General features: G+C 67.7%; 50 protein-coding genes, 3 tRNA genes and 2 pseudogenes (1 of these 55 running past the window's edge). 40 read left to right on the plus strand and 15 right to left on the minus strand.

Annotated features, from left to right (window positions below):
• Positions 1-67: 67 nt before the first annotated feature.
• Positions 68-700, minus strand: a pseudogene (locus A5680_RS15445) (TetR/AcrR family transcriptional regulator); the annotation flags it as partial.
• Positions 701-884: 184 nt separating this feature from the next.
• Here A5680_RS15445 and A5680_RS15450 point away from each other — a divergent pair.
• The 10 genes from A5680_RS15450 to A5680_RS15495 all read left to right on the plus strand — a co-directional run bounded on the left by A5680_RS15450 (position 885) and on the right by A5680_RS15495 (position 11,911).
• On the plus strand, positions 885-1,628 hold the full coding sequence (locus tag A5680_RS15450; protein WP_067820740.1) for a CoA transferase subunit A: 744 nt from the start codon (positions 885-887) through the stop codon (positions 1,626-1,628).
• Between the two features lie 49 nt (positions 1,629-1,677).
• A complete protein-coding gene (locus A5680_RS15455) occupies positions 1,678-2,328 on the plus strand; it encodes a 3-oxoacid CoA-transferase subunit B (protein ID WP_067820742.1) in 651 nt (216 codons plus the stop codon).
• A gap of 11 nt (positions 2,329-2,339) precedes the next feature.
• Positions 2,340-3,911, plus strand: coding sequence for a carboxyl transferase domain-containing protein (locus A5680_RS15460; RefSeq protein WP_067820743.1), 1,572 nt, complete (start codon positions 2,340-2,342; stop codon positions 3,909-3,911).
• Between the two features lie 5 nt (positions 3,912-3,916).
• Positions 3,917-5,923 carry an acetyl/propionyl/methylcrotonyl-CoA carboxylase subunit alpha gene (locus tag A5680_RS15465; protein WP_067820818.1) on the plus strand — a complete coding sequence of 669 codons (2,007 nt, stop codon included), beginning with the start codon at positions 3,917-3,919 and terminating at the stop codon, positions 5,921-5,923.
• Positions 5,920-7,086, plus strand: a complete 1,167-nt coding sequence (locus A5680_RS15470; RefSeq protein WP_067820746.1) for an acyl-CoA dehydrogenase family protein — start codon at positions 5,920-5,922, stop codon at positions 7,084-7,086. Before A5680_RS15465 ends, A5680_RS15470 begins: the two co-directional genes overlap by 4 nt.
• The gene (locus tag A5680_RS15475) at positions 7,083-7,577 is read left to right on the plus strand and encodes a MaoC family dehydratase (RefSeq protein WP_067820749.1); all 495 of its coding nucleotides are present in this window, start codon (positions 7,083-7,085) and stop codon (positions 7,575-7,577) included. The genes A5680_RS15470 and A5680_RS15475 overlap by 4 nt, the downstream gene beginning before the upstream one ends.
• A complete protein-coding gene (locus A5680_RS15480; protein ID WP_055404868.1) occupies positions 7,574-8,395 on the plus strand; it encodes a CoA ester lyase in 822 nt (273 codons plus the stop codon). Before A5680_RS15475 ends, A5680_RS15480 begins: the two co-directional genes overlap by 4 nt.
• A 208-nt stretch (positions 8,396-8,603) precedes the next feature.
• The gene (gene pdhA / locus A5680_RS15485) at positions 8,604-9,704 is read left to right on the plus strand and encodes a pyruvate dehydrogenase (acetyl-transferring) E1 component subunit alpha (RefSeq protein ID WP_067820752.1); all 1,101 of its coding nucleotides are present in this window, start codon (positions 8,604-8,606) and stop codon (positions 9,702-9,704) included.
• Positions 9,705-10,760 (plus strand): 3-methyl-2-oxobutanoate dehydrogenase subunit beta, encoded by a 1,056-nt coding sequence (gene bkdB, locus A5680_RS15490; protein WP_067820755.1) that lies wholly within the window; start codon positions 9,705-9,707, stop codon positions 10,758-10,760.
• Entirely contained in the window at positions 10,757-11,911 is a 1,155-nt protein-coding gene (locus tag A5680_RS15495) for a dihydrolipoamide acetyltransferase family protein (RefSeq protein WP_067820758.1), read from the plus strand. The genes bkdB and A5680_RS15495 overlap by 4 nt, the downstream gene beginning before the upstream one ends.
• A gap of 4 nt (positions 11,912-11,915) precedes the next feature.
• Here the strand turns inward: A5680_RS15495 and A5680_RS15500 are convergent, their stop codons facing one another.
• The 3 genes from A5680_RS15500 to A5680_RS15510 form a co-directional block, all read right to left on the minus strand.
• Positions 11,916-12,206: a hypothetical protein gene (locus A5680_RS15500; RefSeq protein WP_156675126.1), complete on the minus strand. Its 291-nt coding sequence runs from the start codon at positions 12,204-12,206 to the stop codon at positions 11,916-11,918.
• Between the two features lie 102 nt (positions 12,207-12,308).
• Positions 12,309-13,079, minus strand: a complete 771-nt coding sequence (locus tag A5680_RS15505) for an enoyl-CoA hydratase (protein ID WP_067820765.1) — start codon at positions 13,077-13,079, stop codon at positions 12,309-12,311.
• 436 nt (positions 13,080-13,515) lie between these two features.
• The gene (locus A5680_RS15510) at positions 13,516-13,950 is read right to left on the minus strand and encodes a hypothetical protein (protein WP_067820821.1); all 435 of its coding nucleotides are present in this window, start codon (positions 13,948-13,950) and stop codon (positions 13,516-13,518) included.
• Positions 13,951-14,255: 305 nt separating this feature from the next.
• On the opposite strand from A5680_RS15510, the gene A5680_RS15515 reads away from it, so the two are divergent.
• The 3 genes from A5680_RS15515 to A5680_RS15525 all read left to right on the plus strand — a co-directional run bounded on the left by A5680_RS15515 (position 14,256) and on the right by A5680_RS15525 (position 17,686).
• Positions 14,256-14,948 (plus strand): type 1 glutamine amidotransferase domain-containing protein, encoded by a 693-nt coding sequence (locus A5680_RS15515; protein WP_067820768.1) that lies wholly within the window; start codon positions 14,256-14,258, stop codon positions 14,946-14,948.
• 96 nt (positions 14,949-15,044) lie between these two features.
• Entirely contained in the window at positions 15,045-16,511 is a 1,467-nt protein-coding gene (locus A5680_RS15520) for a biotin carboxylase (protein ID WP_055404875.1), read from the plus strand.
• A gap of 14 nt (positions 16,512-16,525) precedes the next feature.
• The gene (locus A5680_RS15525) at positions 16,526-17,686 is read left to right on the plus strand and encodes a serine hydrolase domain-containing protein (RefSeq protein ID WP_067820771.1); all 1,161 of its coding nucleotides are present in this window, start codon (positions 16,526-16,528) and stop codon (positions 17,684-17,686) included.
• Here A5680_RS15525 and A5680_RS26305 read toward each other — a convergent pair.
• Positions 17,683-17,823: an LppA family lipoprotein gene (locus tag A5680_RS26305; protein WP_231977636.1), complete on the minus strand. Its 141-nt coding sequence runs from the start codon at positions 17,821-17,823 to the stop codon at positions 17,683-17,685. The two genes, A5680_RS15525 and A5680_RS26305, sit on opposite strands and share 4 nt — an antisense overlap.
• Positions 17,823-17,978 (minus strand): annotated as a pseudogene (locus A5680_RS26580) (LppA family lipoprotein); the annotation flags it as partial. The pseudogene A5680_RS26580 and the gene A5680_RS26305, both read right to left, overlap by 1 nt.
• 665 nt (positions 17,979-18,643) lie before the next feature.
• Here A5680_RS26580 and A5680_RS25315 point away from each other — a divergent pair.
• From A5680_RS25315 to A5680_RS15540, 5 genes are all read left to right on the plus strand, one after another.
• Positions 18,644-18,880: a DUF3761 domain-containing protein gene (locus A5680_RS25315; protein ID WP_082970387.1), complete on the plus strand. Its 237-nt coding sequence runs from the start codon at positions 18,644-18,646 to the stop codon at positions 18,878-18,880.
• Positions 18,880-19,614: a hypothetical protein gene (locus A5680_RS25795; protein WP_156675127.1), complete on the plus strand. Its 735-nt coding sequence runs from the start codon at positions 18,880-18,882 to the stop codon at positions 19,612-19,614. Before A5680_RS25315 ends, A5680_RS25795 begins: the two co-directional genes overlap by 1 nt.
• A 344-nt stretch (positions 19,615-19,958) precedes the next feature.
• Entirely contained in the window at positions 19,959-20,147 is a 189-nt protein-coding gene (locus A5680_RS25800) for a hypothetical protein (RefSeq protein ID WP_156675128.1), read from the plus strand.
• A gap of 516 nt (positions 20,148-20,663) precedes the next feature.
• Entirely contained in the window at positions 20,664-21,227 is a 564-nt protein-coding gene (locus tag A5680_RS25805; protein ID WP_156675129.1) for a hypothetical protein, read from the plus strand.
• Positions 21,228-21,524: 297 nt separating this feature from the next.
• The gene (locus A5680_RS15540) at positions 21,525-21,833 is read left to right on the plus strand and encodes a hypothetical protein (RefSeq protein WP_156675130.1); all 309 of its coding nucleotides are present in this window, start codon (positions 21,525-21,527) and stop codon (positions 21,831-21,833) included.
• A 653-nt stretch (positions 21,834-22,486) separates the two neighbouring features.
• Here A5680_RS15540 and A5680_RS15545 read toward each other — a convergent pair.
• Positions 22,487-22,560 (minus strand) — tRNA-Arg (locus A5680_RS15545).
• A gap of 187 nt (positions 22,561-22,747) precedes the next feature.
• Here A5680_RS15545 and A5680_RS15550 point away from each other — a divergent pair.
• From A5680_RS15550 to A5680_RS15570, 5 genes are all read left to right on the plus strand, one after another.
• The gene (locus tag A5680_RS15550) at positions 22,748-23,995 is read left to right on the plus strand and encodes an alpha/beta hydrolase (protein ID WP_067820779.1); all 1,248 of its coding nucleotides are present in this window, start codon (positions 22,748-22,750) and stop codon (positions 23,993-23,995) included.
• Positions 23,996-24,125: 130 nt separating this feature from the next.
• Positions 24,126-25,595 carry a wax ester/triacylglycerol synthase family O-acyltransferase gene (locus A5680_RS15555; RefSeq protein WP_055400175.1) on the plus strand — a complete coding sequence of 490 codons (1,470 nt, stop codon included), beginning with the start codon at positions 24,126-24,128 and terminating at the stop codon, positions 25,593-25,595.
• The gene (locus tag A5680_RS15560) at positions 25,592-27,325 is read left to right on the plus strand and encodes an HAD-IB family hydrolase/lysophospholipid acyltransferase family protein (RefSeq protein ID WP_067820782.1); all 1,734 of its coding nucleotides are present in this window, start codon (positions 25,592-25,594) and stop codon (positions 27,323-27,325) included. Before A5680_RS15555 ends, A5680_RS15560 begins: the two co-directional genes overlap by 4 nt.
• Complete coding sequence (locus A5680_RS15565) at positions 27,322-29,679, plus strand: glycerol-3-phosphate 1-O-acyltransferase (protein WP_067820784.1); 2,358 nt, start codon at positions 27,322-27,324, stop codon at positions 29,677-29,679. Before A5680_RS15560 ends, A5680_RS15565 begins: the two co-directional genes overlap by 4 nt.
• A gap of 29 nt (positions 29,680-29,708) precedes the next feature.
• On the plus strand, positions 29,709-31,733 hold the full coding sequence (locus tag A5680_RS15570; RefSeq protein WP_067820786.1) for a cytochrome c oxidase assembly protein: 2,025 nt from the start codon (positions 29,709-29,711) through the stop codon (positions 31,731-31,733).
• Positions 31,734-31,800: 67 nt separating this feature from the next.
• On the opposite strand, the gene A5680_RS15575 is transcribed toward A5680_RS15570, so the two are convergent.
• On the minus strand, positions 31,801-33,045 hold the full coding sequence (locus tag A5680_RS15575) for an HNH endonuclease signature motif containing protein (RefSeq protein WP_067820788.1): 1,245 nt from the start codon (positions 33,043-33,045) through the stop codon (positions 31,801-31,803).
• Positions 33,046-33,252: 207 nt separating this feature from the next.
• On the opposite strand from A5680_RS15575, the gene A5680_RS15580 reads away from it, so the two are divergent.
• The 5 genes from A5680_RS15580 (at position 33,253) to A5680_RS15600 (ending at position 41,511) form a co-directional block, all read left to right on the plus strand.
• On the plus strand, positions 33,253-33,735 hold the full coding sequence (locus tag A5680_RS15580; RefSeq protein ID WP_067820790.1) for a single-stranded DNA-binding protein: 483 nt from the start codon (positions 33,253-33,255) through the stop codon (positions 33,733-33,735).
• 79 nt (positions 33,736-33,814) lie between these two features.
• A complete protein-coding gene (gene ettA / locus A5680_RS15585) occupies positions 33,815-35,491 on the plus strand; it encodes an energy-dependent translational throttle protein EttA (protein ID WP_055400163.1) in 1,677 nt (558 codons plus the stop codon).
• Between the two features lie 100 nt (positions 35,492-35,591).
• Positions 35,592-40,445, plus strand: coding sequence for an NAD-glutamate dehydrogenase (locus A5680_RS15590; RefSeq protein ID WP_067820793.1), 4,854 nt, complete (start codon positions 35,592-35,594; stop codon positions 40,443-40,445).
• On the plus strand, positions 40,442-40,855 hold the full coding sequence (locus A5680_RS15595; protein WP_055400158.1) for a thioesterase family protein: 414 nt from the start codon (positions 40,442-40,444) through the stop codon (positions 40,853-40,855). Before A5680_RS15590 ends, A5680_RS15595 begins: the two co-directional genes overlap by 4 nt.
• Positions 40,843-41,511, plus strand: a complete 669-nt coding sequence (locus A5680_RS15600; protein ID WP_067820797.1) for a hypothetical protein — start codon at positions 40,843-40,845, stop codon at positions 41,509-41,511. Before A5680_RS15595 ends, A5680_RS15600 begins: the two co-directional genes overlap by 13 nt.
• A gap of 55 nt (positions 41,512-41,566) precedes the next feature.
• Here A5680_RS15600 and A5680_RS15605 read toward each other — a convergent pair whose 3' ends face one another.
• From A5680_RS15605 to A5680_RS15620, 4 genes are all read right to left on the minus strand, one after another.
• On the minus strand, positions 41,567-42,601 hold the full coding sequence (locus A5680_RS15605) for an FAD/NAD(P)-binding protein (protein ID WP_055400154.1): 1,035 nt from the start codon (positions 42,599-42,601) through the stop codon (positions 41,567-41,569).
• Positions 42,602-42,635: 34 nt separating this feature from the next.
• Entirely contained in the window at positions 42,636-43,247 is a 612-nt protein-coding gene (locus A5680_RS15610) for a DUF5134 domain-containing protein (RefSeq protein WP_055405748.1), read from the minus strand.
• Between the two features lie 127 nt (positions 43,248-43,374).
• Positions 43,375-44,970, minus strand: coding sequence for a glycoside hydrolase family 13 protein (locus tag A5680_RS15615; RefSeq protein WP_156349434.1), 1,596 nt, complete (start codon positions 44,968-44,970; stop codon positions 43,375-43,377).
• Complete coding sequence (locus tag A5680_RS15620) at positions 44,970-45,365, minus strand: globin (RefSeq protein WP_055400194.1); 396 nt, start codon at positions 45,363-45,365, stop codon at positions 44,970-44,972. Before A5680_RS15620 ends, A5680_RS15615 begins: the two co-directional genes overlap by 1 nt.
• Before the next feature lie 142 nt (positions 45,366-45,507).
• Here A5680_RS15620 and A5680_RS15625 point away from each other — a divergent pair, with 142 nt between their 5' ends.
• The 3 genes from A5680_RS15625 to A5680_RS15635 all read left to right on the plus strand — a co-directional run bounded on the left by A5680_RS15625 (position 45,508) and on the right by A5680_RS15635 (position 46,925).
• Entirely contained in the window at positions 45,508-46,155 is a 648-nt protein-coding gene (locus A5680_RS15625; protein ID WP_055400147.1) for an HNH endonuclease, read from the plus strand.
• 79 nt (positions 46,156-46,234) lie between these two features.
• Entirely contained in the window at positions 46,235-46,471 is a 237-nt protein-coding gene (locus tag A5680_RS15630) for a hypothetical protein (protein ID WP_055400192.1), read from the plus strand.
• Positions 46,458-46,925, plus strand: a complete 468-nt coding sequence (locus tag A5680_RS15635) for a DUF5130 domain-containing protein (protein WP_055400146.1) — start codon at positions 46,458-46,460, stop codon at positions 46,923-46,925. Before A5680_RS15630 ends, A5680_RS15635 begins: the two co-directional genes overlap by 14 nt.
• Here the strand turns inward: A5680_RS15635 and pepN are convergent.
• Positions 46,922-49,516: an aminopeptidase N gene (gene pepN, locus A5680_RS15640; RefSeq protein ID WP_067820800.1), complete on the minus strand. Its 2,595-nt coding sequence runs from the start codon at positions 49,514-49,516 to the stop codon at positions 46,922-46,924. The genes A5680_RS15635 and pepN overlap by 4 nt on opposite strands.
• 105 nt (positions 49,517-49,621) lie before the next feature.
• Between pepN and A5680_RS15645 the strand changes: the two genes are divergently transcribed.
• Genes A5680_RS15645 through A5680_RS15655 form a run of 3 tightly spaced genes read left to right on the plus strand, consistent with a single transcriptional unit; the run spans position 49,622 to position 51,556 of the window.
• Positions 49,622-50,245, plus strand: a complete 624-nt coding sequence (locus A5680_RS15645; protein ID WP_055400142.1) for a DsbA family protein — start codon at positions 49,622-49,624, stop codon at positions 50,243-50,245.
• A 27-nt stretch (positions 50,246-50,272) separates the two neighbouring features.
• On the plus strand, positions 50,273-50,752 hold the full coding sequence (locus tag A5680_RS15650; RefSeq protein ID WP_067820803.1) for a ribose-5-phosphate isomerase: 480 nt from the start codon (positions 50,273-50,275) through the stop codon (positions 50,750-50,752).
• 3 nt (positions 50,753-50,755) lie between these two features.
• A complete protein-coding gene (locus A5680_RS15655) occupies positions 50,756-51,556 on the plus strand; it encodes an Fpg/Nei family DNA glycosylase (protein WP_055400138.1) in 801 nt (266 codons plus the stop codon).
• An 18-nt stretch (positions 51,557-51,574) separates the two neighbouring features.
• Here A5680_RS15655 and A5680_RS15660 read toward each other — a convergent pair whose 3' ends face one another.
• Together A5680_RS15660 and A5680_RS15665 are read right to left on the minus strand one after the other, a co-directional pair.
• Positions 51,575-52,753 carry a serine hydrolase domain-containing protein gene (locus tag A5680_RS15660; protein ID WP_067820806.1) on the minus strand — a complete coding sequence of 393 codons (1,179 nt, stop codon included), beginning with the start codon at positions 52,751-52,753 and terminating at the stop codon, positions 51,575-51,577.
• Positions 52,754-52,786: 33 nt separating this feature from the next.
• Positions 52,787-52,857 (minus strand) — tRNA-Gly (locus A5680_RS15665).
• Positions 52,858-53,005: 148 nt separating this feature from the next.
• On the opposite strand from A5680_RS15665, the gene A5680_RS15670 reads away from it, so the two are divergent.
• The 6 genes from A5680_RS15670 to A5680_RS15695 form a co-directional block, all read left to right on the plus strand.
• A tRNA-Pro gene (locus A5680_RS15670) sits at positions 53,006-53,082 on the plus strand.
• A 66-nt stretch (positions 53,083-53,148) separates the two neighbouring features.
• Positions 53,149-54,519: a trigger factor gene (gene tig / locus A5680_RS15675; protein ID WP_067820809.1), complete on the plus strand. Its 1,371-nt coding sequence runs from the start codon at positions 53,149-53,151 to the stop codon at positions 54,517-54,519.
• Between the two features lie 127 nt (positions 54,520-54,646).
• Positions 54,647-55,237 carry an ATP-dependent CLP protease proteolytic subunit ClpP1 gene (gene clpP1, locus A5680_RS15680; protein ID WP_055400132.1) on the plus strand — a complete coding sequence of 197 codons (591 nt, stop codon included), beginning with the start codon at positions 54,647-54,649 and terminating at the stop codon, positions 55,235-55,237.
• On the plus strand, positions 55,234-55,869 hold the full coding sequence (clpP2, locus tag A5680_RS15685; RefSeq protein WP_055400130.1) for an ATP-dependent CLP protease proteolytic subunit ClpP2: 636 nt from the start codon (positions 55,234-55,236) through the stop codon (positions 55,867-55,869). The genes clpP1 and clpP2 overlap by 4 nt, the downstream gene beginning before the upstream one ends.
• Positions 55,870-56,256: 387 nt before the next feature.
• Positions 56,257-57,537 carry an ATP-dependent Clp protease ATP-binding subunit ClpX gene (gene clpX, locus A5680_RS15690; RefSeq protein ID WP_055400128.1) on the plus strand — a complete coding sequence of 427 codons (1,281 nt, stop codon included), beginning with the start codon at positions 56,257-56,259 and terminating at the stop codon, positions 57,535-57,537.
• Positions 57,538-57,573: 36 nt separating this feature from the next.
• Positions 57,574-57,671, plus strand: the 5' portion of a protein-coding gene (locus A5680_RS15695; RefSeq protein ID WP_156675132.1) for an MFS transporter. 1,153 nt of this gene lie beyond the right edge of the window; the window shows 98 of its 1,251 coding nt (coding positions 1-98); the start codon lies at positions 57,574-57,576; its stop codon lies beyond the right edge, outside the window.

Here is a 57,671-nt window from a genome sequence, read left to right on the forward strand (position 1 = left end):
GCAGGTACTCTGCAATCCATGAGGTGGACATGAACGATTCACGTCCCACCGACCGGTTCAGTCCCCCGTTGCCGGCGGCGAGGGCGGCGACCGTCATCGCCCGCATGACCGCGCGGGACCGCGCCGCGCGGGCCGGCTTCCCGCGCCCGGTGTCGGGGGACTTCATGCTGTGCGGCGTCGAATTGAGCAGGCCGAATACCGCGTGGGCCGTGAGCCGGGCGTCGGCCTCGGCCAGCTCGGGGTTGAGCTCGCGCAGCACCCCGACCCACACCTCCACGTACTGGCGTTGCGCTTTGCGTACCTGCTTCTCGGCCGCCTCGGGGAGGTGCGCAAGGTCGCGGTCCTGGATGCGGATCAGGTCCGGTTCGCCCAACGCGAAGTCGAGGTGAAAGTCGATCAGGCCGTCCAGCGCCGCCGCCGCGTCACCGTTGCGGGCCCGCACCTCCCGGGCCCCGGCGAGCAACCGCGCGCTGATGCCCACCAGCAACTCGACCAGCAGCGACTCCTTGTTGGGGAAGTGCCGGTAGATCGCCGGACCGCTGACGCCGGCGGCCGCGCCGATGTCCTCGAGCCGCACGGCGAGGAAACCGCGCTCGGCGAACAGTCGCTCGGCCGCCGACAGCAGCTGCAGGCGCCGGTCGGATTTCAACTGGCTGCGGCGATTTGGGGCATCGGCGCCGTAAGAGGTGGACGTTGTCATCACGACCCCCCCGTCCAGTTGGTTAATCGTCACTAACTTAGCAGATTATTGGCCGGTTAACCTGCTGTGATGAGCCAAGTCGTCGTCCCTGGACCGGCGGCACCGACGATGGTATTCTCTGCCGTGAGTTAATGAGCATTAACTCAACAGCCCGCCCCGGGACGGCAAGGAGGCTGCTGCGGCGATGGACAAGTTGGTGGCGACGGCCGCCGAGGCGGTCGCCGACATAACCGACGGGTCGTCCCTGGCGGTCGGGGGATTCGGATTCTGCGGCATCCCCGAGGCGCTGATCACGGCGCTGGTCGACACCGGCGCCCGTGATCTTGAGACGGTGTCCAACAACTGCGGCGGCTACGGCGTCGGACTGGAAGCGCTGTTGCACCACAAGCGAATTCGCCGGGCCGTCGCCTCGTATTTCGGTGACAACTTGGAATTCGCCCGCCAGTTCCTCGCCGGTGAACTCGAAGTGGAGCTCACCCCGCAGGGCACGCTGGCCGAGCGGTTGCGCGCCGGCGGCGCGGGCATCCCGGCGTTCTACACGCCCGCGGGCGTCGGCACCCCGGTCGCCGACGGCGGCCTGCCGTGGCGCTACGACGCCTCCGGCGGCGTGGCGGTGATGTCGCCGCCCAAGGAGACGCGCGAGTTCGACGGCGTCACCTACGTTCTGGAGCGCGCGATCCGCACCGACTTCGCGCTGGTGCACGCCTGGAAGGGCGACCGGCACGGCAACCTGGTCTACCGGGCGGCCGCCGCGAACTTCAACCCCGATTGCGCCACGGCCGGCAGGATCACGATCGCGGAGGTCGAGCATCTGGTCGAGCCGGGCGAGATCGATCCCGCCGCGGTGCACACGCCCGGCGTCTTCGTGCACCGGGTGGTGCACGTGCCGGATCCGGAAAAGCCGATCGAGAAGGTGACGGTGCGGTGAGTGCGCCGACGACGATGCAGAACGAAGTGATGAGGAGGAGTGGCGCCGAGTGAGCTGGAACAGGGACGGCCTCGCCGCGCGGGTGGCAGCCGAATTCGAGAACGGCCAATACGTCAACCTCGGCATCGGCATGCCCACCCTCGTGCCGAACCACATGCCGGCCGGTGTCACCGTCGTCGTGCATTCGGAGAACGGAATCCTCGGCGTGGGGCCGTATCCCCGGCCTGAGGACGTCGACGCCGATCTGATCAACGCGGGCAAGGAGACGGTCACCACGCTGCCGGGTGCGGCCTTCTTCGGTTCCTCGACCTCGTTCGGCATCATCCGCGGCGGACACCTCGACATCGCGGTGCTCGGGGCGATGCAGGTCTCGGCCGGAGGCGATCTCGCCAACTGGGTGGTCCCGGGAAAGATGGTGAAGGGCATGGGCGGCGCCATGGACCTGGTCCACGGCGCCCGCAAGGTGATCGCGATGATGGAGCACACCGCGCGCGACGGCAGCCCGAAAATCGTTGCGCGATGCACCCTTCCGCTGACCGGCGTGGGATGCGTCGACCGCATCATCACCGACTTGGCCGTCATCGACGTTCGCGACGACGGTCTGTACCTGATCGAGACCGCCCCCGGCGTCTCGGCCGACGAGGTGCTCGACAAGACCGAACCGCCGCTTGTGCTGGCGACAACCGGGAGGCAATCGTGAGTTCGTCCGTGATGACCGCGCCATCGTTCGCCGACGAGCATCGCCGGCTGGTCGCCGAGTTGAACGACAAGCTGGCGGCCGCGGCATTGGGCGGCAACGAGCGCGCCCGCGAACGCCACGTCAGCCGCGGCAAGCTGCTGCCGCGGGAGCGGGTGGATCGACTGCTCGACCCGGGCAGCCCGTTCCTCGAGCTCGCCGCCCTGGCCGCCAACGGCATGTACGACGACGAGTCCCCCGGCGCCGGAATCATCACCGGGATCGGCCGGGTGTCCGGCCGCGAGTGCGTGATCGTCGCCAACGACGCCACCGTCAAGGGCGGCACCTACTACCCGATGACCGTCAAAAAGCACTTGCGCGCACAGGAAGTCGCGCTGCAGAACCGGTTGCCCTGCATCTATCTGGTGGACTCCGGTGGCGCCTTCCTGCCGCGCCAGGACGAGGTGTTCCCCGACCGCGAGCACTTCGGCCGGATCTTCTACAACCAGGCGACCATGAGCGCCCAGGAGATACCCCAGGTCGCCGCCGTCCTCGGCTCGTGCACGGCGGGCGGCGCCTATGTGCCGGCCATGAGCGACGAGGCCGTGATCGTGCGCGAGCAGGGCACGATCTTCCTCGGCGGGCCGCCCCTGGTGAAGGCCGCCACCGGCGAGATCGTCTCGGCCGAAGACCTCGGCGGCGGCGACCTGCACTCGCGGGTCTCCGGCGTCACCGATCACCTCGCCGACGACGACGAGCACGCGCTGCGGATCGTGCGCGCCATCGCGGCCACCTTCGGGCCGCGCGAAGCCAGCCAATGGGACATCCAGCCCACGGTCGAGCCCAAACACGCCCAGAGTGAGCTCTACGACGTGGTGCCGCCGGATCCGCGGGTGCCCTACGACGTGCACGAGGTCGTCGTGCGGTTGGTCGACGGCGGTGAATTCAGCGAGTTCAAGGCCAATTACGGCAAGACGCTGATGACGGCCTTCGCCCGCATCCACGGCCATCCGGTCGGGATCGTCGCCAACAACGGCGTCCTGTTCAGCGAATCCGCTTTGAAGGGCGCGCATTTCATCGAGCTGTGCGACAAACGCAGGATTCCGCTGCTGTTCCTGCAGAACATCGCGGGGTTCATGGTCGGCCGCGACTACGAGGCCGGCGGCATCGCCAAGCACGGCGCCAAGATGGTGACCGCCGTGGCCTGCGCCCGGGTGCCCAAGCTCACCGTCGTGATCGGCGGCTCCTACGGCGCGGGCAACTATTCGATGTGCGGACGCGCGTATTCACCGCGCTTCCTGTGGATGTGGCCCAACGCGCGCATCTCGGTGATGGGCGGCGAGCAGGCCGCGTCGGTGCTGGCGACGGTGCGCGGTGAGCAGCTTGCCGCGGGCGGGACACCCTGGCCGCCCGACGAGGAAGAGGCGTTCAAGGCGCCGATTCGCGCGCAATACGAGGACCAGGGCAACCCGTACTACTCGACCGCGCGCCTGTGGGACGACGGCATCATCGATCCGGCCGACACCAGAACGGTTGTGGGGCTAGCCCTTTCGGTATGTGCGCACGCCCCGTTGGAACCGGTGTCCTACGGCGTCTTCCGGATGTGATGACCATGTTCCAGACCGTATTAGTGGCCAACCGCGGAGAGATCGCGGTCCGGGTGATGCGCACGCTGCGCCGGTTGGGGATCCGGTCGGTCGCGGTGTACAGCGACCCCGACGCCAACGCCCGGCACGTCCTGGAGGCCGACACGGCCGTGCGCCTCGGCCCCGCCGCGGCCCGCGAGAGCTACCTCGACATCGCGAAGGTGCTCGACGCGGCGGCCCGCACCGGCGCCCAGGCGATCCACCCGGGCTACGGATTCCTATCCGAGAACGCCGAATTCGCCGCCGCCTGCGAGCGCGCCGGGGTGGTGTTCCTCGGCCCGCCGACGCGGGCGATCCGGGTGATGGGCGACAAGATCACCGCCAAGAACGCGGTCGCCGCCTTCGACGTGCCGGTGGTGCCCGGTGTGGCCAAGCCCGGGCTGAGCGACGACGAGTTGGTCGCGGCCGCCGACGAGATCGGTTACCCGGTGCTGATCAAGCCGTCGGCGGGGGGCGGCGGCAAGGGCATGCGCCTCGTGGATGACCCGGGCCGGCTGCGCGATGCCCTGTCGGGCGCGCGCCGCGAGGCGGCCTCGTCGTTCGGCGACGACACCTTGTTCCTGGAGCGATTTGTGTTGCGCCCCCGGCACATCGAAGTGCAGGTGCTGGCCGACACCCACGGCAACGTGGTGCACCTCGGCGAGCGCGAATGCAGCCTGCAGCGGCGCCACCAAAAAGTGATCGAGGAGGCGCCCTCGCCGTTGCTCGACCCGCAGACGCGCGCCCGCATCGGGGCGGCGGCCTGCAACACCGCGCGCAGCGTCGACTACGTCGGCGCGGGCACGGTGGAGTTCATCGTCTCGGCCGATCGCCCGGACGAGTTCTTCTTCATGGAGATGAACACCCGCCTGCAGGTGGAACACCCGGTCACCGAGGCGATCACCGGGCTGGACCTGGTGGAGTGGCAGCTGCGGGTGGCGGCCGGGGAGAAGCTGGGCTTCGCGCAGGACGACATCGAATTGCGCGGCCACGCGGTCGAGGCCCGGGTGTACGCCGAGGATCCCGCGCGGGGTTTCCTGCCCACCGGCGGCCGGGTGCTGCAGGTGAGCGAGCCCGGCGGCGCCGGCGTTCGGGTCGACTCGTCGCTGCTGGCGGGCACGGTGGTCGGCAGCGACTACGACCCGATGCTGAGCAAGGTGATCGCCTACGGCGACGACCGCGACGAGGCGCTGGCGAAACTCGATGGGGCGCTGGCGCAGACGGCGATCCTGGGCGTGCAGACCAACATCGAGTTCCTCCGGTTCCTGCTGGCCGACGAACGCGTGCGCGCCGGTGACCTGGACACGGCGCTGCTGGACGAGCGGGTGGCGGACTTCGCGCCGCTGCCGGCGCCCGACGACGTGCTCGCCGCCGGCGGCCTGTACCGGCAGTGGGCGCTGAACCGTCACGCCGCGGGCAACCCCTGGGCCGTTCCGACCGGCTGGCGGGTCGGGGGTGCGCCGGCCCCCGTCCGGACCGAGATGCAGACCCCGCTGCGCAGCGACACGGTGTCGGTGTGGGGGCCACCGGACGGCGCGCGGGTGCAGGTGGGAGCGGGTGAGATCTGTTCCGCCAGTGTGCAAGTCGACGGTGCCCGGATGGACGTCACGCTGGACGGGATGCGCCGCGAATACCGGTTCGCCGAGGCCGACCGCCACCTGTGGATCGCCGACGAGCGGGGAGCGTGGCACCTGCGCGAGGCCGAGGAGCACAAGATTCACCGCGCCGCCGGTGCGCAGCAGGCCGAAATCCTTAGCCCCATGCCCGGCAGTGTCATCGCCGTCCAAGCCGACTCCGGCGCCGAGGTCGCCGAGGGCGACGTGGTGGTGGTCGTCGAGGCGATGAAGATGGAACACTCGCTCCCCGCGCCGGTTTCGGGACGAGTGGAGCTCCTGGTGTCGGTCGGCGATCAGGTCACGGTCGACCAGGTGCTGGCCCGGCTGGTGCCCGAAGAGCCCGACGCAGCAGCCGATTCGAGTAAGGACGAAACATGACCACATCCATCACCGCGGGAACCCTGCCCAAGGAATACGAGGACCTTCGTGACACGGTCGCCGAATTCGCGCGCACCGTCGTCGCGCCGGTATCGGCCAAACACGATGAAGAGCACAGCTTTCCGTACGAGGTCGTCGCCAAGATGGGGGAGATGGGTCTGTTCGGCCTGCCGTTCCCCGAGGAGTACGGCGGGATGGGTGGGGACTACTTCGCCCTGTCGCTGGCGCTCGAGGAACTTGGCAAGGTCGACCAGTCGGTGGCGATCACCCTCGAAGCGGGCGTCGGCCTCGGGGCGATGCCGATCTTCCGCTTCGGCTCCGAAGAACAGAAGGCCAAGTGGCTGCCGGACCTCGCCGCCGGGCGCGCCCTGGCCGCGTTCGGGCTGACCGAGCCGGGCGCCGGTTCCGACGCGGGCGCCACCCGAACGACGGCCCGGCTCGACGATGGCGAGTGGGTGATCAACGGCAGCAAGCAGTTCATCACCAACTCCGGCACCGACATCACCAAGCTGGTCACGGTCACCGCGGTCACGGGCAGCATCGCCGATGGGAAAAAGGAGATCTCGACGATCATGGTGCCCAACGGCACACCGGGATTCACCGTCGAACCGTTCTACAGCAAGGTCGGATGGAACGCCTCGGACACGCACCCGCTGAGCTTCGCGGACGCCCGCGTCCCGGAGGAGAACCTGCTGGGCGCCCGCGGCACGGGTTATGCGAACTTCTTGTCCATCCTGGACGAGGGCCGCATCGCGATCGCCGCGCTGGCGACCGGGGCGGCCCAGGGTTGCGTCGACGAGAGCGTCAAGTACGCGAAGGAACGCCAGTCCTTCGGGCAGCCGATAGGCTCCTATCAGGCGATCAGCTTCAAGATCGCGCGGATGGAAGCGCGCGCGCATGTCGCGCGTACGGCCTACTACGACGCGGCCGCAAAGATGTTGGCCGGCAAGCCCTTCAAGAAGGAGGCAGCCATCGCGAAGATGATCGCGTCGGAAGCCGCCATGGACAACGCGCGCGACGCCACCCAGATTCACGGCGGGTACGGGTTCATGAACGAGTACCCGGTGGCGCGGCACTACCGCGACAGCAAGATCCTCGAGATCGGTGAGGGGACCACCGAGGTGCAGTTGATGCTCATCGCGCGGTCGCTGGGGCTGTCGTGACCGACAAGTCAATCGTCCAGCGGGGCCTGTGGTTCGAGGAATTCGAGACCGGCACGACGTACCTGCACCGGCCCGGCCGCACCATCACCGAGGCCGACAACGTCTTGTTCACCACGCTGACGATGAACACCCAGTCGCTGCACCTCGACGCGGCGTGGGCCGCCGAGCAACCGGGCTTTCGGGGCGAGCGGTTGGTGAATTCGATGTTCACGCTGTCCACCCTGGTCGGGTTGTCGGTATCGCAGCTGACGCTGGGCACCATCGTGGCCAACCTCGGCTTCTCCGAGGTGTCGTTCCCCAAGCCCGTCTTCCACGGCGACACCCTGTACGCGGAGACCGTGTGCACCGGCAAGCGCGAGTCGAAGAGCCGGCCGGGCGAAGGGATCGTCACCCTCGAGCACACCGGACGCAATCAGCACGGCGACGTCGTCGCGCGGGCGGTGCGGACCACGCTGGTGCAGAAGCGGCCGGACGGCGGGGAGTCCCGATGAAACTGCAAGCCGCCGGTCCGGGCTGGCTGTTCTGCCCGGCCGACCGCCCCGAGCGCTTCGCCAAAGCCGCGGCCGCGGCCGACGTGGTGATCCTCGACCTCGAGGACGGCGTGGCCCAGTCGGACAAGGCCGCCGCGCGCAAGGCGCTGGCCGAGACCCCGTTGGATCCCGAGCGCACCGTGGTGCGCGTCAACGCGGCCGGCACCGAGGAGCACGCCCGCGACCTGGACGCCCTGGCCGAGACGCCCTACACCACGGTGATGCTGTCGAAGACCGAGTCGGCCGCCCAGGTGTCCGCGCTGGCGCCCCGCGACGTCATCGCGCTGATCGAGACGCCCCGCGGGGCGGTGTTCGCCACCGAGATCGCCGCCGCGGAGGGCACCGTCGCAATGATGTGGGGCGCCGAGGACCTCGTCGCGGCCCTCGGCGGTAGTTCCAGCCGCTTGGCCGACGGCACCTACCGCGACTTCGCCCGCCATGTCCGGTCGACGGTCCTGCTGGCGGCGTCCACCTTCGGCCGGGCCGCGCTCGATGCGGTGCATCTGGACATCCGCGACGTCGAAGGCTTGCGGGCCGAAGCCGCGGACGCCGTCGCGGTGGGTTTCCACGGGACCGTGTGCATCCACCCGACCCAGATCGCCGTCGTGCGCGAGGCCTACCGGCCCAGCGAGGAGAAAGTCGACTGGGCGCGAAGGGTATTGGAGGCGGCGCGCACCGAGCGCGGTGTTTTCGCCTTCGAGGGACAAATGGTCGACTCGCCGGTGCTCAAGCACGCGGAAATGCTGGTGCGCAGGGCGGGGCAGTCCGGCGCCGGGTGACGGTCGAACCCTCGCACGCAACCGCGTTGTCGGTGGCCGCGACACGGTCGCGATCACCGCGGTCTCTTCTCTTTTGAGCGCATAATGGTGGGTACGCCAGTGTCGCGGCGAGCGAGGCCTTTCGGGTAGCTGGCGATCGACTTCGGCTCGCGGTGGGTCCCGGCTGAGCTTTGGCTGTGGCCCTGCGGCACCGAAGTAGGGAGACGGTATGGCGACGGTGCCTCAACTGCCGATGACCGTCGACCTCGAGCCGGTGCAACTCGTCGCCGCGGACGGCACACCGACGCCCGAACTCCGCTACGGCCGTGACCTTCCCGCGGAGACACTGTGCTGGCTCTACGAGATGATGATGGTCACCCGCGAGCTGGACACCGAGTTCATCAACCTCAAGCGCCAGGGGGAGTTGGCGCTGTTCGCGTCGTGCCGCGGCCAGGAGGCCGCGCAGGTGGGGGCGGCGGCCTGCTTGCGCAAGACGGACTGGCTGTTTCCCCAATACCGGGAGCTGGGTGCGTATCTGGTGCGCGGCATCCCGCCCGGGCACGTCGGCGCGGTGTGGCGCGGAACCTGGCATGGCGGATTGGAATTCACCAAAAAGTGCTGCGCCCCGACGTCGATCCCGATCGGCACCCAGACCCTGCACGCGGTCGGCGCGGCGATGGCGGCGCAACGTCTCGGCGAGGATTCGGTGACGGTGGCCTTCCTCGGTGACGGCGCCACCAGCGTCGGCGACGTGCACGAGGCGCTGAACTTCGCGGCCGTCTTCAGCGCGCCGTGCGTGTTCTTCGTGCAGAACAATCAGTGGGCGATTTCCGTTCCGCTGCACAAGCAGACCGCGGCACCGTCCATCGCGCACAAGGCCATCGGCTACGGGATGCCGGGGATCCGGGTGGACGGCAACGACGTGCTGGCCTGCTACGCGGTGATGGCGGAGGCCGCCGCGCGCGCCCGGGCCGGCGGTGGCCCGACGCTGATCGAGGCGGTCACCTACCGGCTCGGCCCGCACACCACGTCCGACGATCCGAGCCGCTACCGGACCCAGGAGGAAGTGGACCGCTGGACGGCGCTCGACCCGATCCCGCGCTACCGCACCTACCTTCAGGGACAGGGCATTTGGTCGACGCGGTTGGAGAACCGGGTGGCCGCCCGTGCGAAGCGCATGCGCGCCGAATTGCGCGACGCGGTGTTCGGCGCGCCCGATTTCGACATCGACGAGGTGTTCACCACGGTGTACGCCGAGATGACGCCGGGATTGCAGGCGCAGCGCCAGCAGTTGCGGGCCGAGCTCGACCGCAACGACGGGGAGGCGTGAATGACTCAGCTCGCCGATCGTCCGGTCACCCCCGACGAAACCCGCACGGCCGCAACGCAGCACACCGCTCTCGGCGCGCAAGTGATGACCATGGTGCAGGCGCTCAACCGGGCCCTGCACGACGCGATGGCCGCCGACGAGCGGGTGCTGGTGTTCGGCGAGGACGTGTCGGTCGAGGGCGGGGTGTTCCGGGTGACCGAGGGGCTGGCCGGAACATTCGGCGAGCAGCGCTGCTTCGACACGCCGCTGGCCGAATCCGCCATCATCGGTATCGCGGTGGGACTGGCGCTGCGCGGATTCGTGCCGGTGCCCGAGATTCAGTTCGACGGGTTTTCCTACCCGGCGTTCGATCAGGTGGTCAGCCATCTGGCGAAGTACCGCACCCGCACCCGCGGCGAGATCAACATGCCGGTGACCGTGCGCATCCCGTCCTTCGGCGGAATCGGTGCGGCCGAACATCATTCGGACTCGACCGAATCGTATTGGGCCCATACCGCCGGCCTGAAGGTGGTGGTTCCGTCCTGCCCGTCCGACGCGTACTGGCTGCTTCGCCACGCGATCGCCTGCCCGGACCCGGTGATGTTCCTCGAGCCGAAGCGGCGCTATCAGGTCCGCGGGTCGGTGGATACCGAGCGGCCCGAACCGCCGATCGGGCGGGCGATGGTGCGCCGCGCCGGCTCCGATGTCACCGTGGTCACCTACGGCAGCCTGGTCAGCACCGCGGTCGGCGCCGCGGAAGAGGCTCAGCGGCAACGCGGTTGGAGCCTGGAGGTCGTCGACCTGCGGTCACTGGTGCCGTTGGATTTCGAGACCGTGGCGGCGTCGATTCGTCGGACCGGGCGTTGCGTGGTGATGCACGAGGGCCCGCGCAGCCTGGGATATGGCGCGGGGTTGGCCGCCCGGATCCAGGAGGAGATGTTCTACGAGCTGGAGGCGCCGGTACTGCGCGCCTGCGGATTCGACACCCCGTACCCGCCCGCCCGGCTGGAGCGACTATGGCTACCCGGCCCCGACCGGCTGCTGGACTGCGTCGAGCGTTCGCTGGGGCAGCCATGAGCGCCGACGAGCGGGTCAAGTCGTTCCGCGTCCCGGATCTCGGTGAGGGACTGCAGGAAGTGACGGTGACCCGCTGGAACGTCGCCGCCGGCGACGATGTCGAGCTCAACCAGGTGTTGTGTTCGGTGGAGACGGCGAAGGCGGAGGTGGAACTGCCCAGCCCGTACGCGGGCCGAATCGTCGAAACCCACGGCGGGGAAGGCGATGTGCTCGCGGTGGGGGCGGTGCTGGTCCGCATCGACACCGCACCGGTGAACGGCGACGCCCCTGGTGGAGCGGTACCCACGCTGGTGGGCTACGGCGCCGACGCCGGCATCGACTCCAGCCGACGCAGCCGCCCGCTGGCCGCCCCTCCGGTGCGCAAACTCGCCAAGGAGCTGAAGGTCGACCTGAGCTCGGTGCAGCGCGACCCCGACGGCGTCATCACCCGGGCGGAAGTGTTGGCGGCGGCCGGCCAGAACGGCGCCGACGTTCGCCCGGTTCGCGGCGTGCAGGCCCGGATGGCCGAGAAAATGACGTTGTCGCACAGGGAGATCCCGGCCGCCAAGGTCAGCGTCGCGGTTGACTGCTCCGAACTGTTGCGGCTGTCGGACCGAGCGTCGGCGGATCAGCGGATCACCCCGTTCGTGCTGACCTTGCGGCTGCTGGTGATCGCGCTGCGCCACAACGAGATTCTCAACTCGACATGGGTGGACTCACCCGATGGCCCGCACGTGCGCGTCGAGCATCGGGTCCATCTGGGGTTCGGGGTGGCCACCGATCGCGGGTTGTTGGTCCCGGTGATCGCCGACGCGCATACCAAGACCACCCGCGAATTGGCCGGTCGGACGGCCGAATTGATCGCCGGGGCGCGCGAGGGCATCCTGACGCCGGGGGAGATGCGCGGGTCCACGTTCACCGTGTCCAACTTCGGGGCTTTAGGCGCCGACGATGGCGTGCCGGTGATCAACCACCCCGAGGCGGCCATCCTGGGGATGGGCGCGATCAAGCCGCGCCCGGTGGCCGTCGGCGATCAGGTGGTGGTGCGCCCGACGATGACGCTGACTTGCGTGTTCGACCACCGCGTCGCGGACGGCGCCCAGGCGGCCCGATTCGTCACCGAGCTGAGGGACTTGGTCGAGTCGCCGATGACCGGGTTGCTCGACCTCTGACGGCTCAGGGGTGCGGCGGGACGGGGCACCAGAACAGGCCGCAGTTGAAGCTGGGCGCGCGCGAAGGCGGCGGGGGCGGGTACGGCGGCGGGTTGTCGGTGTCCCAGCACTGGTTCCAGTATCTGTTTTCGCCCCATGCCGGGTTCCACGGTTGATTGGGGCACCAGTAGACCTGCGGCGCGGGGGCCGGCTGGGCGTGGGCGATGCCTTCGACCAGAGCCGTTCCGGCCGTCGCGAGGCCGCTGGCCAACAGGGCCCCGGCGGCGAGTCGGGTGAGGGTCTGGGTGATCTCCACGGGCATGTCCTTCGCTAGGGCGCCACGCCTGTCGGCGTCTTCGTAGCAAAGCACACTTTTGCGGAATCGCTACCGATCCCAACTTCCGAACCTGCGTCGGCGCTACCTGCGTTGCGCTGCGGCCAGTCGCTGAGCGAATTCCGGTGACTGGATGGAGTAGGCCTGCGGCCCGAGCTCGGTGCGCATCGCCCAGGCGTGCTGCTCGTTATCCACCGATCCCGGGCTGATGGTCGTGCGCATGGTGGCCTTGGTCGCCAGCACGACCTCGCGCGGGGCGTTCGCGGGCCCGGCGGCGAGCTCCAGCGCCGCCGCCACCGGATCGTCGGCGGCGCACAGCGCCAACCCGTGGCGCACGGCGGCTTCGGCGTCGAAGCGCATGCCGAACAACAGGGCCGCGCGGGCCACCTGCGGGCCCACGGCTCGCTGGAGCATCCAGGTCGCACCGCCGCCGGGATGCAGCCCCAGCTTTTGGAAGCGGGCGTCGAACAACGCCGCCGGCCCGGCGATCCGCACGTCGGCCGCCAGCGCGAGATTCAGTCCGGCGCCGACGGCCGCGCCGTTCACCGCGGCGATGGTGGGCAGCCGGCAACCGCCGACGGCCATGAAGCCGTCGTAAAGCTGTTGCAGACCCGCCTCGGCTTTGTCACCGCCCGCGGCGGCGAGCGGGCTCAGGTCCGCGCCCGCGCAAAACGCCGTGCCGGCACCGGTGACCACCACGGCGTGAACGTCGGGGTCGGCCTCGGCCCGCTCGACGGCCGCGCGCAGGCGAGCCGACATCTCGGCGGTGACGGCGTTGCGCCGGTCGGGGTCGTTGACGGTGATGACCGCGACGCGGCGCTCGACGGTGAACAAGACGGGGTCGGATTCGGCCATCGGGCACCTCCGCGGCTTGGGCTGGCGGCCCCGGGCGACGCACGATTGCCGTGCCGTCGGCTGCTATTCCGGGCCACGGTAAGGGTACTGCGCGGCGTGCATACGGGCGGTCGGGGTCGCGCCGACCGGATTTCGCCCGTTTCGCAGCAGCAAGCTGCGGTGGATGGCCCGGGGGCGGGCGGCGGGCGCGAAAGAAACGCACGGCAGCGGCCGGGCGTGAATGGCGGCCCACGCTCTGGCCGTGCCCTTTAACGGCACTCGTATTGTGCGAGTCGCCGCGAGGATTTGCGTGGCGCACACGATACGAGCGAGGCCCCACCGCGGAAAAAAATGGCCGTGCAAACGCAAATGCGTTTGCGGCACCTTCCCGCGGACGGGCGCGCGGACCTACCGAATTGCATGGAAATAATTCAGCGACGTAATGAATTGTCGCGGTTTAAGTCGCGGTCAGTTCGCTCTCGACCGGGTCGGGTCGTGCCAACCGCTTCGCCAGCTGGTCCAGCGCCGCCTGGCGCCGTCTGACCCCAAACGTCCGGTGGTCCCGCACGGGCCCCTGCAGCGCTGTGGCCGGCATCGCGTCGTGGCGCAACCGATTGTTCGCGTAGTGGATTGCCGCATCGATCATTTCGATGTACTGCTCCGCCTCGTCGAGCGCACAGGTGCCCTCTATGCACTGGATCTCATCCCAACAGGGATACGACGAGTACCTGGCATCGAGCCGTTGCTGCGATACCTGCGAACCGAAGTAGCCACGCCAGTCCCGGCTTAGCCACCCCCGTGTCTTGACCTCAACTTTTATCCTATTTCCCAGGCCGGCTACGAATTTGGGTTCTCCAACTCGTACCACCGGTTGCCAGTCGTTCGACGTCATCATCGACCACCCCTCGAATAGAGACGCCTTTAAGTCATGATCCCCCTGCTGGCGTCATCCGCTCGTACGACACGCCAATTGTTGTTCCCCAACCCTCAAATGGGCAAACGCTAGAACGAACGGTTGGCTCGGCACTTGTTAAATGCCGGTTTCCGGCCGCTGTCTTTGGACGCGCCGCGGTGCGCGCGCCCCATCAACGGCGTATTGAGCGTATTGAGAATGCGCCGCCCCGCCGTATTGCACCGCCAGACGAGTTCGGCGACGCTGGGGTGGGTCAACCGGTGCGGATAACGAGGGGAAGCGCGATGGCGAAGGTTCTGTTCGTGGTGAGCGGCGCGAGTTACTGGACGCTGAAGGACGGCACCAGGCATCCGACCGGCTACTGGGCCGAGGAGTTCGCGGCCCCCTACCGCGAGCTCACCAACGCCGGTCACCAGGTCGTGGTCGCCACCCCGAAAGGCGTTGTGCCGCATGTGGATGTGATGAGCCTGCGCCCGTCGATGGCCGGCAGCGAAGAGATCGCCCTGGAACTCGAGGAGATCCTGCGCTCCGCCGAGGAGTTGCGCCGACCGATCGAGCTGGCCGACGCCCGCCTCGAGGACTACGACGCCGTCTACTACCCGGGCGGGCACGGCCCGATGGAGGACCTTTGGCAGGACGCCTACTCGGGCCGGCTGCTGACCGCGGCGCTCGCGTCCGGCAAGCCGCTGGCCATCGTCTGCCACGCGCCGGTCGCGATGATGGCCACCCGGCGCAATGGGGCGTCGCCGTTCGCCGGGTACAAAGTCACCGCCTTCACCAATGACGAAGAGGACGGGGTGGGGCTGCGGGCGAAGGCCCGCTGGACCGCCGAGGACGAACTGGTGAAGATGGGCGTCGACTTCTCCCGCGGTGAGGTCTGGAAGCCCTACACGTTAAAAGATCGCAATCTCTTCACGGGTCAGAACCCGGCCTCCGCTGGACCTTTGGCGAAAGAGTTCATCAAGGAACTCCGTTAGGCCAGTGCCGCGGGCCATCCGGGGTCACACTTGTGCAATGAACGTAAGTGACTGCATTGCCGATGCGCTGGGTGCAGCGCCAGCGCGGGTGGCGTGATGGTGCCGGAGCCGCAGCGGCGCGGCCCACTCAAAGGCCTCTCGGACATCCGCGCGTTCTTCCACACGAACAAGGTCCCGCTGTTCTTCGTCTCGCCGACGCCGTTCAACTTGCTCGGCGTCGACCGCTGGATACGAAACTTCTTCTACCTGACCTACTTTGACTCGTTCGAGGGCACCCACTCGCGCGTGTTCGTGCCCCGCCGACGTGACCGCCGCGATTTCGATTCCATGGACGACGTCTGCAGCCACCTCCTGTCCGACCCCGAGACGATCGAGTTCATCGCCGGCAAAGGTCCGGGCGGCAAGTGCTGTTTCGTGATGATGAACGCGGAAATTCAGGCCCTCGCCCGGTCGGCGGGCCTCGAGATCATGCACCCGCCGATCGAGCTCCGCGAGCGCCTGGGCTCCAAGATCGTGATGACGCGCCTGGCCGACGAGGCAGGGGTGCCCAGTGTGCCCAACACGATCGGGCGGGCCACCACCTACGACGAACTCCTGGCGCTCGCCCACGACGCCGGCTTGGGTGACGACCTGGTCATCTCGATCGCCTACGGCAACGCCGGCAGCGGGACGTTCTTCGTGCACGGTCAGCGCGACTGGGACGAGCACGCCGGCGACCTCGTCGGGCAGGAACTCAAAGTGATGAAGCGGATCCGCAACGTGGAGGTGTGCCTCGAGGGGGCCGTGACCCGCCACGGGACCGTGGTCGGCCCCGCGATGACGAGTCTGGTCGGTTACTCCGAGCTCACTCCGAGCCGGGGCAGCTGGTGCGGCAACGACATCTGGCACGAGGTTCTTCCGCCCGCCCAGACGCACGCCGCGCGGGAAATGGTGACCAAGCTCGGCGACGTCATGCGCCGCGAGGGATACCTCGGCTACTTCGAGGTGGACCTCCTGCACGATCTCGACTCCGACGAGCTTTACCTCGGTGAGGTGAATCCGCGCCTGTCCGGCGCCAGTCCGATGACGAACCTGACCACCGAGGCCTACGCCGACATGCCGCTGTTCCTGTTCCACCTGCTCGAATACATGGACGTGGACTACGAGCTCGACATCGACGAGATCAACGAGCGGTGGGAGCGGGGCTACGGCGAGGACGAGGTCTGGGGCCAGGTCATCCTGACGGAGACGTCGCCGGATATCGAGATCTTCACCGCGACGCCGCGGACGGGGGTTTGGCGCCTCGACGACGACGGCCGGGTCTCCTTTTCGCGGACCGCCAACGACTGGGCAACGCTGCTCGACGGGTCCGAGGCCTTTTACATGCGGGTCGCCGCGCCGGGCGACTTGCGTTCCGAGGGCGCGCAGCTCGGCGTGCTCGTCACCCGCTCACACCTGCAGACCGACGACTATCAGCTGAGCGACCGCTGCCAGCGCTGGGTCAAGGGCATGAAGGCGAAGTTCACCTCGACGCCCCTGACGCCGGCCGCGCCCATCGTTTCCCGGCTTGTCGCGCGCGCGTGACTCGCCCTGCCGGGATGTCACTGGACAACTGGCTCGCGCCGCCCTACTCGCGCTGGTCGTTTCAGCACATCGAAGACATGGTGCCGACCGCGATCATCTCGCGGGGGGCCGGTCCGGCCGCGGTGATAGCCGCCGCCCCCGCCCCCCTGGCCGAGATCCCGCTGACCGACACCAACGGGTCGGCCAGCACCGTCGGCGCCGTGATGGCCGCGACCGTCACCGACGGGTGGGCCGTCGCCCATCGCGGCGAGATGGTGGTCGAGGAGTACCTGGACGGGATGACGGCCGACACCCGGCACCTGTTGTTCTCGGTGAGCAAATCGCTGGTGGCGGCCGTCGTTGGGGTGTTACACGGGGCCGGTGCCATCGACCTCGCCGCGCCGGTCACGAAATACGTTCCCGCGCTTGCCGATTGCGGTTACGCCGGCGCGACCGTGCGTCACCTGCTGGACATGAGGTCGGGCATCGCCTTCTCGGAGGATTACGGCGACCCGGCCGCCGAGATTCATCTCCTCGACCAGGCGATGGGCTGGGCGCCCAAGAGCCGCCCGGACAACCCCGGCACGCTACGGGACTTCCTGCTGACCTTGCGGCGAAAGGCTTCTCACGGCGGCCCGTTCGAATACCGTTCGTGTGAAACAGATGTGCTCGGTTGGATCTGCGAGGCCGCCAGCGGTCAGCGGATGCCCGGGCTCATGTCGGAGGTGCTGTGGAGCCGCATCGGGGCCCACCGCGACGCGACCATCGGCGTCGACCCGGACGGCACCGGGTTCTTCGACGGCGGTATCAGCGCCTGCCTTACCGACATGATCCGGTTCGGCTCCTTGTTCCTGCGCGACGGTGTTTCGTTGACCGGCCAACAGGTGGTGCCGCCCGCGTGGCTCACCGACACCTTCAACGGGGGACCCGACTCACGTGAGGCGTTCGCCGCCAGCCCCGACCACGACACCGATCTGCCCGGCGGGATGTACCGCAACCAAATGTGGTTTCCCTACCCGGGTGCCAATGTTGTTTTGTGCCTTGGCATGTGCGGTCAGATGGTCTACGTCAACCGTGCCGCGGAGGTCGTCGCCGCCAAGCTGTCCACCCAGCCGCACTCGCATGAGCCGCACATGTTGGACACCCTGCGCGCATTCGATGCGGTGGCACACGAGTTGACGGGAAGTGCAGGCTAACCGGCCATTTCTTGTGGCGTGGGAGCCGACAGCCGGTGTATCCCCCAGACGACGAGGTTTCCGCGGTAGCCGACCTTGATGAAAATCCCGGTGGGGCCGTAGAAGCCGACGTAATGGATTCCGGGGTTGTTCAGCATCACCTGTATCTCGGGGCCTCGACCTTGGCGGCGGCTTGCTTCGCGGTCTCCTGGATTGTCGCCCACTGCTGTTCGGAGACCGCCACGTTGGCAGCCAGCTGATCGGGTAGGAAGTAACCGCGCCCGTCGGTTTGTTCGTAGGGCTGGTGGCACGTCGCGGGTGCTGAGGTCTTGTCGTTTGGTGCTCGCTCACTTCGTGGCTACCGCCTTGGCTCCCAATCCGGCGAGGACGGCGGCGATGTTGCAGTTGGTCGTCCTGGTCCCACCGTCGGCCGGGGAGGCAAGGTTAGTCGCTGTGGCCGTGTGCGCCTTACAGATTGATGGTGTCGCCGTGGCCGTCGGGCACCGTTGCCGGGCCGGTGGCCAAGTGCGTGAAGTTGGGGTTGGTCGCGGGGTTCGGGCCGAAGTGGCCGGCGCCCAAGGCGTCGGCGGCGCCCCAGCAGGTTCTCAGCGATGCCGTTGAACGGCGGCGGCAGGAACGGGGCGACGCCGTGCGCGACCGGCCTGCAGGCTGCGGTTGACCTCCCACGGGTCGCCGCCGGCCTGGGCGATCAACTCGGCAACGCTTAGCCAGACCAGCCGCATCGCACCGCCCGATAACTCGCCACTTGTTCTCCAAACCGGCTGACGACGCTACTCCCGCGGGGCGCATCTTCAAGCCGCTTACGCCCGAATCGCCGCCTTACGCCCTAGACCCGCTGGCCTCCCCCGGATTTTTTACAAATCTCGCTGTGAGTACGCGCCGAAGCGCATACGCTCCCATCGACGACTCGGGCAGCGTCAAGTCAGCACCGGTCAAACACGTGGAGGTTGCCCGATCATGTTGTCCCGCGCAGCGTTCATTGCCGCAGCGGTGGCTACCGCCGCCATCGGCTTAGCATCACCCTCTAGCTCAGAGTGCTACATCAACGTCGACGGCACCTGCGTGCCCAACCCGACGTCAGCGCCCGCACCACCGCCAGGTGCCACCGCCCAATGTCGCGATGGAACCTATTCATCCAGCACACACCGCAGCGGGACGTGCTCTAGCCATGGCGGTGTCCTTCGGTGGCTGTAGTGAGTGGCGCAGACTATTCATCGGCCCTTAGTGCAGTTTTGGTGGCGATGGATGCGCCTTGGTGGGGAAATGGCGCATTCGGACTTCTCGGGACCGGTATTGGTGGATTAATTACCTACATAACCACTACACGCGCAAATCTGCGCAAAGAGGAAGACGAGCGTGAACGACGAAGGCTAGATAGAATGCGGGATGTTTCAACGAGATTTATTCAGACCGTTTCGAAGCAAACCATTACGGCACTTAAGGTGCCGCAGCATTTCAGTCCGTTGATCAACCAAGCCGTTGAGCAGCTCAAGAGTGGTGGGGGCCTGACAGACGTGCTGGCCAGTCTGCAAAATCAAAGTGGCGCTAACTCGAATGACACAGACAATTCAGAAGTGACCGAGGCAATCGCTAAGCTTGAAATGGTGAAGAATCTCTTGGGGGGTATCGAGGCGTTGCAGCCAGGCGCTGCCGAAGCAGCCGCCCTTGTAGCCGAGATGCGGCTCGTACTTCCCAACCGTCTTGTCAACCTGGCTGAGTTAGTCGCTGCAGTGGGCATCCTGCAACAATTAGCTGCGAACCTGCCCGGGGTTGCGCAAGCGCAAACTAAAGAGTTCGATACGCTAATGAATGCATTCGTAAATGGCGTGCGAAAGGAAATGGGACTAGAGCCGTATAAGGCCACCGGGACAACCGTGCAAAACATCAGCGAAAAGGTAAACGAATTGCTTGCAAATGATGCTGAGTGACGTGACTCCACAGGCTCTGAAGTGCATATCCTTATTGACAAAAAGTTATTGTAATCCCGTCCGGGAAGAGAAACCTGATATGGGATCACCCATAATCAGTATCACTTCTGGGCTGCTCCGACCGATCGGACTCCTCCGCAATTGATCGGGTCCATCATGCATAGCTCAGGTCCCGTCATACGTGTAGCTCCGCCATCAGTGTTAGATCTTCATTGCCTACGATCATGTGATCCGCTGGTCGAAACGCCTGCCCCAGCGGCCAGTCGCGGGGTAACGTAACGCCCTCGGGCGAAATAGAAACGCCACCCGTGGCGGCAAGGTCGCCACTCAAGAGGGGGTTACACATGACCAAGGGCGGCAAGGCAAAGAGGCAGGGATACAGCATCGCCGATATCTTGTTCCCGTCGACGCCGAAAGCGAAGTCGAGCAGCAATCGCAACAGTAAGAAGATTCAAGGGGCCAAGCAGCACCACGACAGCCTGAAGGGTGGCCAAGGTAACAACTCCAACCGCCGCTCTCGCGGAGGACGCTGACGCTATAGCGGAGCGATCTACTATGTCGTGACGCTCAGGACGCCGAAGGATTTTGATTTTGGCGAAGCGCATCGTCTGGTCGCATGACGCCAACTAGACCCCTCGTGTGCGTCCGATACATGCCCGCCTCGCGGGGCTGAGGGTCGGCGTCAAGAACGGTGCCGACCAACGCGCGCTGCCAAGGGCGCAGCCCCAACGGGACCACCCGCTTGGACTCGCGTACATTGACGAATTTTTCAAAGAACGCGGCGAGCCGCTCAGAGCCGCTCGACCGTGGCTGAAACGGAAACCCCGTATGGTCAACAGCCCGCTTAGGGCCAGCTTTCACGTTAAGCTCCTAGTGTGATTTTCGATGTTTTTGGCACAGTCGTGATGCCAGGAGGTTGAACTGTGCTTTCCAGACTGCGTCGCGCAAAGCGGCATACTTCGCGAACACGATCTAATACGGCCGCTCGACTTCGTCTGCACCCAGGAAATCGTAAACGAAGGCATCAAGTAAAACGGGCAAATATAGAGATGAAAAAGGCCAGACGCGAATTGCTGATATTTGTTGCCGGCCTATCGGCATCAGTCATTGTTGCAATTGTCAGCAGTGCTACAACTTTGCGAGTGTCTGCAGACACTCAGCATAGCACCGCCCACAACGCTGATCTTTCGTTCAAAAAGACCGAACAAAAGACTGCTTACTCCGATTACGAAGTTAGGCTGATGGCGTTCACTGATGCGGAAGCAGAGTTGTTGAACAGATTCTCGGAAAAATTGCCCAACGGAGACATGCATCCGCTCGAATGGTATAAATCGGCACCAGAGTATGCTAACTACTTAGATACTTTCAAGGACTTTTCTACGCACTCCTTAATAATCAATATGTTCGCCTCAAATCAAATTCGGTCAGTGGTATCGGAAGTCAATGGGAACATACAGGCGGCATACCTAAGGCTAGGTTCATTTATACACGATTTTGGCAATGGGCCCGCCGCACTACAAGACCGTAAGGTACTGAGATCCCTCAAGGACGACCGCAGATCGCTAGAAGTGCAACTTTCGGATGCTGCACGTTCTGACATGATCGGCGGCTAAGCAAGTACTCATCCCTGCGCTGGCCGTTCGAGCGGACAGGGAGGTGCTCTCGGGGGCACCCCCTCACCCTGAGAGTTCCCGCAGCTCGCCGCGTTGCGCTCCGGATTGCTGTCGTTTCGCGGCGGTAACGTCCTTGGTATGGCTGTTCGGATGACGACGTGGCATAGCACCGGTCAGCGCTGCCGGGATTGCGGTCAACCCATCGAGAAGCGCACCGTACGAACGGAACTGTTGCAGGGCCATTTTGACGAAGTTGAGACGCGATGCAGCCAGGTCTGCGAGGGCGGGAACTAGTCGGTGTCTGACAGGTTGCCTGCTGACCTAGAACTGATTCTCGACTACATCGCCATGATGGCGCGCGGGTACGGCAACCGGTTGAAGTGGAACGAGGTTGCAAAGTTGAAGTCGGACATGATGAAGGTTCCGCGCCGTTGGACTCCGGAGCGTGCGCCTGTCGCTCTTGTCGAAGCGCGTTGTTTGGAGCTTGGGATGACGCGCGAGGACACGGCGACTGTGATTGACCTTCTATGGAAGACACAGGCTGGGCGCCGGTTGATTCCGCAACACTCTTACCGAAACTTCGCGTTCAAACCGCCTGTCGAGTAGCCGGTTCGTGTTAACGGGCGTATTACAGCGCTCAGCGTTGCTCACGTGCGGCTATGGCGCCTAGCACCTGTCCGCGCTCAGCGTCGGTGCATCGGTTACCCCGGCGCCCGTTAGAACTACGGCAACGCGTTGTCAGGTTCAGCGGCTCAAACGCTAAGTCTTGTCGCTCGGCTACGGGGATCACATGATCAGTCGTAAAGTCGATAGTGAACCGACCTTGCATCGGCTGCGGGACGCTGATAGCAAAGGGCAGCAGGTGCGGACCATGCACACCTAAAAGGCAATGGCCACAAGGGCCTCCGCACACAACACCGCACGCATGAAGTGGTTAAGCAAGGCAACCGCAAAGTGCAGCCGTGGTGCTTGGACTGCTGCGCAACCTTCTATTTGTCCGGCTACGTCGACCAGCTCGTTTGTTACGTCTAATGCGTCAGGGCGGAGAAGACGGTACTGCACTAGCTCGCCTCTGCGGGCTGGCCGGTGGCAGCGGTCCTCTACACCAGCCCGCTCTCCGCGTCTCGTCATGCGGGCCAGCTTAGAACCGCTGCGGCCTGAATGCGGGCTAGGACAGCCGCGCCAGGCCAAAAATGCCACCTGACCGGTGCCACGGCAAGATCGAACGGTTCCGAGGTGCCGTCGGCCAGGCTGACGGGTGCCCCCGGCACGACTCGAACGTGCGACCTAGGGATTAGAAGGCCCTTGCTCTATCCACCTGAGCTACGGAGGCAATGTGCAGGTCAGTCTATTCCAACGGCGTGTCGCGACACGACTCGCCGCGGCGGCGCGCACGAAAAGCGTTCGCGCCGAGCAGTTATCGGCTATGGTTGGGACCCTCGACACACGTACAACACCGGCCGGTAATCGGCCGTTAACCGCAACGAGGCGTGTGCAAACCGTCGAGGGGTGGCGTTGCTATGAGCGTGACCATGCACTTGACTTCACGGTGCTCGTGGGCCGGTACCCAGGCATTACGCCTGGCCGCCGATGCGATGGACGCCTACCGGGCCGGCACGCTGTTGCTGCGCGGCTCGCCGTTCGCGCTGGGCTGCCTCGTCGGCTGGATCTCCACGGAATTTCCGCCGCACGTCCTGACCGGCCACGCCCTGTCGCGGGTCTCGCACCCGTCCATCGGTCGCGTCGGCGCCACCTGGGCGGCACAGCGGGCGGACCGGGCCCTCACCGCCGCGCTCGAGGAGTCCTTCGGCCCGGACTTCCGCGAGCAGGTGCGTCATCCGGCCGGCGTCAATCCCGTCTGCGCTCCCCGCGGCGGCGTGTTGGGCAGGCCCGGGCCACACCGCCGGTACGCGGCGCAGACGTCGAACATCTCCTACGGCCCGAACGGGCGCGACAACCTGCTCGACATCTGGCGACGCCATGACATGGCGCCGGGGCGACGGGCGCCGGTCCTGATCCAGGTTCCCGGCGGGGCGTGGACCGTCGGCGACAAGCGCGTCCAGGCCTACACGCTGATGAGCCGCATGGCCGAACTCGGCTGGATCTGCGTGTCGATCAACTACTGCAAGAGCCCCCGGTCCACGTTCCCCGCGCACCTGATCGACGTGAAGCGGGCGATCGCCTGGGTCCGCCAGAACATCGCCGACTACGGTGGCGATCCCGACTTCATCGCGATCACAGGCGGGTCGGCGGGGGGACACCTGGCCGCCCTGGCCGCGCTCACCCCGAACGACCCCGCCTACCAGCCCGGATTCGAAAACGCCGACACGACGGTTCAGGCCGTCGCGCCCTATTACGGGGTGTACGACTTCACCGACTTCGACAACATGCACGACCTGATGCTGCCGTTCCTCGAGCAATTCGTGGTCAAGGCCCGCTACGCCGACGAGCCCGAGCGGTTCGAGGCGGCGTCGCCGGTGTCCTACGTGCACAGCGAGGCGCCGCCGTTTTTCGTGCTGCACGGCGAGAAGGACGAGCTGGTTCCCAGCGGCCAGGCCCGGGCCTTCTGCGCGGCGCTGCGTGCGGCCGGCGCCGCCACGGTGGCCCACGCCGAGCTGGACAACGCGCACCACGCGTTCGACATCCTGTCGACGGTGCGATCGCGGCTGGCCGCCGACGCGGTCGCCGATTTCCTCGGCGTGGTCTACGGCCGGCGCGTCAGCTCGCTGCTGGACTCGGTCCCGCTGCCCGCCACCTCGGCCAGCTGACCCGCCTGGCCCGACCGCTCCTTTCACCAGCGCGGCAACCCGACTAGCGTTGTGTTGGCGATTGCGCAGGCGGGTCCGAGGCAGGAGGCTTGATCTTCGGTGACAGGGTTGACGCGTCGGGCGGGCGATCATGGCTGAATCCGTCGAGGTCGTGAAGCTGTCCGACCAGCTCGGACCGGTCGACTATCTGATGCATCGGGGCGAAGCGAATCCCCGGACCCGGTCGGGGATCATGGCGCTGGAGCTGCTCGACACCACCCCGGACTGGGATAGATTCCTGACCCGATTCGAGAACGCCTCGCGACGGGTGCTGCGCCTGCGGCAGAAGGTGGTCGTGCCGACGCTGCCGACGGCGTCGCCGCGCTGGGTGGTGGACCCCGATTTCAACCTCGAATTCCATGTGCGCCGCATGCGGGTGGCCGAACCCGGCACACTGCGCGACGTTTTCAACCTCGCCGAGGTGATCCTGCAGTCGCCGATGGACATCTCCCGGCCGCTGTGGACGGCCACCCTCGTCGAGGGCCTGGCCGGCGGGAGGGCCGCGACGCTGCTGCACGTCAGCCACGCGGTCACCGACGGCGTCGGCGGGGTGCAGATGTTCGCCGAAATCTACGACCTCGAGCGTGATCCGCCTGCCAAGCCGACGCCCCCGCTGCCCATTCCGCAGGACCTGACCTCCAATGACCTGATGCGGCAAGGCATTAACCACTTGCCCTCCGCCGTGGTCGGTGGCGTCCTGACCGCGCTGTCCGGGGCGGTGTCGGCGGCGGGCCGGGTGGTTCTGGAACCGGGGCCCACCGTGTCCGGGATCGTTGGTTACGCGATGTCCGGGATGCGGGTGCTCAACCGGGCGGCCGAGCCGTCGCCGCTGCTGCGGCGGCGCAGCCTGGCCACCCGCACCGAGGCGATCGACATCCCGCTCTCCGATCTGCACAAGGCCGCCAAGGCCGGTGGGGGATCGATCAACGACGCCTACCTCGCCGGCCTGTGCGGCGCCCTGCGGCGCTACCACGAGGCGCTCGGCGTGCCGATCAGCACGCTGCCGATGGCGGTGCCGGTCAACCTGCGGGCCGACGCCGACACGGCCGGCGGCAACCGGTTTACCGGCGTCAACCTGGCCGCCCCGGTGGGCACGGTCGACCCGGTGTCGCGGATGAAGAAGATCCGCGCGCAGATGACGCAGCGCCGCGACGAGCCCGCGATGAACATCGTCGGTTCGGTCGCGCCGCTTCTCAGCGTCCTGCCGACCGCGGTGCTCGAGGGGATCACCGGCTCGGTGATCGGTTCCGACGTGCAGGCCAGCAATGTCCCGGTCTACCCCGGGGACACCTACATCGCCGGGGCAAAGGTGTTGCGGCAGTACGGGATCGGGCCGCTGCCCGGGGTGGCGATGATGGTGGTGCTGATCTCGCGGGGCGGGTGGTGCACCATCACCGTGCGCTACGACCGGGCGTCGGTGCGCAACGAGCCATTGTTCGCCCAATGCCTGCTGGAGGGTTTCGACGAAATCCTCGCGCTGGCCGGCGAGGGGGCGCCGCAGGCGGTGCCCGCCTCCTTCAACGAACCGGCGACCTCGGCGCGGACGGCGAAGAGCTCATGAGCGCCCCGAAGGATCGGCGAGACGGCGGGCCCTCCGGCGACATGCGGCTGCCGGGTTCGGTCGCCGAGATCATGGCCAGCCCGCCGGGCCCCAAGATCGGGGCGTTCTTCGACCTGGACGGGACGCTGGTGGCCGGCTTCACGGCGGTGATCCTCACCCAGGAGCGGTTGTTGCGCCGCGACATGGGCGTTGGCGAGTTGCTCGGCATGGTTCAGGCCGGCCTGAGCCACACGCTCGGGCGCATCGAGTTCGAGGACCTCATCGGCAAGGCCGCCGCCGCGTTGGCCGGCCGCCTGTTGGACGACCTGGAGGAGATCGGCGAGCGGCTGTTCGTGCAGCGGATCGAGTCGCGGATCTACCCGGAGATGCGGGAGCTGGTGCGGGCCCACGTCGCTCGCGGGCACACCGTGGTGCTCAGCTCGTCGGCGCTGACCATCCAGGTCAATCCGGTGGCGCGTTTCCTGGGCATCTCGAACATGCTCACCAACAAGTTCGAGACCACCGAGGACGGGATACTCACCGGCGGCGTGCAGAAGCCGATCCTGTGGGGGCCCGGCAAAGCCGCTGCGGTACAACGGTTTGCGGCCGAGAACGGCATCGACCTCAAGGACAGCTACTTCTACGCGGACGGGGACGAGGACGTCGCCCTGATGTACCTGGTCGGCAATCCCCGCCCGACCAATCCCGAGGGCAAGATGGCCGCGGTGGCCAAGCGCCGCGGCTGGCCCATCCTGCGCTTCAACAGCCGCGGGCCGGTGGGCCTGCGGCGCCAGCTGCGCACCCTCGCCGGCTTCGGCTCGATGTTCCCGGTCGCCGCGGGCGCCGTCGGCATCGGCGTGCTGACCCGCAACCGGCGGCGCGGGGTCAACTTCTTCACCTCGACCTTCTCCCAGCTGTCGTTGGCGATCGCCGGCGTGCAGCTCAACGTCATGGGTCAGGAGAACCTGACCGCGCAGCGACCGGCGGTGTTCATCTTCAACCACCGCAACCAGGTCGACCCGGTCATCGCCGGTGCGCTGGTGCGCGACAACTGGATTGGCGTGGGCAAGAAGGAACTCCAGAAGGACCCCATCATGGGCACGCTGGGCAAGCTGCTCGACGGCGTGTTCATCGACCGCGACGACCCCGCGGCCGCGGTGGAGACGATGCACGAGGTCGAGGACCGGGCCCGCAAGGGGCTGTCCATCGTCATCGCCCCGGAAGGCACCCGGGTGGACACCACGGAAGTCGGGCCGTTCAAGAAGGGCCCGTTCCGCCTCGCGATGGCGGCCGGAATCCCGATCGTGCCGATCGTGATTCGTAACGCCGAGCTCGTCGCCGCCCGCAACTCCACCGTCATCAACCCCGGCACGGTCGATGTCGCGGTGTTCCCGCCGATCTCGGTGCAGGACTGGACGGTCGAGAACCTGGCGGAGCGCATCGCCGAGGTCCGCCAGCTGTATCTGGACACGCTGGCCAACTGGCCGGTCGACGAGCTGCCCCAGGTTGACCTCTACGCGGAGAAGAAGGCGGCGGCCAAGGCCAAGGCCCCCGCGAAAAAGCCGGTGGCCGCGAAGGCTCCGGCGAAGAAGGCACCGGCGAAGAAGGCGACGGCGAAGAAGGCCGCGCCGAAAGCCAAGCCCGCCAAGGCGAATCCGCACGAGTCGCAGGCCACCCCCAAAGACGGTGAGGCGCAACGGCCCGCCGACGCGGCGCTGCGCGCCGAACCGCCGACCGAAGGGCGGCCGTGACCGAACTGGCCGCGGACACCACCGCGGTCCTCACCGGCCAAGACTCGCTGGTGTTGGCGTCCATGAGCTCTCCGGTCGAGAGGGAACTGGTGACGGCCTGGATGGCGCAACAACGCGCCGACAAGCCGGCGGCCAGGTTCGACGTCTTGGAACTGCCACCGCCCAACGCGGCGCCCGAGGCGCTGAGCCCGCTGATCGGGCAGCTCCAGGCCGGTCACGACGCGGCCGGCGACCGCTGGATCGTGCCGGTGCGGGTGTTCTGGCTGCCGCCACCGGACCGCGGCCGGATCGCCAAGCTCGCCGGCCTGCTGCCGGGCCGGGACCCCTACGCCCCCAACGAACGTCAGCAACTGAAGATCATGCGCACCGCTCCGCAGCGGGCGCGGGTGGTGGCCGGGGAACCGGCGAAGGTCTCCGAACTCCGCCAGCAGTGGCGCGACATCACCGTCGGCGAGAACGAGAGCGACTTCGCCCGATTCGTCATCCGCCGCGCGCTGTTGGCGTTGGAGCGTGTCGAGTACCGAATCCTGGGGCCGCAGTACAAGTCGCCGCGCCTGGTGAAGCCGGAGATCTTGGAGTCCAGCCGGTTTCGTGCCGGGCTGAAGAAAATCCCCGGCGCGACCGTCGAACAAGCCGGCGAGATGCTCGATGAGCTCTCCACCGGCTGGAGCCGGGTGTCGGTCGACCTGGTCGGCGTCCTGGGGAGGGCGCTCAGCCGCGGATTCGACCCCGAGATCGACTACGACGGCTACCAGGTCGCGGCGATGCGCGCCGCCCTGGAAACCCACCCCGCGGTGCTGCTGTTCTCGCACCGCTCCTACATCGACGGTGCGGTGGTGCCGGTGGCGATGCAGGAGAACCGGCTCCCGCCCGTGCACGTGTTCGCCGGCATCAACTTGGCGTTCGGCGCGATGGGGCCGCTGCTGCGGCGGTCGGGCGTCATCTTCATTCGGCGCAACATCGGCGAAAACCCGCTCTACAAATACGTTTTGCGCGAGTACGTGGGTTACATAGTGGAGAAGCGGTTCAACCTGAGCTGGTCCATCGAGGGCACGCGTTCGCGCACCGGCAAGATGCTGCCCCCCAAACTCGGGTTGTTGGCCTACGTGGCCGACGCCTATCTCGACGGCCGCAGCGAAGACATCCTGTTGCAGCCGGTGTCCATCAGCTTCGACCAGCTGCACGAGACCGCCGAATACGCCGCCTACGCCCGCGGCGGGGAGAAGACGCCCGAAGGGGTCGGCTGGCTGTACAACTTCATCAGGGCGCAGGGCGAACGCAACTACGGCAAGATCTACGTCCGCTTCCCCGAAGCAGTTTCGATGCGCCAGTACCTGGGCCCGACGCACGGCCCGATGGCGCACGACCAGGACGCCAAACGGCTTGCGCTGCAGAAGATGTCGTTCGAGGTCGCCTGGCGGATACTGCAGGCGACCCCGGTGACGGCGACGGGCCTGGTGTGCGCGCTACTGCTGACCACCCGCGGCGCGGCGTTGACGCTGGGTCAGCTGCACCACACCCTGCAGGACTCGCTGGATTACCTTGAACGCAAACACAACCCGATGTCGACGAGCGCGTTGCGGCTGCGCTCGCGCGAGGGCGTGCGGGCGGCGGTCGACGCATTGTCCAACGGGCACCCCATCACCCGGGTCGACGGTGGCCGGGAACCGGTGTGGCGCATCGCCCCCGACGAGCAGCACGCGGCCGCGTTCTACCGCAACTCGCTGATCCATGCCTTCCTGGAAACCTCGATCGTCGAACTCGCCCTGGCCCACGCCCGGCACGTCGAGGGCGACCGCATGCAGGCGTTCTGGGATCAGGCTATGCGCCTGCGCGACCTGCTCAAGTTCGACTTCTACTTCGCGGATTCGGCGGCGTTTCGCGACAACATTGCCGAAGAGATGGCCTGGCATGACAACTGGGAGGCCCACGTCAGCGCCGGCGGCGAGGAGATCGACGAGATGCTGTTCGCCAAGCGTCCGTTGATGGCGGACGCGATGTTGCGGGTGTTCTTCGAGGCCTACGAGATCGTCGCCGACGTGCTGCGCGACGCGCCGGCCGACGTCGCGCAGAAGGAATTGACCGAGTCGGCGCTCGGCGTCGGCCGGCAATACGTGGCGCAAACCCGGGTCCGCAGCAGCGAATCGGTGTCGACGTTGTTGTTCGCCACCGCGTATCAGGTCGTCGTCGATCAGGACCTGATCGCGCCCGCCGCCGACCTCGCCGAACGGCGGACCGCGTTTCGGGCGGAGCTGCGGGACATCCTGCGGGACTCGGATTACGTGGGGCGGATCTCGCGCGACCAGTTCGTCGCCCGCGAGGCCAGGGCGCGCCAGGAGCGCCTGGCTCGGTAGCCGCGGGTTCGCGCCCATACCCTGGCTGCATGACGGTCGATCGGTCGGTGAGCACCCCGCGCGCGCCGGCGTGGCCGCTGCTGATCGGCGTGGCGGTGTTGGCGGGCTGCACGGCGGCCGGGATCGGCGCGCTGTCGCTGGCCGACTCGCTGAGCGCCACGGGGTTGCCGAACCCGGGCCCGGCAACCACGCTGGGGCTGCCGTTCGTCCGGGCGGCGGGGGAGCTCGCCGCGGTGCTGGCCGTCGGGGCGTTCCTGTTCGCGGCGTTTCTGGTGCCCCCGCAGCGCAGCGGCGTCCTGGACGCCGACGGGTACCGGGCGCTTCGCCTGGGAACGGTCGCGTCCGGGGTCTGGGCGGTGTGTGCCGCGCTGCTGGTGCCGCTGACCGTCTCGGACGTGTCGGGCCGACCGTTGGGCGCGCTGTTGAACCCGGTGCGCATCTGGTCGGTGGCGGGCCTGGTCACCACCGCGTCGGCCTGGCGGTGGACCGCGGCGCTGGCCGCGCTGGTGATGCTGGCCAGCCTGCCGGTGCTGCGCTGGTCGTGGACGCCGCTGCTGTTCGCCGGCTCGGTGCTGACGCTCATCCCGCTGGGGCTGACCGGCCACTCGTCGGCCGGCGGGTCGCACGACCTGGCCACCAACAGCCTGCTGATCCACCTGGTGGCCGCCGGCCTGTGGGCCGGCGGCCTGCTGGCGTTGGCGGCCTACGGCTTGCGGGGCGGCGAGCACCTCGCCCTGGCGGCGCGGCGGTTCTCCGCGGTCGCGCTGTGGTGCTGGGTCGCGATGGCGCTGAGCGGCGTGATGAATGCCGTGGTGCGCGTGCCGCTCGGTGACCTGTTGACCACCGATTACGGGCGCCTGGTGGTCGCGAAGTTCCTCGCGCTGTGCGTGCTGGGCGTGCTGGGCTGGCGTCAGCGGCGCTCCTCGGTCGGCCGGTTGCAGGCCGAGCCGGAGGGCGCGCGCCGCGTCCTGCTTCGGCTGGCGCTCACCGAGGCCGCCGTCTTCGGCCTCACCTTCGGCGTCGCCGTCGGGCTGGGCCGCACCCCGCCGCCGCCACCGCCGGCCCGGCTGCCCTCGATACCCGAAGCCGAGATCGGCTACGACTTCAACGGCCCGCCCACGCCGGCGCGCATCCTGTTCGACTGGCGCTTCGATCTGATCTTCGGCACCGCCGCGATCGTGCTCGCCGGCCTCTACGTGGCCGCCGTGCTGCGCCTGCGCCGCCGCGGCGACGCGTGGCCGCCCGGCCGGACCACGGCCTGGCTGCTCGGCTGCCTGGCCTTGCTGTTCGTCACCTCCTCGGGCATCGGTCGCTACATGCCGGCGATGTTCAGCGTCCACATGGTCGCCCACATGGGCCTGTCGATGCTGGTCCCGATCCTGCTGGTGCTGGGCGCGCCGGTGAGCCTGGCCCTGCGGGCGCTGCCCGCCGCCGGCCGTGACGACCCGCCCGGCATGCGGGAATGGCTGCTGGCCGCGCTGCACAGCCGGCTGTCGCGGTTCCTCACCAACCCCGTCGTCGCGACCGTGCTCTTCGTCGCCGGGTTCTACGGGCTGTACCTGTCGACCCTGTTCGACACCGCCGTCGGCAGCCACGCGGGGCACCTGGCGATGAACGTGCACTTTTTGCTCAGCGGCTACCTGTTCTATTGGATCGTCATCGGCGTCGACCCCACGCCGCGGCCGATCCCGCCGCTGGCCAAGGTGGGCGTGGTGTTCGCGTCGTTGCCGCTGCACGCGTTCTTCGGGGTGGTGCTGATGGGCACCCGCAGGGTGCTCGGCGCCGACTACTACCGGTCGCTCGGTCTGAGCTGGCACACCGATCTGCTGGGCGATCAGCGGCTGGGCGGCGGCATCGCCTGGGCGGCCGGGGAACTGCCCCTGGTGATCGTGATGCTGGCGCTGCTGGTGCAGTGGGCGCGCAGCGACGACCGCACCGCCCGGCGGCTGGACCGCGCCGCCGAGCGCGACGATGACGCCGAGCTCGTCGCCTACAACGCGATGCTGGCCGAGTTGGCGCGGCGCGACGCGCCGGGACATGCAAAGCCCCAGTGACAAGGTGCTGCGGTGCGGGCCTCGAGCGGCTCTTGGTCCGTGCGCGGTTCTCGGCTTCGGCGACGGACTAGTTGTTGGACGGTGGTGGTTTGGGCTGGTAGGGGTCATACCACCACCAGTCGGCGCGTTCGCCGATCGGTCCCGGGCACGGTGGAACGGCGGGCGGCGGTCCGGTGGGTTGGCGCGCCAGCGATCCCGGACTCAGTGTGCGCCCGGCGGCGTCGGTGACGGTCAGATCGTGTGCGGGTCCGACAATGGTGATGCCCCCGGAGTGGTGCAGCCGGTGATGATGGGGACAGACCAGCACGAGGTTGGTCAGCTCGGTGGGGCCGCCGTCTTCCCAGTGCCAGATGTGGTGAGCGTGCAGACCCCGGGTCGCGCCGCAGCCGGGCACAGCGCACGTGCGGTCGCGGTGCTCCAGCGCGCGGCGTAGCCGTCGGCTTATCTGGCGCGTGGTTCGGCCCGCGCCGATGAGCTGGCCGTCTCGGTGGAACCACACCTCACAGGTGGCATCACAGGTCAGGTAGCGGCGTTCGGCGTCGGACAGCAGCGGACCCAGATGCAGTGCCGCGGCGCGCTTCTCTGTGTCGACGTGCACCACCACGGTGGTGTGTTGCCCGTGCGGCCGCCGAGCCGCCTCGGCATCCCAGCCGGCTTCTACCAGCCGCACAAACGCCTCGGCGGTGCCCGGCAGCGGCGGCGCGCTTTCGGACGCTCCGTCGGTGCGGTCTTGTTTCCATTCGGCGATCAGCGCGTCCCGGTGTGACGCCAACGCGGTGTCGAACTTCGCGGCGTCCGGAGGCGGGAGGGTGATCCGGTAGCAGCTGCCCCGCTCGGTGGACGTCTTCGTGAACGAGCGCTCTGGCTCGGGCCGGGGACCGGGGTCAGGGCGCGGTTCGAGGCTGATCGCGGTTCGCAGTTGGTGCACCGTGGCCACCCGCGCCAGCTCCGCATAGTGCGCGTCGGAGCCCTCGCCGGCGCGTGCGGCGATGACGCCGACCTGATCCAGCGACAGCCGCCCCTCGCGCAACCCCTGCGTGCAGCGGGGGAACTCCTCGGCCCGGTGCGCGACGGTGGCGATGGTGTGCGCGGCGGCCGGGGACAACCCCAGCTTCCAGGCCACCAACGCCGCAACGGAGCGCGCGCCGGTCATGCCGCACAGCTCATCACGATCGATCTCGGCGACCAGGTCCACGATGCGCCCATCGATCGCGTTGCGCTGACCGGCCAACTCCGCCAGCTCCTCGAACACCTCGTCCAAACGCTCGGTGGGACTCACTGCCACAGCGCCGGCAGATGCGGTCGAAGACATGGGCCCACGATCGCAACGGGGTACGACAAGTTCCGGCTGCTGCGGGTGGTCCGCGGACGTGCGATCGGACTGATCCACAGTCCCGCCTTTGTCCACAGGGCCGCCCGTCGAGAGCCGGTTTAGGCCCCGTTCATGCGCGGTCCGTCGGTTGCGGCGAGGTCAATGGTCACCACACCAGAGAAATAGCAACCGAGAAGGGATCAGCCAATGTTTGAAACACCGCTTACGGTCGTCGGACACATCGTCACCAACCCCGAACGCCGACAGGTGGGCACGCAGGAGGTGATCAAGTTCCGCGTCGCCAGCAATTCCCGCCGGCGCACGGCCGACGGCGGCTGGGAGCCGGGTAACTCCCTGTTCATCAACGTCAACTGCTGGGGCAAGTTGGTCACCGGCGTCGGCGCCGCCTTGGGCAAGGGGGCGCCGGTGATCGTGGTGGGCCACGTGTACACCAGCGAGTACGAGGACCGCGACGGCAACCGCCGCTCGTCTTTGGAGATGCGGGCCACGTCCGTCGGGCCGGATGTGTCCCGCGCGATCGTGCGCATCGAGCGGCCGGGCTACACGGGTCCGGCCCCCGCCGACCCCGCCACACCGGCCGGGGAGGCCGCCGGCCCCGCCGGTGCGGACGCCGACGGCGAGGGCGGCGCCGCGTCCGCCGACACCGGACCGTTGCCGATGTCGGCTTAGCTGCGGAATCCGGCCCCCCGGGCGATGCCTAGGATGGTCGCGAGAACTCTCTCAAAGACCAGAAAGGCATGACCGCGGCATGGCTGAGTTCATCTACACGATGAAAAAGGTCCGCAAGGCGCACGGCGACAAGGTGATCCTGGACGACGTCACGTTGAGCTTCTACCCGGGCGCCAAGATCGGTGTCGTCGGCCCCAACGGCGCCGGCAAGTCGAGCGTCTTGCGGATCATGGCCGGGCTGGACAAGCCGAACAACGGCGAAGCCTTCCTCGCCACGGACGCCAGCGTCGGCATCCTGCAGCAGGAGCCGCCGCTGAACGAAGAGAAGACGGTGCGGGGCAACGTCGAGGAGGGGCTCGGCGACATCAAGGTCAAGCTGGACCGCTTCAACGAGGTCGCCGAGTTGATGGCCACCGACTACTCCGACGAGTTGATGGAGGAAATGGGGCGGCTGCAGGAGGAGCTCGACCACGCCGACGCGTGGGACCTCGACTCGCAGCTCGAACAGGCCATGGACGCCCTGCGCTGCCCCCCGCCGGACGAGCCGGTGACGAACCTGTCCGGCGGCGAGCGGCGCCGGGTGGCGCTGTGCAAGCTGCTGCTGGCCAAGCCCGACCTGTTGTTGCTCGACGAGCCGACCAACCACCTGGACGCCGAAAGCGTGCAGTGGCTCGAACAACACCTGGCCGCCTACCCGGGCGCGGTGTTGGCGGTGACCCACGACCGGTACTTCCTGGACAACGTCGCCCAGTGGATCCTCGAGCTCGACCGCGGCCGCGCCTACCCCTACGAGGGCAACTACTCGACCTACCTGGAAAAGAAGGCCGAGCGGCTGTCGGTGCAGGGCCGCAAGGACGCCAAGCTGCAGAAGCGGCTGACCGAGGAGCTGGCCTGGGTGCGGCAGGGGGCCAAGGCGCGCCAGGCGAAGAACAAGGCCCGCCTGCAGCGCTACGAGGAGATGGCCGCCGAGGCGGAGAAGACGCGCAAGCTCGACTTCGAGGAGATCCAGATTCCGGTCGGGCCGCGGCTGGGCAACGTGGTGGTCGAGGTCTCGCATCTCGACAAGGGCTACGACGGGCGCACCCTGATCAAGGACCTGTCCTTCACCCTGCCCCGCAACGGCATCGTGGGCGTGATCGGCCCCAACGGCGTCGGCAAAACCACCCTGTTCAAGACCATCGTCGGGCTCGAGCAGCCGGACAGCGGGACCGTCAAGGTCGGCGAGACCGTCAAGCTCAGCTACGTGGACCAGTCCCGCGCCGGCATCGACCCCAAGAAGACCGTGTGGGAGGTCGTCTCGGACGGCCTCGACTACATCGAGGTCGGCCAGAACGAGATCCCGTCACGCGCCTACGTCTCGGCCTTCGGGTTCAAGGGGCCCGACCAGCAGAAGCCGGCCGGCGTGCTGTCCGGCGGCGAGCGCAACCGGCTGAACCTGGCGCTCACGCTGAAAGAGGGCGGAAACCTGATCCTGCTCGACGAGCCGACCAACGACCTGGACGTCGAGACGCTGGGTTCGCTGGAGAATGCCTTGGAGAAATTCCCCGGCTGCGCGGTGGTGATCTCCCACGATCGCTGGTTCCTGGACCGCACCTGCACCCACATCCTGGCCTGGGAGGGCGACGAGGACAACGAGGCCAAGTGGTTCTGGTTCGAGGGCAACTTCGGCGCATACGAGGAGAACAAGGTCGAACGGCTCGGCGTCGACGCGGCGCGACCGCACAGAGTGACCCACCGGAAGCTCACGCGCGACTAGTGTCAGCTGCGCTGCCCCTCGACGGCGATGCGGCGGCACGGCGGCACAGGAGCGGGCGGTTGAGCACAGTGGCAATGGTCGCGAGTTGGGAGCCATCGGCATGACGATCGATCCCGGAGCCAAGCAGGCCCTCCAGCCGTGGACCACGTTCACCCAGCAGCAGGACATCCCGGACTGGATCGCGAAGGCCTACATCGAGAGCTATCGCGGTCCGCACGGCGACCAGCCGGGAGTCGCCGAATCCGGTCCGATCGACCTGACCGTTCCGGCCGCCATCGTGACTCCCGCCATGCTGGGCGCCCACTATCGGCTCGGGCAGCACCGTCCCGCCGGTGAAAGCCGCGTCGCGGTCTACCCCCCGGACGACCCGACCGGAATCGGGCCCGCGATGCAAGTCGTCACCGACCACGGCGGCATGCTGCTGGACTCCGTCACGGTGCTGCTGCACCGGCTCGGTGTGCCCTACACGGCCATCATGACGCCCGTGTTCGAGGTGCACCGCAACCCGAGCGGCGACCTGGTCACCGTCGAACCGAAGCCGCCCGGGGCCCCGCAATACCTGGGGGAGGCGTGGATACACGTGCAGCTGCTGCCGTCCGTCGACGGCAAGGGTCTCGCCGAGGTCCAACGGCTGCTGCCCAAGGTCCTCTCGGACGTGCAGCAGGTCGCCAGCGACGCGGGCGCGTTGATCGCCACCCTGAGCGGGCTGGCCGCCGACGTCGAATCCAACGAGCACGGCCACTTCTCGGCCCCCGACCGTGACGACGTCGCGGCGCTGCTGCGCTGGCTGGGTAACGGGAATTTCCTGCTGCTGGGCTACCAGCGCTGCCGCGTGCACGAGGGTCTGGTCTCCGGTGACGGGTCACCCGGCCTGGGTGTCCTGCGCACCCGCACCGGTTCACGCCCCCGGCTGACCGACGACGACAAGATGCTGGTGCTGGCGCAATCGGTCGTCGGCAGCTATCTGCGCTACGGCGCCTACCCGTACGCCATCGCGGTTCGCGAGAACGTCGGCGGCGACGACAGCATCGTCGAGCACCGCTTCGTCGGGTTGTTCACCGTCGCCGCCATGAACGCCGACGTCCTGGAAATCCCGACGGTCTCCACCCGGGTGCGCGACGCGCTCACCATGGCCGACAGCGACCCGATCCACCCCGGCCAGCTGCTGCTCGACGTCATCCAAACCGTCCCGCGCTCCGAACTTTTCACGCTGAGCGCCGAGCGGCTGCTGGCGATGGCCAAAGCGGTGGTGGATCTGGGATCCCAACGGCGGGCGCTGTTGTTCCTGCGCGCCGACCGGCTCCAGTACTTCGTCTCCTGCCTGGTCTATCTGCCACGCGACCGCTACACCACACAGGTGCGGTTGCAGATCGAGGACATCCTGGTCCGCGAGTTCGGCGGCACGCGACTGGAATTCACCGCCCGGGTCAGCGAATCACCCTGGGCCCTCATGCATTTCATGGTCCGGCTGCCCGAAGAGGCGGCGCCGGTGGACGTCTCGGAGGAGAACAGGGTCCGCATCCAGGGGATGCTGAGCGAGGCGGCGCGAACCTGGACCGACCGGTTGATCGGCGCCGCCGCGGACCGGGCCGTCGAGCACGCCGAGGTCGAGCACTATGCGGACGCGTTCTCCGAAGCCTACAAACAATCCGTCACCCCCGTCGACGCGATCGAGCACATCGGCATAATCAAAGAGCTGCAAGATAATTCGGTCAAGCTCTTGTTCTCCGAACGCGGCGAGGACGGGGCGGCCCAGCTGACCTGGTTCCTGGGTGGGCGCACCGCCTCGCTGAGCCAGCTGCTGCCCATGCTGCAGAGCATGGGCGTCGTGGTCCTCGAGGAGCGGCCCTTCACCGTGACCCGCCCGGACGGGCTGCCGGTGTGGATCTACCAGTTCAAGATCTCGCCGCACCCCACCATCAAGCCGGCGACCACGGCCGCCGAGCGCGACGCGACCGCGCAACGCTTTGCCGACGCGGTCACCGCCATCTGGCAGGGCCGCGTGGAGATCGACCGGTTCAACGAGCTGGTCATGCGCGCGCGGCTGAGTTGGCAGCAGGTCGTGCTGCTGCGCGCCTACGCAAAATACCTGCGACAGGCCGGTTTTCCCTACAGCCAGTCCCACATCGAAGCGGTGCTCAACGAGCACCCCTCGACCGTGCGGTCGCTGGTCACGCTGTTCGAAGCGCTCTTCGATCCCAAGGCTTCTATTTCCGCGGGGTCGCCGACAAGTCGCGACGCGCAGGCCGCCGCCGCGGCGGTCGCCGCCGACATCGACGCGGTCGTGGGTCTGGACACCGACCGCATCCTGCGCGCGTTCGCTTCCCTGGTCCAGGCCACGTTGCGCACCAATTACTTCGTCACGCGCGAGGGTTCGGCGCGTGCGCGAAACGTGTTGGCCCTCAAGCTGGATGCCCAGCTCATCGACGAGCTGCCGCTGCCACGCCCCAAGTACGAGATCTTCGTGTACTCGCCCCGCGTGGAAGGCGTCCACTTGCGCTTCGGCCCGGTGGCGCGCGGCGGCCTGCGCTGGTCCGACCGCCGTGACGACTTCCGCACCGAGATCCTGGGCCTGGTCAAGGCGCAGGCGGTGAAGAACGCGGTCATCGTCCCGGTCGGGGCCAAGGGCGGCTTCGTGGTCAAGCGGCCGCCGCTGGCCACCGGCGATCAGGCGGAGGACCGAGATGCCACCCGTGCCGAAGGTGTGGCCTGCTATCAGCTCTTCATCTCCGGGCTGCTCGACGTCACCGACAACGTCGACCACGCCACCAAAAAGGTCAGCCCGCCGCCCGAGGTGATCCGCCGGGACGGCGACGACGCCTACCTGGTGGTGGCCGCCGACAAGGGCACCGCCACCTTCTCCGACATCGCCAACGACGTCGCGAAGTCCTACGGGTTCTGGCTGGGCGACGCGTTCGCGTCCGGCGGATCGGTGGGCTACGACCACAAGGCGATGGGGATCACCGCCCGGGGGGCGTGGGAGGCCGTCAAACGCCACTTCCGGGAGATGGACGTCGACACCCAGGCCGAGGACTTCACCGTGGTGGGCGTCGGCGACATGAGCGGCGATGTGTTCGGCAACGGCATGCTGCTGTCCAAGCACATCAGGCTGATCGCCGCCTTCGATCACCGGCACATCTTCATCGACCCCGACCCCGACGCCGCGTCGTCGTGGGAGGAACGCCGGCGGATGTTCGACCTGCCGCGGTCCAGCTGGGACGACTACGACAAATCGTTGATCAGTGAGGGCGGCGGGGTGTACAGCCGCGAGCACAAGTCCATCCCGGTCAGCCCGCAGGTGCGCGACGCGCTGGGCATCGACGGCGAGGTCACCGAAATGACCCCGCCGAACCTGATCAAGGCGATCCTGCAGGCGCCGGTCGACCTGCTGTTCAACGGCGGCATCGGCACCTACATCAAGGCCGAATCCGAGTCCGACGCCGACGTGGGTGATCGCGCCAACGACCCGGTGCGGGTCAACGCAAGTCAGGTGCGCGCCAAGGTGATCGGCGAAGGCGGAAACCTGGGGGTGACCGCGCTGGGCCGCGTGGAGTTCGACCTGTCGGGCGGGCGGATCAACACCGACGCGATGGACAACTCCGCCGGCGTGGACTGTTCGGACCACGAGGTCAACATCAAGATCCTGATCGACTCGCTGGTCACCGCCGGCCGGGTCGATCGCGACGAGCGCAAGTCGCTGCTGGAGTCGATGACCGACGAGGTCGCCCAGCTGGTGCTCACCGACAACGAGGATCAGAACGACCTGATCGGCACCAGCCGCGCCAATGCGGCCAGCCTGTTGCCGGTGCACGGCAGGCAGATTCAATACCTGGTCGACGAGCGGGGGCTCAACCGCGAACTGGAAGCGCTGCCGTCGGAAAAGGAGATCGACCGGCGGTGCGAGGCCGGCATCGGTCTCACGTCGCCCGAGCTGTGCACGCTGATGGCGCACGTCAAACTCGGGCTCAAAGAGCAGATGCTGAACACCGAACTGACCGAGCAGGATGTGTTCGCTTCCCGGCTGCCCCAATACTTTCCGACGCCACTGCGCGAACGGTTCACCCCGGAGATCCGCGGTCACCAGTTGCGCCGCGAGATCGTCACCACGATGCTCATCAACGATCTGGTCGACACCGCCGGCATCAGCTACGCGTTCCGGATCACCGAAGATGTCGGCGTCGGCCCGGTCGACGCGGTGCGGACCTACGTCGCCACCGACGCCATCTTCAGCGTCGGGGAGATCTGGCGGCGCATCCGGGCGGCGAATCTGCCTGTCGCGCTGTCGGATCGGCTCACGCTGGACACCCGGCGGCTGATCGACCGCGCCGGCCGCTGGCTGCTCAACTACCGTCCGCAGCCGCTGGCCGTTGGCGCCGAGATCAACCGGTTCGCCGCCAAGGTCAAGGACCTGACCCCCCGGATGTCGGAGTGGCTGCGCGGCGACGACAAGGCGATCGTCGAGAAGGAGGCCGCCGAGTTCTCCTCGCAGGGTGCACCGAAAGACCTGGCGTACATGATCGCCGCCGGCCTGTATCGCTTCAGCCTGCTGGACATCATCGACATCGCCGACATCAACGACATCGACGCCGCCGAGGTGGCCGACACCTATTTCGCCCTGATGGACCGGCTGGGCACCGACGGCCTGCTGACGGCGGTGTCCGAACTGCCCCGCAACGACCGCTGGCATTCCCTGGCGCGCTTGGCGATTCGCGACGACATCTACGCCTCGCTGCGGTCGCTGTGCTTCGACGTGCTCGCCGTAGGGGAGCCCGACGAAAGCGGCGAGGAGAAGATCGCGGAGTGGGAACACCTGTCCGCGTCGCGGGTGGAGCGGGCGCGCCGCACGCTGGTGGAGATCCAGGAAAGCGGGGAAAAGGATCTCGCGACGTTGTCGGTGGCCGCGCGTCAGATCCGGCGCATGACCCGCACGAGCGGAAGAGGATCGTCGAGTTGAGCGTCGGCTTCGTAGCCCCCGTACCGGTCCGCTGGTCAGACATCGACATGTATCAGCACGTCAACCACGCCACGATGGTCACGATCCTCGAGGAGGCGCGCGTCCAATTCCTGCGTGAAGCGTTCGAGGTCGACATCTTGACCATCGGGTTGCTGATCGCCGAAGTGAAAGTGACCTACAAGGGTCAGCTGCGGCTGGTCGATTCGCCGCTGCAGGTGACGATGTGGACCAAGCGGTTGCGGGCGGTCGACTTCACGCTGGGCTACGAGGTGCGCTCGGTGTCCGCGGACCCGGAATCCAAGCCCGCCGTCATCGCCGAGTCGCAACTGGCCGCCGTCCATATCGAGGAGGAGCGGCTGGTGCGGCTCTCCCCACACCATCGGGAGTATTTGCAGCGGTGGATCCGGTAGTTGACCGCGGACTCTGGTTGGGGCCACGCGACCCGGCCACCCAGCGCAGGGACCTGACCGCGTTCGTCGATTACGCGATGCGTCTCGACGACGCCGCGGTGATTCGACTTCGCGCGCGCCCGCCCGGATTGCTGACGGCCTGGGTGGCAACGGGTTTCGACGTTCTGGCCAGCCGGGTGGTGGCCGGCGAGGTGCGGCCCGAGGATCTGTCGGTGGGCGCGGACGCCCTGGCGCGCGGCCTGTCGGCGATGGACGACGCGGGCTTCGTCGATCCGGGTTTCGCGATGGACTCCGCGTGGCGGGGTGCCCTGCCGCCGGACTCCGGCTTCACCCACCTCGAGGACATCCCCGCCCGGGTGGTACTCGACCTGGCGCAGCGCGGCGCGCGCCTCGCCAAGGAGCACGGCAGTCCGCACGGCCCGCCCGTCTCGCTACTCGACCAGGAAGTCATCCAGGTGAGCTCCGCCGATGCCAGCGTGGGCCTGCCCATGCGGTGCGTGTTCGCGTTGACCGCAATGGGTTTCCTGCCGCAGTCACCGGATGCCGTCGGGGCGGACGAAATGATCCGGGTGCGGATCCTGCCGACCTGGTTGCGGATCGACGCCCGGTTCGGCTCCGTGTACCGCCGCCGGGGGGACCCGCTGTTGCTGAGCTGAGGGACCGGACTTCTAAATCTCGGTGAGTCAAATGGCGGGCATCCGGGCTTCTTCGTCAGGTGCCGTAGACCATCCACAGCGGCAGAACCGCGTCCAGGTAGTCCATGAACTTCTTCAGGCCGACGCGGTATTGCCCGTAGCCGTAGGGGTCTTCGGCGTACTCGGGGAAGGCGATGCCCAGCCCGAACAGGCCGGGCGCCATGATTCCGTTCATCCGGTTGTACTCCAGCGGGCCCCACTGCGGCGTCTCGGGCAGCTGCCGCCGTTCGAAACCGACGGTGTAGACGACGTGGTCGCACTCGGCGACCTTCTCGTCGAATTCCGGGGCGGAAACCCAGCACCTCTCCAGCTTGTCCGGATGGACCCCGTCGATGTTCTCGCGGGCCCATTCGGCGGCCCGCCCCTTGAGGCCGGTGTCGTCGAACAGGATCCAATCATCCAGGTAGACGGCGTATTTCAGCGGGCTGCGGTAGAAGTTGATCACGCGGTCGACCGGAAGCCGCAGCAGGTGCGGCAGCGCGATCATCGACGAGTGCGAGGACCCGAAGACCGCGACCGTCGCACCTTCGAGAGGCACCTCGGCGAGCCTGTCGGCGTCGAGGGCGACCTCGACCGGTATCTCGTCGAGCGGGTAGTCGAGGCCCTTGGGTACCGCGCCGACGGCGAGGATCACGTTGTCGGAGGTCAATTCCGTGTCCCGCGTTTCGATCCACCACCGCCGTCGCCGCAGGACCAAGGTGGTGGCCGTCGTCTGGAAGACATGCACCCGTTCGCGCAGGTGCTCGGTGACCCACACCAACGGGTCGGCGACCAGGGCGAGCGCACAGGTCTCCTCCGGATCGACTTCGGCCAGGGGGAAGGGCGGTGCCTGCGAGAACCGAAACGCCGCAGCGCCATTCAGGAAACTCATGAAGGTCCCGGCAATGGTGTTGCTGGACACCGACCGCCATTTGCCGCCCAAGTCTCCCGCGGTGAAGGCGGGATCGATCCAGGCGATCTTGTCCGGCGGTACGCCCCGATCGAGCAGCCGTCCCACCGCGGCCATTCCCGCGGGTCCGGCTCCGATGACTGTCCACGCGTAGGTCGCCATGTACTAGGTATAGAGGAGCGACCGCGACATCCGCTCAGGCGATGTCGGCGAACATCAGCGCGGTGCCCGCGGCGGTGACCGTCTGCGTCACGATCTGCGCGTGGGTCAGCCGCACGGCGCTCGGCATCAGGTTTGTCCACCGTCCGGCCGCCCACCGGTACGCCCAGTAGATCGCCACCGCGGCGAACCCCAGGGCCGCGGTCCAGTTCACGACGGTGACCCAGCCCGGTGCGGCCGTCGGCATGTGATGGTGCGGCGCGGGCGCGGCCATGTCCATCGCGTGGCCGCCCGAGTCAGCGGACCCGCCCGACAGGCTGCCGTTCATCGCGCCGTACATCCACGCCATCGCCACCATCATCACCGCGTAGTAGTAGTTCGTCAGCCGGCCATCGACCGCCCGGCGCGGATGCCCGGCGATGCCGAAGAACCAGGCGCCACCGAGCAGGAAACCCAACGTCGCGACGACGGTCGGAAAGGTCATCCCCACACCCCAGGCCATGAAGATCATCACGGCGGACATGGCGAGGTGGAGCACCTGGCTGACGACGCCGGTCCAGCAGCGGCGTTGGGCGACAAGGAAATACGCGTATGCCGCGAAGCTGACGGCGAAGAGCACCGTCACCACCCACCGCAACGTGTTATCCACCAACCCACCTCTCGCCGGTGTGCTCGATCTCGGTCATGCACGACAGTACCCCCATGGGGTATAGGCCCTCGTGAGCGACACCCCGGAAGGCGCGCGAAACAGACTGCTCCGCCGTATCTTTGACCGCTCAGGCCAGCCAGGCCGCGGCGTCCGGTGCGAGTTTGCCATCGACCAGCGGTGCGCTGGCCACGATGAGCTCCCCCGGTGGCAGTGGGATCGGTCGGCGGCCGGCATTCAGTGCGCACACACCGCCGCCACCGCGGCGCCGGAAGGTCAGCGCATCGCGGGGCGCGTCCAGCCATTCGATTTGCTCACCGTCGAATTCGGTGCGCTCCTTGCGCACCCTGATGAGGTGGGCGAAGAACGCAAAGGTCGACTCGGGGTCCGCGACCTGCCTCTCGACGGTCAGTGCCGCCCATTCCTTCGGCATCGGCAGCCAGGTGTCGGGTGAGGACGAGAAGCCGAACGGGGGAGCGTCGCCCGACCACGGCATCGGGACGCGGCACCGGTCGCGGCCGCGCTCGGTGTGCCCGGAGCGTTCCCACGTCGGGTCCTGCAGCACCTCGTCGGGCAACTCCACGTCGGGCAGCCCCAGCTCCTCGCCGTTGTAGATGAACACCGCGCCCGGCAGCGCCAGCATCACCATCGCCATCGCCCGTGCCCGCCGCAGCCCGACCTCGCCGCCGCCGTAGCGGGTGACCTCCCGTCCCACGTCGTGATTGGACAACGTCCAAGTGGGCGTGGCGTTTTCCAGTGCCGTGGCCGCCAGCGAGTTGTCGATCGCGTCGTGGACTTGGGTGGCGTCGAAGTCGATCTTCGTCAGCCGGAAGTTGAAGCCGAGATGCAGTTCGTCGGGGCGTAGGTACTCGGCCCACCGGGCGTTGTCCATCACCCACACCTCGCCGATGGTCACCGCTCCCGGGTAGTCGTCGACGATCGTGCGGATGCCGCGATGGATCTCATGCACGCTCGGATGGTTGAAGCGGGGGTCGTCGTCGCTGTGGCTGAGCACCTTGATGTCGTCCGTCGCGTCGGGCAGGTCGGACGGCTTGGCCATGCCGTGCGCCACGTCGATCCGGAAACCGTCGACGCCGCGTTCCAGCCAGAAGCGCAGCGTCTTCTCGAAGTCGTCGAAGATGTCCGGGTGCTCCCAGTTGAGATCGGGTTGCTCGGCGTCGAACAGATGCAGGTACCACTGGCCGGGATTGCCGTCGGGTTCGACGATCCGCGTCCACGCCGGCCCGCCGAACACCGACGTCCAGTTGTTCGGCGGCAGCTCGCCCTGCGCGCCGCGGCCGTCGCGGAAGAAGTAGCGCTCGCGGGCGTCGGTCCCGGGACCGGCCGCCAGCGCGGCCTGAAACCACGGGTGCGCCGAGCTGCTGTGGTTGGGCACCACATCCATCGTGATCTTGATGCCGCGGGCGTGGGCGGCCGCCACCAGTCGCTCGAACGCCGCCATCCCACCGAACAGCGGGTCGATGTCCCGCGGATCGGCGACGTCGTAGCCGTGGTCGGCCATCGGCGACACGGTGACCGGGTTGAGCCAGATCGCGTCGACGCCCAGCCGTTCCAGATGGTCCAGCCGGGCCGTCACACCGTCCAGGTCGCCGACGCCGTCGCCGGTGCTGTCGGCGAACGACCGTGGGTACACCTGATAGAACACCGCGCTTGACCACCACGGCTTGGAGTCCATTCCACCCCGCTCAGTTTCGTGGGCCGACATCACAAGGCTGCGTTGACCAGCGAGTGGGCAGCCATTTCCAGGTAATCGAGCAACTGGCGTCGGTGCTCGTCGTCGAGGGTTGCGGAGTCGATCGAGCCGACCGCGATGTGCATGCAGCGCAGCCAGGCGTCGCGCTCGATGGGGGTGATCCGGAAGGGCATGTGACGCATTCGCAACCGGGGATGACCCCGCCGGTCGGAGTAGGTGCGCGGGCCGCCCCAGTACTGCTCGAGGAACATCCGCAACCGTTCCTCGGCGCCCGCCAGGTCGTCCTCGGGGTACAGCTGGCGCAGGATCTCGTCCTCGGCGACCAGCGCGTAGAAGCGGGACACGATCGCGTGAAAGGTGTCGGCACCGCCGACGGCGTCATAGAAGGACTGTGGCTCGGAATCCATTGCCTCCATTGTGGTCCATCGCGGCCGCATCGGGCTGAGCCGGGCCGACGGCACTCCCGCTGTTCACCCGGGCGACATGCCGTTCACCTGCAATAGGGGTGCGATTGGCGACGAATCATGGTGGACTATCCGCGGAGGATCTATGGCGCAGGGCAAAAGACGCCGCAGCCACCGCAGTTCCGGTGCCGCGGCAGGGTTAACCGGGCCCCCAACCGCGTCATGCCTGCATAGCGTCGATACGCATCCCCCCAGCCGCCAAGACGGCGCGTCGCTGTGGAGTCGCCGGCGGGTCCTGCTGCTGAATTCCACGTACGAGCCGTTGACCGCCCTGCCGATGCGGCGGGCCATCGTGATGGTGATCTGCGGGAAGGCCGACGTGGTCCACCACGACCCGGCCGGGCCGGTGATCCACTCGGCCACCAGCTCGATCGTGGTGCCCTCGGTGATTCAGTTGCGAACCTATGTGCGCGTCCCCTACCGGGCTCGGGTTCCGATGACCCGGGCCGCTCTGATGCACCGGGACCGGTTCTCGTGCGCCTACTGCGGGGCGAAGGCCGACACCGTCGACCACGTGGTGCCGCGCAGCCGCGGCGGTGACCACTCGTGGGAGAACTGCGTCGCGTGCTGCTCGACGTGCAATCACCGCAAGGGCGACAAGCTGCTCACCGAACTCGGCTGGGCGCTGCGCCGGACGCCGCTGCCCCCCACGGGGCAGCACTGGCGGCTGCTGTCGACGGTCAAGGAGCTCGATCCGGCCTGGGCGCGCTACCTCGGCGAAGGCGCGGCCTAGCGTCGGTGATCGGGCGACATGTCGCGTCCGAGTGTGCCGGCGGATCACCGGGTGGGATACGGTTTCCGTCGTGAGCCTTTTGCAGATTCACCTGTACTTCATCGGGATACCGTTGCTGCTGGTGGCCGTGCTGGCGGTGCTGATCTGGTCCCACAAGGGACCGCATCCGGCCGCCTACAAACTGCCGGACAAGTGGACGCACGCGCCGATCCTGTGGGCGGCCACGGACGAAGACGTCGGTCACGCGCACGGCGGGCACGGCGGGCACGGCGGAGAAGAATTCGCAGTCGGAGGTGGCGCAAGTGGCACGTGGTGACGTAGCGACGATCGAGCCCGGCGAGCTGCCCAACGGGTTCGTCATCACGACCAGCGGGCGGATTTCCGGGGTCACCGAACCCGGCGAGCTGTCGGTCCACTACCCGTTCTCGATCAAGGACCTCGTCGCCATCGACGACGCGCTGAAGTTCGGCTCGCGCGCCTCCAAGGCGCGGTTCGCCATCTACCTCGGCGACCTGGGCAGCGACACCGCCGCCCGGGCCCGCGAGATCCTGGCCCAGGTGCCGACGCCCGACGATGCCGTGCTGCTGGCGGTCTCGCCGGATCAGAAGGTCATCGAGGTGGTCTACGGCTCGCAGGTTCGCGGCCGGGGCGCCGAGTCGTCCGCGCCGCTCGGGGTCGCCGCCGCGTCGTCGGCGTTCGCGCGGGGCGACCTGGTGGACGGTCTGGTCAGCGCGATCCGGGTGATGAGCGCGGGGATCTCCCCGGCCTAGTCGGCGTCGAACTTGCGGGCCCGCAGGGCCCGCTTCACGCCGGCCTGGCCTTCCAGCACCAGCCGCCGCAGCGCCGGCGGCACCTCCGGGTCGGAGAGGAACTTGTCCGCTGCCGCGATACCGGCCTCGCTGATGTTCCAGTGCGGGTAGAGGCCGATCACCACCGTCTGCGCGACTTCGCTGGACCGCCGCGCCCAGACGCCGGGTATCGCCTCGAAGTAGCGGTCGGTGAACGGGTCGAGCAAGTCCCGCTGCCCGGGCGGGGCGAAGCCCGCGATGATGGCACGGGCCGTGATGTTGGCCAGGGTGTCGTCTTCGATCACCGTCGTCCAGGCCTCTTCCTTGACCTGCGCTTGCGGCCGCGCCGTCGCGGCCTGGGCGCCATGCCGCTTGCCGGCGGCGGTGGGGTCGCGTTGCACTTCCGCGTCGATGAAGGGTGTCGCCGGCCCGTCGGCGTCGACCTCGCCCGCGCCGGCGAGCGCCGTCACGATGCGCCACCGCAAATCGGTGTCGATCTCGAGGCCGGGCAGCCCCAGGTCGGCCGGGTCGTGGTCGAGCAGGTCCGCCAGCGCCACGATGTGCCGGGTGGACAGCACCGACGAGCACAGGGTGTTGACGAACGCGAGCTGGTGATCCGAGCCGGGCTGCGCCCCGCGCGCCAGCTCGAGCAGCCGGTCGGCGAACTCCGGCCACCCGTGCTCGCGCGCCCAGCCCGGCTCGGCGTAGGAGGCCAGCGCCGTCTGCGCCTGCAGCAGCAGCCGCTGCGCCACACCGACCTCGCTCTCGGCGTGCACCCCGCCCGAGACCAGGGCCACGAAGTCGCGGGCCCGCAGTTCGGCCTCGCGCGTCATCTCCCACGCCGCCGACCACACCAGCGAGCGCGGCAGCGGCTCGGCGATGTCGGCGATTCGCGTCAGCGCGGTCTGCAGCGACTCGCCGTCCAGCCGCAGCGAGCAGTACGTCAGGTCGTCGTCGTTGACCAACACCAGCTTCCCGCGCGAAACACCAACCAGCGCAGGCACTTCCGTGGTCGGACCTTCGACGTCGAGTTCCTCGCGTCGCACGCGCACCAGCTTGCCGGCGCCGTCGTCGTCATAGATGCCGATCGCCAGCCGGTGCACCCGCGTCTCGCCGGCCCCCGGGGCGGCCCCGCTCTGCGTCACCGCGAATCGGGTGAACCTGCCCTCAGCGCCTGGGGCGTCGACGTCGAAATCCGGTCGCAGCGTGTTCAATCCGGTCGTCTTCAGCCACTGCTGGCCCCAGTCGGACAGATCCCGGCCCGACGCCTTCTCCAGCGCGGCGACCAGGTCGCTGAACGTGGCGTTGCCGAAGGCGTGCGCGCGGAAGTAGTCCCGCAGCCCGGCCAGGAAGTGTTCGAGGCCGACGTAGGCGACGAGCTGCTTGAGCACCGAGGCGCCCTTGGCGTAGGTGATGCCGTCGAAGTTCACCTCGACCGCGGCCAGGTCGGGGATGTCCGCGGCGATCGGATGCGTTGAGGGCAGTTGGTCCTGGCGGTACGCCCACGACTTCTCGACCGTCGCGAAAGTCGTCCAGGCCTCGGTGAATTCGGTGGCCTCGGCCTGGCACAGCACCGACGCGAACGTCGCGAACGACTCGTTGAGCCACAGGTCGTCCCACCAGCTCATCGTGACCAGGTCGCCGAACCACATGTGCGCCATCTCGTGCAGCACGGTCTCGGCGCGCCGCTCGTAAGAGGCCCGGGTGACCTTGCTGCGAAAGACGTAGTCCTCCAGGAACGTCACCGCGCCCGCGTTTTCCATTGCGCCGGCGTTGAATTCCGGGACGAACAGCTGATCGTACTTACCGAACGCGTACGGCAGGCCAAAGTTCTTGTGGTAGAAGCCAAATCCCTGCTTCGTCTGGGTGAACAGCCGCTCGGCGTCCATGTGGCGCGCCAACGATTCCCGGCAGAAGATGCCCAGGGGGATCTCCCCGTGTTCGTCGGTGTAGCTGTCCTTCCACTCGGCGTACGGGCCGGCGATCAGCGCCACCAGGTAGGTGCTCATCCGCGGGGTGGTGGCGAAGGTGTGCACCCTGGCCTCGTCCGAGTCCTCAACGGACTGGGGCGCGCCGTTGGAGATCACCTTCCAGTGCCTGGGCGCGGTCACCCGCACGTCGAACGTGGCCTTGAGGTCGGGTTGGTCGAAGCAGGCGAACATGCGCTTGGCGTCCGCGGTCTCGAACTGCGAGTAGAGGTACGTTTCGTCGTCGACCGGGTCGACGAAGCGGTGCAAGCCTTCGCCGGTGTTGGAGTAGCGGCAGTCCGCGTCGACGACGAGGACGTTGCGTTTCGTCAGGCCGGGCAGCGGGATGCCCGCCGATTCGTCGTAACCGGAGACGTCGAGCTCGTGACCGTTGAGGGTGGCCGCGCGCACGGTCTCGGCGGCGAGGTCGATGTAGGTGTCGGCGCCAGGAAGCGCGTCGAACACCACCGTGGTCGTGGACCGGAACGTGCGTTCGCCGGGCGCGCCGTTCCCGTCGGTGACGTCGAGGTCGATCTGGTAGCTGTCGACGGTGATCAGGGCGGCGCGTTCGACGGCCTGGTCCCGGGTGAGATTAGGAAGGGCCACCCGTCCAACTTACGTGCCCGGCTCCAATCTGGAGCGGTGCGGGAACAGGGGCGCGGCGCCTACGGTTGTGCTGAACGGTGTGTTGACCGACGAGAGGACTTCGCTATGCCTGACAAGGCTGCCGGGAAAGACCAAGCCGACTTCTGGTTCGATCCGCTGTGCCCGTGGTGTTGGATCACCTCGCGCTGGATCCTCGAGGTGGAGAAGGTCCGCGACATCGACGTGCACTTCCACGTCATGAGCCTGGCCATCCTCAACGAGAACCGCGAAGGCCTACCCGACAAGTACCGCGAAATGATGAAGCACGCCTGGGGACCCGTGCGGGTGGCGATCGCCGCGGAGCAGGCGCACGGCGCCGAAGCGCTGGCCCCGCTGTACACCGCCATGGGCACCCGGATTCACAACGAGGACAACAAGAACCTCGACGAGGTCATCAAGCTGTCGCTGGCCGATGCCGGCCTGCCCGCCGAGCTCGCCGAGGCCGCGCACAGCGAGGCCTACGACGACGCCCTGCGCAAGAGCCACCACGCCGGCATGGACGCCGTCGGCGACGACGTTGGCACGCCGACCATCCACGTCAACGGTGTGGCGTTCTTCGGGCCGGTGCTCTCGAAGATCCCGCGCGGCGAGGAGGCCGGCAAGCTGTGGGACGCGTCGGTGACGTTCGCGTCGTACCCGCACTTCTTCGAGCTGAAGCGAACCCGCACCGAGAAGCCCGAATTCGACTGACGATCAGCCCGTGTAAGGATTGCGGGCATGCGCGTCTACCTCGGCTCTGACCACGCCGGATTCGAGCTCAAGCAGCACATCGTCGCCCACCTCGAAGCGGCCGGGCACGAGCCGATCGATTGCGGCGCCTTCGGCTACGACGCCGAGGACGACTACCCGGCGTTCTGCATCGCCGCCGCCACACGCACGGTGGCCGACAAGGACAGCCTCGGCATCGTGCTGGGCGGGTCGGGCAACGGCGAGCAGATCGCGGCCAACAAGGTGCCGGGCGCGCGCTGCGCGCTGGCCTGGAGCGTGGAGACGGCCACGTTGGCGCGCGAACACAACGACGCCCAGTTGATCGGGATCGGCGGCCGCATGCACACCGTCGAGGAGGCGCTGGCCATCGTGGACGCCTTCCTGAGCGCGCAGTGGTCGAAAGCCGAACGCCACCAACGGCGTATCGACATTCTCGCCGAGTACGAACGCACCCACCAGGCGCCACCGGTGCCCGGCGCGCCGGCGTAAGCCATGCCCGAAGGGCATACCCTGCACCGCCTGGCCCGGCTGCACCAGCGCCGGTTCGGCGGTGCGCCCGTTGCGGTATCGAGCCCGCAGGGTCGTTTCGCCGACTCGGCCGTGGTGGACGGCCGCGTGCTGCGCCGCACCAGCGTGTGGGGGAAGCACCTGTTCCATCACTACGCCGGCGGCCCGATCGTGCACGTGCACCTGGGCCTCTACGGGGCCTTCACCGAATGGCCCCGCGAGGGTGCGCTCGTGCCGGAGCCGGTGGGGCAGGTGCGGATGCGGATGGTCGGCGCCGACTACGGCACGGACCTGCGCGGGCCGACCGTGTGCGAGGTGATCGACGAGGGCCAGGTTTCCGACGTGCTGGCCAAGCTCGGTCCCGACCCGCTGCGCAACGACGCCGATCCGGCCTGGGCGTGGAATCGAATCACCAAGTCGCGCAGACCGATTGGGGCGCTACTGATGGATCAGACCATCGTCGCCGGGGTGGGGAACGTCTACCGCAACGAGCTGCTGTACCGCCACAACATCGACCCGTTCCGGCCGGGCCGCGACATCGGCCAAGCCGAATTCGACGCGGCGTGGACCGACCTGGTCGCGCTGATGAAGGTCGGCTTCCGCCGCGGCAAGATCATCGTGGTGCGGCCCGAGCACGACCACGGGCCGCCGTCGTACCGGGCCGGGCGGCCCCGGACGTACGTCTACCGGCGCGCCGGAGACGCCTGCCGGGTCTGCGGAGACACGATCCGCACCACCGTGCTCGAAGGCCGAAACGTGTTCTGGTGCCCCACCTGCCAGAAATGACGCGGCCCCAAGCCGGGACTAGATGACGCCCAGCGCCGCGTAGACCTCGTTGCTGAGGGCCAGGCTGCGCGGGTCCGCGTTGGCCTTGGTCGCGTCGAAGCGGTTCATCACGTACGCGTAGCCGATCCGGTGTTCGAGATCGACGAAGCCGAAGGAGCCGCCCAAGCCGCCGTGGCCGAATATCCGCGGGTTGGGCCCGTTGACGCACCGCCTGTTGAGCATGTAGCCCAGGCCCCAGCCGTGATCGGCGACCCGCGGCCCCAACACCAGATCGCTTTCCGAGCCGCCCTGGCACTCCCGCACCAGGTCCATGTGCTCGCGGCTGAGGATCTTCTCCTGGGCGAGCGCGTTGTAGAAAGTCGCCAACCCCAGGGCCGACACCTGCCCGTTCGTCCCGGGAAACTCGAGTTCGCGCCACAACCGCAGGTCGTGCGAGCCCAGCTCGTCGTCGGGGGCGAACCCCATCGAGATCGACAGCCCCGCCTTCGGGTGCTCGGCCAGCCCGGCGGGGTAGCCGGGGGCCTGCGCGTCGGCCAGCAGGTCGCGGGCGTGCGGCTTGTTGACCCGGTCGGCGCAGCGGCGTTGGTCGGCCAGCGACAGCCCGATGTGGACGTCGGCGCCGAGCGGCTCGGCGATCTCGGTGCGCAGGTACTGGCCGATGGTCCGGCCGGTGACCCGGCGGAACACCTCGCCGAGGATGAAGCCGAAGGTGGTCATGTGATAGCCCTGGGCCGTGCCCGGCTCCCAGTAGGGTTCGGCGGCGGCCAGCTGCGCGCAGACGAAGTCCCAGTCGGCGACGTCTTCCCAGCGCAGCCGGGTGCGGGGCCCGATCACGCCGGAGCGGTGGCTCATCACCATGGCCAGCGTGATGTCCTGTTTGCCGGCCTGCCCGAACTCGGGCCAGTAGCGGGCCACCGGGGCGTTCAGGTCGAGCTCGCCGCGGTCGGCCAGTTGGTGGACGCAGGTGGCCGACAGGCCCTTGGTGCCGGACAACACCGTGGTCAGCGTGTTCTCCCGCCAGGGCCGGGTGCGGGCGGCGTCAGCCCAGCCGCCCCAGAGGTTGACGACGAGGGTCCCGTCCACCCACGCCGCGACGGCAGCCCCGACTTCATCACCCAGCGTGAAATTGCGCTCGAACGCGTCGCGCACTCCAACGAAGGCCGACGCGCATGAGCCATCGATTTTGACGTCGCTCATGGCGCCTTTCTCTGGGAGTTGATCCTCACCCCGAGCGGGCGACGGGAATCGAACCCGCGTAGCTAGTTTGGAAGACTAGGGCTCTACCATTGAGCTACGCCCGCATGTGTTAGTCGAGCGTGACTGTAGCTGTCGACGAAGATCAAATCTAATCGACGCGGTCTTGTGATCGCTCCGTGAGGGCGGGCGAGGCCGCCGCGAAGCCTGTGGCCGGCCCGGCCTCCCGGGGCCTTAGGATCATCGAGGTCAGCGCGGGGTGTAGCGCAGCTTGGTAGCGCATCCGCTTTGGGAGCGGAAGGCCGCAGGTTCAAATCCTGTCACCCCGACCAGCGCGACCCCGCGCCGCACGCATACGGCCCACCGAACGCCAGGAACGACCACCGAGGAGCACGTCCGTGAAGAGCACTGTCGAGCAGCTGAGCCCCACCCGGGTACGCATCAACGTGGAGGTGCCGTTCGCCGAACTCGAGCCCGATTTCCAGCGCGCCTACCGGGAGCTGGCCAAGCAGGTGCGCCTGCCCGGCTTCCGCCCCGGCAAGGCGCCGGCGAAGTTGCTGGAGGCGCGGTTCGGCCGGGAGGCGCTGCTCGACCAGGTCGTCAACGAGGCGCTGCCCGCACGGTACGGGCAGGCGGTCGTGGAGTCGGAAGTGCAGCCCCTCGGCCAGCCCGAGATCGAGGTGACCAAGAAGGAGTACGGGGAGGAGCTGGCGTTCACCGCCGAGGTCGACGTGCGCCCCAAGATCGAGCTCCCGGCTTTGAGCTCGCTGAAGATCTCGGTGGACCCGATCGAGGTAAGCGACGAGGACGTCGACGCCGAGCTGGAGTCGCTGCGCGCCCGGTTCGGCACCCTGACCGGCGTCGACCGGCCCGTCGCCACCGGGGACTTCGTCTCGATCGACTTGGCCGCCACCATCGACGGGGAAGAGGTGCCGGGGGCCTCCGCGGAGGGGCTGTCCCACGAGGTCGGCTCGGGCCGGCTCATCGCCGGACTCGACGACGCCCTGGTCGGCCTGTCCGTCGATGAGTCCCGGGAGTTCACCGCGAAGCTGGCGGCCGGCGAACACGCCGGGCAAGACGCTCAGGTGACCGTCACGGTGAAGTCGATCAAGCAACGCGAGCTGCCCGAGCCCGACGACGAGTTCGCCCAACTGGCCAGCGAGTTCGACACCATCGACGACCTGCGGTCCAACCTGCGCGACCAGGTCGAGCGGCTCAAGCGGGCGCAGCAGGCCGACGAGATCCGCAACGCCGCGCTGGACACCCTCCTCGAGCAGGTCGACGTGCCGCTGCCGGAGGCGATCGTCCAGGCCCAGTACGACAGCACCATTCACGGCGCGCTGCACGGGCTCGACCACGACGACGCCAAGCTCGACGAGGCGCTCGCCGGGCAGGGCAAGACCCGCGAAGAGTTCGAGACCGAGACGCGCAGCGCCGCGGAGTCCGACGTCAAGCGGCAGCTGCTGCTGGACGCGCTGGCCGACGAGCTGCAGGTCCAGGTCGGCCAGGACGACCTGACCGAACGCCTGGTGATGACGTCCCGCCAGTACGGCATCGAGCCGCAGCAGCTGCTGGGTTACCTGCAGGAGAACAACCAGCTGCCGGCGATGTTCGCCGACGTGCGGCGCGGGCTGGCCATCGCCGAGGTGGTGCGGGCGGCGACGGTGACCGACAGCGACGGGAACACCATCGACACCAGCGAGTTCTTCGGCAAGCGTGCCGACGAGGCCGACGAGGCCGACGAGACCGAGGCTTCCGACGACGAGTGACCGTCTTGACGCTGTGAGCGAAAGCGCCCAATTGAGGGGGAGCGTGGCCGCGAAACAGTGGGCCCGGTTGGTTAGGGTCGGTGCATAGAAGAACTGAAAGAAAGCAGGTAACCCAGTCGTGTCTGACATGCGTTCGCCCTCGCAGGGGCTCAACCTCACGGACTCGGTCTATGAGCGCTTGCTCTCCGAGCGCATCATCTTCCTGGGCTCGGAGGTGAACGACGAGGTCGCCAACCGGCTGTGCGCGCAGATCCTGCTGCTCGCCGCGGAGGACGCCGACAAGGACATCTCGCTGTACATCAACTCCCCGGGCGGATCGATCAGCGCCGGCATGGCGATCTACGACACCATGGTGCTGGCGCCCTGCGACATCGCCACCTACGCGATGGGGATGGCCGCCTCGATGGGCGAGTTCCTCCTCGCGGCCGGCACCAAGGGCAAGCGTTACGCGCTGCCGCACGCGCGCATCCTGATGCACCAGCCGCTGGGCGGGGTGACGGGTAGCGCGGCCGACATCGCGATCCAGGCCGAGCAGTTCCACGTCATCAAAAAAGAGATGTTCCGCCTCAACGCCGAATTCACCGGCCAGTCGATCGAGCGCATCGAGGCGGACTCCGACCGCGACCGCTGGTTCACCGCGCAGGAGGCCCTGGAATACGGGTTCGTCGACCACATCATCACCCGCGCCGCAAGCATCACCAATGGAGAAGCCCAGTGAATAACGAAATCCAGCCCCAGGCGCGGTACATCCTGCCGTCGTTCATCGAGCACTCCAGCTTCGGCGTCAAGGAGTCCAACCCGTACAACAAGCTGTTCGAGGAGCGCATCATCTTCCTCGGCGTCCAGGTCGACGACGCCTCGGCGAACGACATCATGGCGCAGCTGCTGGTGTTGGAGTCCCTGGACCCCGACCGCGACATCACCATGTACATCAACTCGCCCGGCGGCGGATTCACCTCGCTGATGGCGATTTACGACACCATGCAGTACGTGCGCGCCGACATCCAGACGGTGTGCCTCGGCCAGGCCGCCTCCGCCGCGGCGGTGTTGCTGGCCGCCGGGACGCCCGGCAAGCGGATGGCGCTGCCCAACGCCCGGGTGCTGATCCACCAGCCGTCCCTGCAGGGCGTGATCCAGGGCCAGTTCTCCGACCTGGAGATCCAGGCCGCCGAGATCGAGCGGATGCGCACCCTGATGGAGACGACGCTGGCCCGCCACACGGGCAAGGACGCCGCGACGATCCGCAAGGACACCGACCGGGACAAGATCCTGACCGCCGAAGAGGCCAAGGACTACGGGATCATCGACACCGTCCTGGAGTACCGGAAGCTGTCCGCGCAGACCGCCTAGCGTTCGCGGTCCCGCGCCGAACGTGCACTCACGGCGGATTTTCGGCCGATTTGCCGCCCCCAGTGCACGCTCGGCGAACCGGGCCCGTCGGCCGGCGCTGATCAGAACCAATACCCGGCCGGCGACGGTAGGGTGGTTTGGTGGGGTTTGGGCGGCGCACAGCCTCGGTCGGGTAACGACCGCGACACGCCAAAGACACGCAAAGCGCGTCTTTCGCGAGTCAGGGGCGCCGTCTGGCTATATGTTTCATCGAGACGGACGGCATGAATACCACCAACGCGATTCGGCCTTAACGGTCGCGTCGGGCCCGATCTAGCGGGTAGCGTCGGGGGATACATGGCGGGACAGCACGACGAACGGCGAACAGGAAGTAGGCCCTGAGGCACCATGGCGCGCATCGGAGACGGCGGTGACCTGCTGAAGTGCTCCTTCTGCGGGAAGAGCCAGAAGCAAGTCAAGAAGCTCATTGCTGGTCCCGGTGTGTACATCTGCGATGAGTGCATCGATCTCTGCAACGAGATCATCGAAGAGGAGCTCGCCGACGCCGACGACGTCAAGCTCGACGAACTGCCCAAGCCCGTTGAGATCCGGGAGTTCTTGGAGGGCTACGTCATTGGCCAGGACACCGCCAAGCGGACCCTGGCCGTCGCGGTGTACAACCACTACAAGCGCATCCAGGCCGGGGAGAAGGGCCGCGACTCCCGGCACGAGCCGGTCGAGCTGACCAAGTCCAACATCCTGATGCTGGGCCCGACCGGCTGCGGCAAGACCTACCTGGCCCAGACGCTCGCCAAGATGCTCAACGTGCCGTTCGCCATCGCCGACGCCACCGCGCTGACCGAGGCCGGGTACGTCGGTGAGGACGTCGAAAACATTCTGCTCAAGCTCATTCAGGCCGCCGACTACGACGTCAAGCGGGCCGAGACCGGCATCATCTACATCGACGAGGTCGACAAGATCGCCCGCAAGAGTGAAAACCCGTCGATCACCCGTGACGTCTCCGGCGAGGGCGTGCAGCAGGCGCTGCTGAAGATCCTGGAGGGCACGCAGGCGTCGGTTCCCCCGCAGGGCGGCCGCAAGCACCCGCACCAGGAGTTCATCCAGATCGACACCACCAACGTGCTGTTCATCGTCGCGGGGGCGTTCGCCGGCCTGGAGAAGATCATCTACGAGCGCGTCGGGAAGCGCGGCCTGGGCTTCGGCGCCGAGGTGCGCTCGAAGGCCGAGATCGACACCACCGACCACTTCGCCGAGGTCATGCCGGAGGACCTGATCAAGTTCGGCCTGATCCCGGAGTTCATCGGCCGGTTGCCGGTGGTGGCCTCGGTGACCAACCTGGACCGGGAGTCGCTGGTCAAGATCCTCTCGGAGCCCAAGAACGCTCTGGTCAAGCAGTACACCCGGCTGTTCGAGATGGACGGCGTCGAGCTCGAGTTCACCGACGACGCGCTCGAGGCGATCGCCGATCAAGCCATCCATCGCGGCACGGGCGCCCGCGGTCTGCGGGCCATCATGGAAGAGGTCCTGCTGCCGGTGATGTACGACATCCCGAGCCGCGACGACGTCGCCAAGGTCGTGGTGACCAAGGAGACCGTGCAGGACAACGTGCTACCGACGATCGTGCCGCGCAAGCCGTCGCGCACCGAGCGCCGCGACAAGAGCGCCTGACACTTCGGTCGAGCGCGCATCGGGTACTAGATGCGCATGCCGACCGTCGCTGGCGCCCCCACCCCGATCCCGCGCCGGCTGACGCGCGCGCTGGACCTGCTGAACTTCCTGTTGGCCGACGTTCGCGACGGACT

Source organism: Mycobacterium sp. E2989 (assembly GCF_001667595.1).
GTDB lineage: Bacteria > Actinomycetota > Actinomycetes > Mycobacteriales > Mycobacteriaceae > Mycobacterium.

Coding starts and splice junctions, on each gene's coding strand:
- A5680_RS15550 (WP_067820779.1), top strand. CDS start 22,748: ATGAGCGTGACCATGCACTTGACTTCACGGTGCTCGTGGGCCGGTACC.
- clpX (WP_055400128.1), top strand. CDS start 56,257: ATGGCGCGCATCGGAGACGGCGGTGACCTGCTGAAGTGCTCCTTCTGC.
- A5680_RS15465 (WP_067820818.1), top strand. CDS start 3,917: ATGTTCCAGACCGTATTAGTGGCCAACCGCGGAGAGATCGCGGTCCGG.
- A5680_RS15590 (WP_067820793.1), top strand. CDS start 35,592: ATGACGATCGATCCCGGAGCCAAGCAGGCCCTCCAGCCGTGGACCACG.
- A5680_RS15450 (WP_067820740.1), top strand. CDS start 885: ATGGACAAGTTGGTGGCGACGGCCGCCGAGGCGGTCGCCGACATAACC.
- ettA (WP_055400163.1), top strand. CDS start 33,815: ATGGCTGAGTTCATCTACACGATGAAAAAGGTCCGCAAGGCGCACGGC.
- A5680_RS25315 (WP_082970387.1), top strand. CDS start 18,644: ATGTTGTCCCGCGCAGCGTTCATTGCCGCAGCGGTGGCTACCGCCGCC.
- A5680_RS15505 (WP_067820765.1), bottom strand. CDS start 13,079: ATGGCCGAATCCGACCCCGTCTTGTTCACCGTCGAGCGCCGCGTCGCG.
- A5680_RS15575 (WP_067820788.1), bottom strand. CDS start 33,045: ATGTCTTCGACCGCATCTGCCGGCGCTGTGGCAGTGAGTCCCACCGAG.
- A5680_RS15580 (WP_067820790.1), top strand. CDS start 33,253: ATGTTTGAAACACCGCTTACGGTCGTCGGACACATCGTCACCAACCCC.
- A5680_RS15615 (WP_156349434.1), bottom strand. CDS start 44,970: ATGTCGGCCCACGAAACTGAGCGGGGTGGAATGGACTCCAAGCCGTGG.
- bkdB (WP_067820755.1), top strand. CDS start 9,705: ATGACTCAGCTCGCCGATCGTCCGGTCACCCCCGACGAAACCCGCACG.
- A5680_RS15620 (WP_055400194.1), bottom strand. CDS start 45,365: ATGGATTCCGAGCCACAGTCCTTCTATGACGCCGTCGGCGGTGCCGAC.
- A5680_RS15510 (WP_067820821.1), bottom strand. CDS start 13,950: ATGACGTCGAACGACTGGCAACCGGTGGTACGAGTTGGAGAACCCAAA.
- A5680_RS15525 (WP_067820771.1), top strand. CDS start 16,526: ATGTCACTGGACAACTGGCTCGCGCCGCCCTACTCGCGCTGGTCGTTT.
- A5680_RS15660 (WP_067820806.1), bottom strand. CDS start 52,753: ATGAGCGACGTCAAAATCGATGGCTCATGCGCGTCGGCCTTCGTTGGA.
- A5680_RS15570 (WP_067820786.1), top strand. CDS start 29,709: ATGACGGTCGATCGGTCGGTGAGCACCCCGCGCGCGCCGGCGTGGCCG.
- A5680_RS15645 (WP_055400142.1), top strand. CDS start 49,622: ATGCCTGACAAGGCTGCCGGGAAAGACCAAGCCGACTTCTGGTTCGAT.
- A5680_RS15520 (WP_055404875.1), top strand. CDS start 15,045: ATGGTGCCGGAGCCGCAGCGGCGCGGCCCACTCAAAGGCCTCTCGGAC.
- A5680_RS15560 (WP_067820782.1), top strand. CDS start 25,592: ATGAGCGCCCCGAAGGATCGGCGAGACGGCGGGCCCTCCGGCGACATG.
- pdhA (WP_067820752.1), top strand. CDS start 8,604: ATGGCGACGGTGCCTCAACTGCCGATGACCGTCGACCTCGAGCCGGTG.
- A5680_RS25805 (WP_156675129.1), top strand. CDS start 20,664: ATGAAAAAGGCCAGACGCGAATTGCTGATATTTGTTGCCGGCCTATCG.
- A5680_RS25800 (WP_156675128.1), top strand. CDS start 19,959: ATGACCAAGGGCGGCAAGGCAAAGAGGCAGGGATACAGCATCGCCGAT.
- A5680_RS15515 (WP_067820768.1), top strand. CDS start 14,256: ATGGCGAAGGTTCTGTTCGTGGTGAGCGGCGCGAGTTACTGGACGCTG.
- A5680_RS15470 (WP_067820746.1), top strand. CDS start 5,920: ATGACCACATCCATCACCGCGGGAACCCTGCCCAAGGAATACGAGGAC.
- A5680_RS15495 (WP_067820758.1), top strand. CDS start 10,757: ATGAGCGCCGACGAGCGGGTCAAGTCGTTCCGCGTCCCGGATCTCGGT.
- clpP1 (WP_055400132.1), top strand. CDS start 54,647: ATGCGTTCGCCCTCGCAGGGGCTCAACCTCACGGACTCGGTCTATGAG.
- A5680_RS15480 (WP_055404868.1), top strand. CDS start 7,574: ATGAAACTGCAAGCCGCCGGTCCGGGCTGGCTGTTCTGCCCGGCCGAC.
- A5680_RS15460 (WP_067820743.1), top strand. CDS start 2,340: ATGACCGCGCCATCGTTCGCCGACGAGCATCGCCGGCTGGTCGCCGAG.
- A5680_RS15655 (WP_055400138.1), top strand. CDS start 50,756: ATGCCCGAAGGGCATACCCTGCACCGCCTGGCCCGGCTGCACCAGCGC.
- A5680_RS15625 (WP_055400147.1), top strand. CDS start 45,508: ATGGCGCAGGGCAAAAGACGCCGCAGCCACCGCAGTTCCGGTGCCGCG.
- A5680_RS15650 (WP_067820803.1), top strand. CDS start 50,273: ATGCGCGTCTACCTCGGCTCTGACCACGCCGGATTCGAGCTCAAGCAG.
- A5680_RS15555 (WP_055400175.1), top strand. CDS start 24,126: ATGGCTGAATCCGTCGAGGTCGTGAAGCTGTCCGACCAGCTCGGACCG.
- A5680_RS15605 (WP_055400154.1), bottom strand. CDS start 42,601: ATGGCGACCTACGCGTGGACAGTCATCGGAGCCGGACCCGCGGGAATG.
- A5680_RS26305 (WP_231977636.1), bottom strand. CDS start 17,823: ATGCTGAACAACCCCGGAATCCATTACGTCGGCTTCTACGGCCCCACC.